The sequence below is a fragment of the Serratia sp. 3ACOL1 genome (assembly GCF_003668775.1).
GTDB lineage: Bacteria > Pseudomonadota > Gammaproteobacteria > Enterobacterales > Enterobacteriaceae > Chania > Chania fonticola.
In genome coordinates this window covers 4,093,457-4,149,505 of the sequence record NZ_CP033055.1, presented here as the reverse complement: position 1 = coordinate 4,149,505, position 56,049 = coordinate 4,093,457, and the positions used below count along the sequence as shown (strand labels likewise).

At 56.6% G+C, this 56,049-nt stretch carries 52 protein-coding genes and 2 pseudogenes (2 of these 54 only partly in view); 33 read left to right on the top strand and 21 right to left on the bottom strand.

The genetic code is table 11. From position 1 onward, the window contains the following. The 5 genes from dapF to uvrD all read left to right on the top strand — a co-directional run. Positions 1–464, top strand: the 3' portion of a protein-coding gene (gene dapF / locus D9980_RS18740) for a diaminopimelate epimerase (RefSeq protein ID WP_021181537.1). The gene continues 361 nt to the left of window position 1, outside the view; the window shows 464 of its 825 coding nt (coding positions 362–825); its start codon lies off the left edge, out of view; it ends in the stop codon at positions 462–464. Further along, on the top strand, positions 461–1,165 hold the full coding sequence (locus D9980_RS18735; protein ID WP_121608102.1) for a DUF484 domain-containing protein: 705 nt from the start codon (positions 461–463) through the stop codon (positions 1,163–1,165). Before dapF ends, D9980_RS18735 begins: the two co-directional genes overlap by 4 nt. Then, positions 1,162–2,073 (top strand): tyrosine recombinase XerC, encoded by a 912-nt coding sequence (xerC, locus tag D9980_RS18730; protein ID WP_021181535.1) that lies wholly within the window; start codon positions 1,162–1,164, stop codon positions 2,071–2,073. The genes D9980_RS18735 and xerC overlap by 4 nt, the downstream gene beginning before the upstream one ends. Then, the gene (gene yigB / locus D9980_RS18725; RefSeq protein WP_121608101.1) at positions 2,073–2,789 is read left to right on the top strand and encodes a 5-amino-6-(5-phospho-D-ribitylamino)uracil phosphatase YigB; all 717 of its coding nucleotides are present in this window, start codon (positions 2,073–2,075) and stop codon (positions 2,787–2,789) included. Before xerC ends, yigB begins: the two co-directional genes overlap by 1 nt. Positions 2,790–2,866: 77 nt before the next feature. Next, positions 2,867–5,029: a DNA helicase II gene (gene uvrD / locus D9980_RS18720; RefSeq protein WP_021181533.1), complete on the top strand. Its 2,163-nt coding sequence runs from the start codon at positions 2,867–2,869 to the stop codon at positions 5,027–5,029. A 166-nt stretch (positions 5,030–5,195) separates the two neighbouring features. Here uvrD and D9980_RS18715 read toward each other — a convergent pair whose 3' ends face one another. Continuing rightward, the gene (locus tag D9980_RS18715; RefSeq protein ID WP_024484664.1) at positions 5,196–5,669 is read right to left on the bottom strand and encodes a WbuC family cupin fold metalloprotein; all 474 of its coding nucleotides are present in this window, start codon (positions 5,667–5,669) and stop codon (positions 5,196–5,198) included. A 190-nt stretch (positions 5,670–5,859) separates the two neighbouring features. On the opposite strand from D9980_RS18715, the gene ysgD reads away from it, so the two are divergent. The 3 genes from ysgD to D9980_RS18700 all read left to right on the top strand — a co-directional run bounded on the left by ysgD (position 5,860) and on the right by D9980_RS18700 (position 8,259). Further along, positions 5,860–5,949, top strand: a complete 90-nt coding sequence (gene ysgD, locus D9980_RS27330) for a YsgD/CorL family protein (protein WP_367651464.1) — start codon at positions 5,860–5,862, stop codon at positions 5,947–5,949. Between the two features lie 166 nt (positions 5,950–6,115). Beyond that, positions 6,116–7,066, top strand: a complete 951-nt coding sequence (gene corA, locus D9980_RS18705; protein ID WP_024484663.1) for a magnesium/cobalt transporter CorA — start codon at positions 6,116–6,118, stop codon at positions 7,064–7,066. 131 nt (positions 7,067–7,197) lie between these two features. Then, positions 7,198–8,259 carry an AbrB family transcriptional regulator gene (locus D9980_RS18700; RefSeq protein ID WP_121608099.1) on the top strand — a complete coding sequence of 354 codons (1,062 nt, stop codon included), beginning with the start codon at positions 7,198–7,200 and terminating at the stop codon, positions 8,257–8,259. On the opposite strand, the gene rarD is transcribed toward D9980_RS18700, so the two are convergent. Continuing rightward, complete coding sequence (rarD, locus tag D9980_RS18695; RefSeq protein WP_121608098.1) at positions 8,251–9,138, bottom strand: EamA family transporter RarD; 888 nt, start codon at positions 9,136–9,138, stop codon at positions 8,251–8,253. The two genes, D9980_RS18700 and rarD, sit on opposite strands and share 9 nt — an antisense overlap. 101 nt (positions 9,139–9,239) lie before the next feature. Then, complete coding sequence (locus tag D9980_RS18690) at positions 9,240–9,710, bottom strand: thioesterase family protein (protein ID WP_021807770.1); 471 nt, start codon at positions 9,708–9,710, stop codon at positions 9,240–9,242. Between the two features lie 202 nt (positions 9,711–9,912). Between D9980_RS18690 and pldA the strand changes: the two genes are divergently transcribed. The 3 genes from pldA to rhtC are packed head-to-tail and all read left to right on the top strand — an operon-like array spanning position 9,913 to position 13,318. After that, positions 9,913–10,791 carry a phospholipase A gene (gene pldA, locus D9980_RS18685; protein WP_121608097.1) on the top strand — a complete coding sequence of 293 codons (879 nt, stop codon included), beginning with the start codon at positions 9,913–9,915 and terminating at the stop codon, positions 10,789–10,791. A gap of 55 nt (positions 10,792–10,846) precedes the next feature. Further along, entirely contained in the window at positions 10,847–12,679 is a 1,833-nt protein-coding gene (recQ, locus tag D9980_RS18680; RefSeq protein ID WP_024484660.1) for an ATP-dependent DNA helicase RecQ, read from the top strand. Between the two features lie 12 nt (positions 12,680–12,691). After that, on the top strand, positions 12,692–13,318 hold the full coding sequence (rhtC, locus tag D9980_RS18675) for a threonine export protein RhtC (RefSeq protein WP_021181525.1): 627 nt from the start codon (positions 12,692–12,694) through the stop codon (positions 13,316–13,318). Positions 13,319–13,351: 33 nt separating this feature from the next. On the opposite strand, the gene rhtB is transcribed toward rhtC, so the two are convergent. Next, positions 13,352–13,972: a homoserine/homoserine lactone efflux protein gene (gene rhtB, locus D9980_RS18670; RefSeq protein ID WP_021181524.1), complete on the bottom strand. Its 621-nt coding sequence runs from the start codon at positions 13,970–13,972 to the stop codon at positions 13,352–13,354. A gap of 116 nt (positions 13,973–14,088) precedes the next feature. Here rhtB and pldB point away from each other — a divergent pair, with 116 nt between their 5' ends. From pldB to D9980_RS18620, 10 genes and pseudogenes are all read left to right on the top strand, one after another. Continuing rightward, positions 14,089–15,126, top strand: coding sequence for a lysophospholipase L2 (gene pldB / locus D9980_RS18665; protein WP_121608096.1), 1,038 nt, complete (start codon positions 14,089–14,091; stop codon positions 15,124–15,126). Between the two features lie 11 nt (positions 15,127–15,137). Beyond that, positions 15,138–15,938, top strand: a complete 801-nt coding sequence (gene yigL, locus D9980_RS18660) for a sugar/pyridoxal phosphate phosphatase YigL (RefSeq protein WP_024484658.1) — start codon at positions 15,138–15,140, stop codon at positions 15,936–15,938. A 287-nt stretch (positions 15,939–16,225) separates the two neighbouring features. Then, positions 16,226–16,894: a cysteine hydrolase family protein gene (locus tag D9980_RS18655; protein WP_024529547.1), complete on the top strand. Its 669-nt coding sequence runs from the start codon at positions 16,226–16,228 to the stop codon at positions 16,892–16,894. A gap of 211 nt (positions 16,895–17,105) precedes the next feature. Then, positions 17,106–17,993, top strand: coding sequence for a DUF2877 domain-containing protein (locus tag D9980_RS26875; RefSeq protein ID WP_202728100.1), 888 nt, complete (start codon positions 17,106–17,108; stop codon positions 17,991–17,993). Between the two features lie 111 nt (positions 17,994–18,104). Next, the gene (gene fdrA, locus D9980_RS18645; RefSeq protein ID WP_121608095.1) at positions 18,105–19,664 is read left to right on the top strand and encodes an acyl-CoA synthetase FdrA; all 1,560 of its coding nucleotides are present in this window, start codon (positions 18,105–18,107) and stop codon (positions 19,662–19,664) included. After that, a pseudogene (locus tag D9980_RS18640) lies at positions 19,661–21,081 on the top strand (DUF1116 domain-containing protein). The gene fdrA and the pseudogene D9980_RS18640 overlap by 4 nt, the downstream one beginning before the upstream one ends. Next, positions 21,078–22,037 (top strand): carbamate kinase, encoded by a 960-nt coding sequence (gene arcC, locus D9980_RS18635; protein ID WP_121608094.1) that lies wholly within the window; start codon positions 21,078–21,080, stop codon positions 22,035–22,037. Before D9980_RS18640 ends, arcC begins: the two are co-directional and overlap by 4 nt. Positions 22,038–22,056: 19 nt before the next feature. Further along, a complete protein-coding gene (locus D9980_RS18630) occupies positions 22,057–22,449 on the top strand; it encodes a glutamyl-tRNA amidotransferase (protein ID WP_121608093.1) in 393 nt (130 codons plus the stop codon). 32 nt (positions 22,450–22,481) lie between these two features. Next, positions 22,482–23,705 carry a cytosine permease gene (locus tag D9980_RS18625; protein ID WP_121608092.1) on the top strand — a complete coding sequence of 408 codons (1,224 nt, stop codon included), beginning with the start codon at positions 22,482–22,484 and terminating at the stop codon, positions 23,703–23,705. Positions 23,706–23,787: 82 nt separating this feature from the next. Next, a complete protein-coding gene (locus tag D9980_RS18620) occupies positions 23,788–24,696 on the top strand; it encodes a LysR substrate-binding domain-containing protein (RefSeq protein WP_121608091.1) in 909 nt (302 codons plus the stop codon). Positions 24,697–24,705: 9 nt separating this feature from the next. On the opposite strand, the gene D9980_RS18615 is transcribed toward D9980_RS18620, so the two are convergent. Beyond that, positions 24,706–25,416, bottom strand: coding sequence for a hypothetical protein (locus D9980_RS18615; RefSeq protein WP_121608090.1), 711 nt, complete (start codon positions 25,414–25,416; stop codon positions 24,706–24,708). A 101-nt stretch (positions 25,417–25,517) separates the two neighbouring features. Beyond that, entirely contained in the window at positions 25,518–26,189 is a 672-nt protein-coding gene (locus D9980_RS18610; protein ID WP_121608089.1) for a metalloregulator ArsR/SmtB family transcription factor, read from the bottom strand. Positions 26,190–26,279: 90 nt separating this feature from the next. Here D9980_RS18610 and D9980_RS18605 point away from each other — a divergent pair, with 90 nt between their 5' ends. After that, the gene (locus tag D9980_RS18605) at positions 26,280–26,768 is read left to right on the top strand and encodes a DUF2938 domain-containing protein (RefSeq protein WP_121608088.1); all 489 of its coding nucleotides are present in this window, start codon (positions 26,280–26,282) and stop codon (positions 26,766–26,768) included. Positions 26,769–26,805: 37 nt separating this feature from the next. On the opposite strand, the gene glpQ is transcribed toward D9980_RS18605, so the two are convergent. Together glpQ and glpT are read right to left on the bottom strand one after the other, a co-directional pair. Continuing rightward, positions 26,806–27,885, bottom strand: coding sequence for a glycerophosphodiester phosphodiesterase (gene glpQ, locus D9980_RS18600; RefSeq protein ID WP_121608087.1), 1,080 nt, complete (start codon positions 27,883–27,885; stop codon positions 26,806–26,808). 206 nt (positions 27,886–28,091) lie between these two features. Next, positions 28,092–29,444, bottom strand: a complete 1,353-nt coding sequence (glpT, locus tag D9980_RS18595) for a glycerol-3-phosphate transporter (protein WP_121608086.1) — start codon at positions 29,442–29,444, stop codon at positions 28,092–28,094. A gap of 361 nt (positions 29,445–29,805) precedes the next feature. Here glpT and glpA point away from each other — a divergent pair, with 361 nt between their 5' ends. The 3 genes from glpA to glpC are packed head-to-tail and all read left to right on the top strand — an operon-like array spanning position 29,806 to position 33,912. Beyond that, positions 29,806–31,455 carry an anaerobic glycerol-3-phosphate dehydrogenase subunit A gene (glpA, locus tag D9980_RS18590; RefSeq protein ID WP_121608085.1) on the top strand — a complete coding sequence of 550 codons (1,650 nt, stop codon included), beginning with the start codon at positions 29,806–29,808 and terminating at the stop codon, positions 31,453–31,455. Continuing rightward, the gene (gene glpB / locus D9980_RS18585) at positions 31,445–32,716 is read left to right on the top strand and encodes a glycerol-3-phosphate dehydrogenase subunit GlpB (RefSeq protein WP_121608084.1); all 1,272 of its coding nucleotides are present in this window, start codon (positions 31,445–31,447) and stop codon (positions 32,714–32,716) included. Before glpA ends, glpB begins: the two co-directional genes overlap by 11 nt. Beyond that, positions 32,713–33,912, top strand: coding sequence for an anaerobic glycerol-3-phosphate dehydrogenase subunit GlpC (gene glpC, locus D9980_RS18580; RefSeq protein WP_121608083.1), 1,200 nt, complete (start codon positions 32,713–32,715; stop codon positions 33,910–33,912). The genes glpB and glpC overlap by 4 nt, the downstream gene beginning before the upstream one ends. A gap of 35 nt (positions 33,913–33,947) precedes the next feature. Here the strand turns inward: glpC and D9980_RS18575 are convergent, their stop codons facing one another. After that, on the bottom strand, positions 33,948–34,514 hold the full coding sequence (locus D9980_RS18575; protein WP_121608082.1) for a DcrB family lipoprotein: 567 nt from the start codon (positions 34,512–34,514) through the stop codon (positions 33,948–33,950). Positions 34,515–34,931: 417 nt separating this feature from the next. Next, complete coding sequence (locus D9980_RS18570) at positions 34,932–35,597, bottom strand: 7-cyano-7-deazaguanine/7-aminomethyl-7-deazaguanine transporter (RefSeq protein ID WP_024484648.1); 666 nt, start codon at positions 35,595–35,597, stop codon at positions 34,932–34,934. A gap of 198 nt (positions 35,598–35,795) precedes the next feature. Between D9980_RS18570 and tusA the strand changes: the two genes are divergently transcribed. Next, the gene (gene tusA, locus D9980_RS18565; protein WP_024484647.1) at positions 35,796–36,047 is read left to right on the top strand and encodes a sulfurtransferase TusA; all 252 of its coding nucleotides are present in this window, start codon (positions 35,796–35,798) and stop codon (positions 36,045–36,047) included. A gap of 15 nt (positions 36,048–36,062) precedes the next feature. Here tusA and D9980_RS18560 read toward each other — a convergent pair whose 3' ends face one another. From D9980_RS18560 to D9980_RS18540, 5 genes are all read right to left on the bottom strand, one after another. Beyond that, positions 36,063–37,184 carry a DUF4056 domain-containing protein gene (locus D9980_RS18560; RefSeq protein ID WP_121608081.1) on the bottom strand — a complete coding sequence of 374 codons (1,122 nt, stop codon included), beginning with the start codon at positions 37,182–37,184 and terminating at the stop codon, positions 36,063–36,065. Beyond that, positions 37,184–38,320, bottom strand: a complete 1,137-nt coding sequence (locus D9980_RS18555; RefSeq protein ID WP_121608080.1) for a BamA/TamA family outer membrane protein — start codon at positions 38,318–38,320, stop codon at positions 37,184–37,186. The genes D9980_RS18560 and D9980_RS18555 overlap by 1 nt, the downstream gene beginning before the upstream one ends. Then, the gene (locus tag D9980_RS18550) at positions 38,320–39,237 is read right to left on the bottom strand and encodes a hypothetical protein (protein WP_237735553.1); all 918 of its coding nucleotides are present in this window, start codon (positions 39,235–39,237) and stop codon (positions 38,320–38,322) included. Before D9980_RS18550 ends, D9980_RS18555 begins: the two co-directional genes overlap by 1 nt. A gap of 323 nt (positions 39,238–39,560) precedes the next feature. Then, on the bottom strand, positions 39,561–41,897 hold the full coding sequence (locus D9980_RS18545) for a zinc/cadmium/mercury/lead-transporting ATPase (RefSeq protein WP_121608078.1): 2,337 nt from the start codon (positions 41,895–41,897) through the stop codon (positions 39,561–39,563). Positions 41,898–42,038: 141 nt separating this feature from the next. After that, a complete protein-coding gene (locus D9980_RS18540; RefSeq protein WP_121608077.1) occupies positions 42,039–42,665 on the bottom strand; it encodes a lysoplasmalogenase in 627 nt (208 codons plus the stop codon). A gap of 164 nt (positions 42,666–42,829) precedes the next feature. Between D9980_RS18540 and D9980_RS18535 the strand changes: the two genes are divergently transcribed. Beyond that, positions 42,830–43,189: a DUF2500 domain-containing protein gene (locus D9980_RS18535; RefSeq protein WP_021181509.1), complete on the top strand. Its 360-nt coding sequence runs from the start codon at positions 42,830–42,832 to the stop codon at positions 43,187–43,189. Positions 43,190–43,218: 29 nt separating this feature from the next. Here D9980_RS18535 and D9980_RS18530 read toward each other — a convergent pair whose 3' ends face one another. Both D9980_RS18530 and rsmD read right to left on the bottom strand, forming a co-directional pair. Then, positions 43,219–43,491 carry a DUF1145 family protein gene (locus D9980_RS18530; protein ID WP_021181508.1) on the bottom strand — a complete coding sequence of 91 codons (273 nt, stop codon included), beginning with the start codon at positions 43,489–43,491 and terminating at the stop codon, positions 43,219–43,221. Continuing rightward, positions 43,481–44,104 (bottom strand): 16S rRNA (guanine(966)-N(2))-methyltransferase, encoded by a 624-nt coding sequence (gene rsmD, locus D9980_RS18525; protein WP_121608076.1) that lies wholly within the window; start codon positions 44,102–44,104, stop codon positions 43,481–43,483. The genes D9980_RS18530 and rsmD overlap by 11 nt, the downstream gene beginning before the upstream one ends. A 228-nt stretch (positions 44,105–44,332) precedes the next feature. On the opposite strand from rsmD, the gene ftsY reads away from it, so the two are divergent. The 4 genes from ftsY (at position 44,333) to rpoH (ending at position 48,678) form a co-directional block, all read left to right on the top strand. Continuing rightward, a complete protein-coding gene (ftsY, locus tag D9980_RS18520; RefSeq protein ID WP_121608075.1) occupies positions 44,333–45,886 on the top strand; it encodes a signal recognition particle-docking protein FtsY in 1,554 nt (517 codons plus the stop codon). Positions 45,887–45,891: 5 nt separating this feature from the next. Continuing rightward, positions 45,892–46,563: a cell division ATP-binding protein FtsE gene (gene ftsE, locus D9980_RS18515; RefSeq protein WP_021181505.1), complete on the top strand. Its 672-nt coding sequence runs from the start codon at positions 45,892–45,894 to the stop codon at positions 46,561–46,563. Then, the gene (ftsX, locus tag D9980_RS18510; protein ID WP_024484638.1) at positions 46,553–47,506 is read left to right on the top strand and encodes a permease-like cell division protein FtsX; all 954 of its coding nucleotides are present in this window, start codon (positions 46,553–46,555) and stop codon (positions 47,504–47,506) included. Before ftsE ends, ftsX begins: the two co-directional genes overlap by 11 nt. Before the next feature lie 314 nt (positions 47,507–47,820). Then, positions 47,821–48,678: an RNA polymerase sigma factor RpoH gene (rpoH, locus tag D9980_RS18505; protein ID WP_021181503.1), complete on the top strand. Its 858-nt coding sequence runs from the start codon at positions 47,821–47,823 to the stop codon at positions 48,676–48,678. 347 nt (positions 48,679–49,025) lie between these two features. On the opposite strand, the pseudogene D9980_RS18500 reads toward rpoH, so the two are convergent. From D9980_RS18500 to panM, 4 genes and pseudogenes are all read right to left on the bottom strand, one after another. Beyond that, positions 49,026–50,405, bottom strand: a pseudogene (locus tag D9980_RS18500) (IS4 family transposase). Between the two features lie 140 nt (positions 50,406–50,545). Next, on the bottom strand, positions 50,546–52,621 hold the full coding sequence (locus D9980_RS18495) for a hypothetical protein (RefSeq protein ID WP_121608074.1): 2,076 nt from the start codon (positions 52,619–52,621) through the stop codon (positions 50,546–50,548). Beyond that, a complete protein-coding gene (locus D9980_RS18490; RefSeq protein WP_121608073.1) occupies positions 52,608–53,825 on the bottom strand; it encodes a DUF3142 domain-containing protein in 1,218 nt (405 codons plus the stop codon). Before D9980_RS18490 ends, D9980_RS18495 begins: the two co-directional genes overlap by 14 nt. Further along, positions 53,822–54,214: an aspartate 1-decarboxylase autocleavage activator PanM gene (gene panM, locus D9980_RS18485; RefSeq protein ID WP_121608072.1), complete on the bottom strand. Its 393-nt coding sequence runs from the start codon at positions 54,212–54,214 to the stop codon at positions 53,822–53,824. The genes D9980_RS18490 and panM overlap by 4 nt, the downstream gene beginning before the upstream one ends. Positions 54,215–54,677: 463 nt before the next feature. On the opposite strand from panM, the gene D9980_RS18480 reads away from it, so the two are divergent. Both D9980_RS18480 and livH read left to right on the top strand, forming a co-directional pair. After that, positions 54,678–55,793 carry a branched-chain amino acid ABC transporter substrate-binding protein gene (locus tag D9980_RS18480; RefSeq protein ID WP_024484634.1) on the top strand — a complete coding sequence of 372 codons (1,116 nt, stop codon included), beginning with the start codon at positions 54,678–54,680 and terminating at the stop codon, positions 55,791–55,793. Positions 55,794–55,941: 148 nt separating this feature from the next. Next, positions 55,942–56,049, top strand: the 5' portion of a protein-coding gene (livH, locus tag D9980_RS18475) for a high-affinity branched-chain amino acid ABC transporter permease LivH (RefSeq protein WP_024484633.1). Its footprint extends 819 nt past the window's final position; only the first 108 of its 927 coding nucleotides appear in the window; the start codon lies at positions 55,942–55,944; its stop codon lies beyond the right edge, outside the window.

Genomic DNA, 56,049 nt, shown 5'->3' with positions numbered 1-56,049 from the left:
CGAATTTCGATCCGCAGATCGTGCCGTTTCGCGCCACCAAAGCGGAAAAAACCTACATTATGCGCGCGGCGGAACATACGGTGCTGTGCGGTGTGGTCTCGATGGGTAACCCACACTGTGTGTTACAGGTGGACGACGTGAAAACCGCCAAGGTGGAGCTGCTGGGGCCGGTACTGGAAGGGCACGATCGCTTCCCGGAACGCGCCAACATCGGCTTTATGCAGGTGGTGAGCCGTGAGCACATCAAACTGCGGGTTTATGAGCGCGGTGCCGGTGAAACGCAGGCCTGTGGCAGCGGTGCCTGTGCCGCCGTGGCGGTGGGCATTCAGCAAGAGCTGCTGGCGGAAGAGGTGCATGTCGAACTGCCCGGCGGTAGCCTGCATATCCGCTGGAAAGGGCCAGGGGAGCCGTTATTTATGACCGGCCCGGCCACCCATGTTTATGACGGATTTATTCACTTATGAAGCAGGTTGACGATCGGATAGCCACGGGCGTTGAGCTTGATGATGACACGGTGATGCAATTTCTGATGCAGAATCCGGACTTCTTTATGCGCAATGCACGGCTGGTGGAACAGATGCGAGTGCCTCACCCGGTGCGGGGCACGGTATCGTTGGTGGAGTGGCATCTGGCGCGTCAGCGCAACCAAATCACCCAGTTGGAAGAAGAGATCACCTTGCTGATGGAGCAGGCCAGTGCCAACGAATCGCTGTTTGGCAGCCTGTTACATCTACAGGCCGACCTGGCCACCGCCAGCAGCCTGCAGGATATGCTCAACCGCTTGCAGCGTTGGGCGCGCGGGTTTGGGCTGGCAGGGGCGAATATCCGCCTGTTTGCCGATCGCTGGAATATTGGCGCGCCGTCGGATTTCACCCATCTTGGCCTGACACGCTCGGCGTTTGAGCCGCTGCGAATTCAACGCCTGGGCGATCGCTATCACTACCTCGGCAACCTTAATGGCCCCGAGCTGCTGCTGTTGCTGCCGCAGGCCAAACAGGTTGGCTCCGTGGCGCTGTCATTGCTGGGGGAGCAGGGCGATCTCGGCATGGTGATCTTCAGCAGCCGCGATACTCAACATTATCAACAGGGGATGGGCACCGTGATGCTCGGCCAATTGGCGCGTATGTTGCCAAAACTGTTGGAACGCTGGATAGAACGCGCATGACCGGCGTAGCGGCCAACCTGCAACCGCCGGTGGACGCTTTCCTGCGTTATTTAAAGGTGGAGCGGCAACTCAGCCCACTGACTCAGATCAGCTATTCGCGCCAGCTGCAGGCGTTGATCGCCATGGCAAGCGAGCTGGGCGTCAGCGAATGGCCGATGCTGGATGCCGCCAGAGTGCGTCAGCTGGCAGCCCGCAGTAAGCGCGCCGGGTTACAGTCTTCCAGCCTGGCGCTGCGCCTCTCTGCATTGCGCAGTTTTCTGGACTGGCTGGTCGGCCAGGGCGTGATAAGCGCTAACCCCGCCAAAGGCATCCGCACACCGCGTAGTGGCCGTCATTTACCGAAGAATATCGACGTCGATGAAATGAACCAACTGCTGAACATCGATCTCAACGATCCGCTGGCGGTTCGCGATCGTGCGATGCTGGAAGTGATGTACGGGGCCGGGCTGCGTCTGGCTGAACTGGTGGGGCTGGATTGCCGCCATGTCGATCTGGGCGGCGGTGAGATCTGGGTGCTGGGGAAAGGCAGCAAAGAACGTAAATTGCCGATAGGCCGTACGGCGGTCACCTGGCTGGAACACTGGCTGGCGCTGCGCGATCTGTTTGCGCCGCAGGATGATGCCATGTTCCTCTCCAATCAAGGCAAGCGCATCTCGGCGCGCAACGTACAAAAACGTTTTGCCGAGTGGGGCGTCAAGCAGGGCGTCAACAGCCATATCCACCCGCACAAGCTGCGTCACTCCTTTGCCACCCATATGCTGGAATCGAGCGGCGATCTGCGCGCGGTGCAGGAGCTGCTGGGGCACGCCAACCTGACCACCACGCAAATTTATACCCACCTCGACTTTCAACATCTGGCGAACGTGTACGATGCCGCGCATCCACGCGCCAAACGAGGGAAATCCTGATGCATTTTTACCGTCCGTTACGCCCACTGGCCGCGCTGACTTTCGATCTGGACGATACGCTGTATGACAACCGTCCGGTGATCAAGCAGACCGAGCATGAGTCGGTGGCCTTTTTGCAGAACTACCATCCGGGATTGAGCCATTTTCAGTCGGCGGACTTCCACCGTTTGCGGCAGGAACTGCGTGAACAGGATCCGGAGATTTACCACGACGTTACCCAATGGCGCTGGCGGGCGGTCCACCTGGCGCTGAGCCGTCAGGGGCTGCGCGATGCTGAAGCGTCCATCGGTGCCGATGCCGCCATGCAGAACTTTGCCCAGTGGCGTAGCCGGATCGATGTGCCGGAAGCCACTCACGCTACCTTGCGGGCGCTGGGGCAACGTTATCCGCTGGTGGCGATCACTAATGGCAATGCCGATCCGGCCCTGTGCGGGTTGGAGCAATACTTCCAGTTTGTGCTGCGCTCCGGGCCAGATGGCCGCGCCAAGCCGTATCAGGATATGTATCAACTGGCGGTCGAAAGGTTGGGCGTGGCGCCAGAACAAATCCTGCACGTCGGGGATGACCTGACCACCGACGTTGCCGGGGCGCTGCGTTCGGGCTTGCAGGCCTGCTGGATCAACGACCGTCAGCGCAGCCTGATGCAGGTGGCTGACAGCCGTCTGCTACCACATATTGAGATTTCGCAGTTGGCATCGCTGACAGCATTGTTATAATCCCAGCAGAACTCTGTATAAATTCCCAGTGGAAAGCGCGTGGAAGCGGGTTTTCCCTTTACCAATCAATGGTGCCTATGGACGTTTCCGACCTGCTCGACAGCATGAATGATAAACAACGTGAAGCCGTGGCTGCGCCACGCAGCAACCTGTTGGTGCTGGCCGGTGCAGGCAGCGGCAAGACCCGGGTGCTGGTGCATCGCATTGCCTGGCTACTGGCGGTAGAGAACTGTTCGCCGTACTCCATCATGGCGGTGACTTTCACCAACAAGGCGGCGGCAGAGATGCGCCACCGTATCGAACACCTGATTGGCACCAGCCAGGGCGGGATGTGGATCGGCACCTTCCACGGCTTGGCACACCGCCTGCTGCGCGCTCATCATATGGACGCCAACCTGCCGCAGGACTTCCAGATCCTGGATAGTGAAGATCAACTGCGCCTGCTGAAACGCATCGTGCGGGCGCTGAACATTGACGAGAAGCAATGGCCGCCGCGCCAGGCGATGTGGTACATCAACGGCAAGAAAGATGATGGCCTACGCCCGCAGCATATCGAAAGCTATGGCAACCCGGTGGAAGCCACCTGGCTGCGGATCTATCAGGCTTATCAGGAGGCTTGCGATCGTGCAGGGCTGGTCGATTTTGCCGAATTGCTGCTGCGCGCCCATGAGCTGTGGCTGAACAAGCCGCATATCCTCAATCATTATCGTGAGCGCTTCACCAATATCCTGGTGGACGAATTCCAGGACACCAACCGCATCCAGTACGCCTGGATCCACATGCTGGCCGGGGGCAAGGCCAACGTGATGATCGTGGGGGATGATGACCAGTCGATCTACGGCTGGCGTGGTGCGCAGGTGGAAAACATCCAGCGTTTCCTGAAGGATTTCCCCGGTGCAGAAACGGTGCGTCTGGAGCAGAACTATCGTTCGACCAGCACCATCCTGAAGGCTGCCAACACCCTGATCGCCAATAACGACGGGCGCATGGGCAAAAACCTGTGGACCGAAGGGGCCGAAGGCGAGCCGATCTCGATTTACTGCGCGTTCAACGAGCTGGATGAAGCCCGCTTTGTGGTTAACCGCATCAAGGCCTGGCAGGACAACGGCGGTGCGCTGAACGACTGTGCCATCCTGTATCGCAGCAACGCCCAATCGCGCGTGCTGGAAGAGGCCTTGTTGCAAACTGCCATGCCATACCGCATTTACGGCGGCATGCGCTTCTTCGAACGCCAGGAGATCAAGGATGCCCTGGCCTATCTGCGACTGATCGCCAACCGTAACGATGATGCGGCCTTTGAGCGTGTCGTGAATACCCCAACGCGCGGCATTGGCGATCGCACCCTCGACGTAGTGCGCCAGGCGGCACGAGACCGTCAACTGACGCTGTGGCAGGCTACCCGTGCGCTGCTGCAAGATAAGGTGCTGGCGGGCCGTGCAGCGTCCTCCCTGCAGCGTTTTCTGGAGCTGGTGGACTCACTGGCCCACGAAACCGCCGAAATGCCGTTGCATGTGCAAACCGACCGGGTGATCCGCGATTCCGGGCTGTTTATCATGTATGAGCAGGAAAAGGGCGAGAAGGGCCAGGCGCGTATCGAAAACCTTGAGGAACTGGTCACGGCCACGCGCCAATACAGCTACCAGGATGAAGATCAGGATCTGATGCCGTTGCAGGCCTTCCTGTCCCATGCCGCGTTGGAAGCGGGGGAAGGGCAGGCAGATGCCTATCAGGACGCGGTGCAACTGATGACCCTGCACTCGGCCAAAGGGTTGGAGTTCCGCCAGGTGTTTATCGTCGGTATGGAAGAGGGTATGTTCCCAAGCCAGATGTCGCTGGACGAAGGTGGCCGCCTGGAAGAGGAGCGCCGCCTGGCCTATGTTGGCCTGACCCGTGCAATGCAAAAATTGACGCTGACCTATGCGGAAACCCGCCGCCTGTATGGCAAAGAGGTGTATCACCGGCCATCACGCTTTATCGGTGAGATCCCGGAAGACTGTGTGGAAGAGGTGCGCCTGCGGGCCAGTGTCTCCCGCTCGGTGAGCCACCGCCGGATGGGGACGCCGATCAGTGAAAACGACACTGGTTACAAGCTTGGGCAGCGCGTGCGCCATGCCAAGTTTGGCGAGGGCACCATCGTCAACCTGGAAGGCAGCGGTGAGCACAGCCGGTTGCAGATCGCGTTTCAGGGTGAAGGCATCAAGTGGCTGGTAGCAGCCTACGCCAAGCTGGAAACGGTATAACGGGGCTCTTACAGGTGAAAATAGCGTCGCTATCCCCCACTCCCAAAGGGCGAGGGGACCGATCGAGTTAGCTATCAATTGTCGAAACTTACCTGAACACGGTAGCGGAATTACGGCGCCGTACCAGCTCCCTCTCCTTTTTGGGGAGAGGGTTAGGGTGAGGGGGTCAGTGTGCGAAACGATCGCCCACTTTGGCAGTGGCATACCAGCGCATCACCGCTTCGATCCCCTCGCCACCTTCCGGTGGAGCCCAATGCATACAGTCTTCTTCGCCGAGCGCCTGATAAGGGCCCTGCTTCACTTCAAACACCACGCCACCCGGATCGACAGACAGCACGGCATGCCAGGTAAACGCCGGCATCTCCAGCACCTTGGTTTCTTCGCCTAGCAGGGTACGTTGGGTGACCACGCCTTCGTCATTGAACTGCAGCACCACGAAACGGCCACGCAGCGGGGTGAGTAACTCCCAGGTCTGCGGGTGGCGGTGTGGGCGAATATAGGTGCCAGGCTCCATGGCAATTGCCAGGCGTTGCACCGGATCGCTCAACTCTTCATGTAAGGTACGGTGGGCACGCAGGCGTGGCAGTGTCGCTGCCTGTTCGCTCATGGTCGTCAAGTCGTGGGCGGTAATCTGTTTCATGTCGTCAATCCGCAATATTTCTGTGCGCTAATCTTAGCAAGATTCGTGGCTGCGGTCAGAGATCGCGACGCGGTTTTCCTTCAGGCGTGGTCAAGGTTGCGGGAGTGTTACAAACCGGCCGCGAGCGTGCTGAATTGTTGCGCGATTATCCACCCTAACCGGTTGACAGGCTTTTTCTTCTCGGCGTAACATGCGCGCACGAATATCAATGAGGACACACGCCTTGGACACACCCAGTAGATACTGGCTCACAGACCTGGACACCAGGTACAACTTCTAAGGCTATCCCATTGCGCTGATACCCTTCGTGGTTGTCGGCGACCCTCCCCAGCGTCGCTCCGAGTCAGATCTCTTCATGGTCTGGAACGAGCCGGTATTGCATACTTCCCTCGCTTTCTGTGCTTCAATGCGTTGTCTACCCCGTTACCATTAGGGAGTTTTGGCACATGCTAAGCGCTTTTAAATTAGATAACAGCCGCTTATCCCGTCTGGAGTTGGATGACTCAGATGATTTGACCTCGTCGCTGTGGGTTGACCTGGTTGAGCCGGAGGAGGGCGAACGCGAGCGCGTGCAAAATGAGTTGGGCCAAAGCCTGGCGACACGCCCCGAACTGGATGATATCGAAGCCTCGGCCCGTTTCTTCGAAGACGATGACGGCCTGCATATCCACTCCTTTTTCTACTACGAAGACGCCGAAGATCACGCGGGCAACTCTACCGTGGCATTCACCATCCGCGATGGCCGCCTGTATACCCTGCGTGAACGCGAACTGCCCGCTTTCCGGCTTTACCGGATGCGTGCGCGCAGTATAAGAATGGTGGACGGCAACGCCTACGAGCTGCTGCTGGATCTGTTTGAAACCAAAATTGAGCAGTTGGCCGACGAGATAGAAAACGTCTACAGCGATCTGGAAAAGCTCAGCCGGGTGATTATGGAAGGGCACCAGGGCGACGAATATGATGAAGCGCTGTCCACGCTGGCCGAGCTGGAAGATATCGGCTGGAAGGTGCGCCTGTGTCTGATGGATACTCAGCGCGCGCTGAATTTCCTGGTGCGCAAGGCGCGTTTGCCAACCAGCCAGCTGGAACAGGCGCGGGAAGTACTGCGCGATATCGAATCCCTGCTGCCGCATAACGAATCGCTGTTCCAGAAGGTCAACTTCCTGATGCAGGCGGCGATGGGCTTTATCAACATCGAACAGAACCGCATCATCAAGATCTTCTCGGTGGTCTCGGTAGTGTTCCTGCCGCCGACGTTGGTGGCCTCAAGCTACGGGATGAACTTTGAGTTTATGCCTGAGCTGCGTTGGTCGTTCGGCTACCCCGGGGCGATTGCACTGATGATCGTGGCGGGGCTGGCCCCTTATCTTTACTTCAAACGCAAGAACTGGCTTTAAATCCGGCTCTCGTACGCTTCGGGTGGTGGTCTACACCACCGCCCCATTTTATCTTCAATGATCCCTTCTCCGCCCGTTAAACCGGGGTAGAATATCCCCACTGCTTATCGGCTCGTAAGGCATGCGTCTCAATGGAGAAGTTCCCGCGCGTCATTCAATGGCTGATCCTGCTGCTGGCTTCGCTGGTGTTGGGGTTTAGTCTACAGGCCTTTCATGTTCCTGCCGCCTTGCTGCTGGGGCCGATGATTGTCGGCGTCGCGATGGGGCTGCTTGGCGCTTCGGTGCGCATTCCTGGCCCCTTATTTATTGCGGCACAGGCGATCCTGGGCTGCATGATCGCCCAGAGCCTTTCGCCCAATATTCTTACCCCTTTGTTGGATGACTGGCCGCTGGTGCTGCTGGTGCTGATCGCGACGCTGTTGGCGAGCGGTGTTTCCGGCTGGTGCCTGGTGCGTTTCAGTGGTCTGCCCGGCCCTACCGGTGCCTGGGGATCTTCCCCTGGCGGCGCATCGGCGATGGTAGCGATGGCGGGAGATTTCGGTGCAGATGTGCGGCTGGTGGCGTTTATGCAGTATCTGCGCGTGCTGTTTGTCGCGACGGCGGCAGCGGTCGTGGCGCGTATCGGCCTGGGAGATGAAGCTGGGCATGGGAGCGCCGCTCTGGAGTGGTTCCCCGCCCTCGACTGGCGCTTTGCCGGTACTTTGGCCGTGGCCTTTATCGGCTCCTGGTTAGGACCGCGTCTGCGCATTCCTTCCGGAGCGCTGATGTTGCCAATGATCGCGGGGGCAGCATTACATTCCACTGGCACCATGGCGTTACAGGTGCCTGAATGGCTGCTGGCGTTGGCCTACACGTTGATTGGCTGGAGCGTCGGGCTGCGTTTTACCCGGGCCATCTTCCTGCTGGCGTTGCGCACCTTGCCGCAGATGGTGGTATCGATTGTTGCGCTGATGCTGTTTTGCGGCGGGCTGGGGTGGATGTTGACCCAGTTCCTACCGGTCGATCTGCTGACGGCCTATCTGGCCACCAGCCCCGGCGGATTGGATACCGTGGCGATCATCGCCGCAGGCAGCCGGGTCGATATGACCTTTGTGATGGCGATGCAGACGCTGCGGCTGTTTACTATTTTGCTGACCGGCCCGGCGATGGCCAGATTCATCTCTAACCACGCCCAGCCTGTGCAATCAACGTAGCTTTCGTTGCTGGTATAAGGCATCCAACAGGAACAACACCAACGCCGCCCAGATAAAGCCAAAGGTCACCAGCTTATCCTGGCCGATGGTCTCACCGTAGAAGGTGACTGCCAGCAGGAACATCAACGTTGGCCCGAGGTATTGGAAGAACCCGAGCGTTGACAGGCGCAGGCGGTTGGCCGCTGCGGTAAAGAACAGCAGTGGAACCGTGGTGACCACCCCGGCGGCCACCAGCAGTAAATTCAGCGACCAGGGGTTGGCGCTCAGATGGCTGGTTGGGCTATCGGCAATCAGGAACAGGTAGATGGCGGCCACCGGCAGCAGCCATAGGGTTTCGATCAACATGCCGGTTTGTGCATCAATGGCAATCTTCTTGCGCAGCAGGCCGTAGAAGGCAAAGCTGAAGGCCAGGCCAAGCCCGATGATCGGCAGCGAACCAAACTGCCACAGCTGCACCAGCACTCCGGTAAAAGCCAAGGCTACGGCCACCCACTGCATACGGCGGAAACGCTCACCCAGGAACAGCATCCCCAGCAGCACGTTCACCAGCGGATTGATGAAATAGCCCAGGCTGGCCTCCAGCATGTGGTGGTTATTCACCGCCCAGATAAACAGCAGCCAGTTCCCTCCCACCAACAGCGCGGTGACGGCCAGCAGCAGTAGCCGCTTGCGGTTTTTACAGGCGGCCCGCACCTGCGGCCAGTTGCGGCCCAATGACACCAGCCCCAGCATAAAGAAGAACGACCAGATCACCCGGTGGGTGAGGATTTCATCGGCAGGGACTTGTTGGATCAGCTTGAAATAGGCGGGGGCGATACCCCAAATAAAATAGGCGGCCAGAGCAAAGAAAATGCCCTGCCGCGTTTGTTGTGCGTCCATGACGGTTACCGGGTGGGAAAAGGAGATGCGGTGATTTTACTGAAGATAACCGGCCGTGTCCCACAATTGTGTGGTTTAGGGATCACAACCGGCTGGCACCCTTAGCCCACCAGGTAGGTGGCGGTGGCGCTGGCGATGTGTAAGCCATCGTGGTTGTGCAGCTCAACGCGTGCTACCGCCACTTTATTACCGCTACGCAGTACGCTGGCGGAAGCAACAAAATGCTCGCCGCGGCCTGGGCGCAGATAGTCGACGCGCAGATCGATTGTCCCCATGCGCGATAAACGGGACGCCAGCTCTTCTTCGATCAGCGGGTCCTGACGCATCAGCACGCTGCCCACGCACGCTAGCCCGGCGGCAACATCCAGTACGGAAGCGATCACGCCGCCATGCAGGATTTTTTGGGCGGCATTACCCACCAGCTTAGGTTGATTGGTAAAGCTCAATTCAACGTAGTCGTCCTCAAAGCGGCGTAGCTCCAGCCCCAATTCACGGTTAAATGGCATGTGATAGACGAAGATTTCGCCAATCTTCTGGCGGGCGGCCTCGAGGGTCAAAGTTGTGTGTGACATAGTTCCTTTCTTCATTTGAGTTCGGCCAGCCGATGTACTGGTCAGTCCAGGTTAATGACTTGTGGATTTTATGCTTATCTTTTGTTGCTTTCCAGGCCTGGCAGATAAATGTATTCACTAGTGCGGTAAAACCAGCAATGTGTGTAAAATAGCCTGCTTTTATTTCCGGGTTTTTCCTTATCTTTCGAGAGTGAACAAAATTATGCGCGTTCTGTCTGGGATTGTGATGGCGATGCTGTTTGCGCCAGTAGTGGTGCAGGCCAATGAGGCCACCGAGCAAAAGAATCTGAATAAACCGGCGGTTCGTGGCAGCATCATCGGCAACATGCTGCAACACTATGATAATCCGTTCACTCTGTATCCTTATGAAACGAACTACCTGATCTATACCGATACCAGCGATCTGAACAAAGAAGCGATCAAATCCTATAGCTGGGCGGAAAATGCCCGCAAGGATGAGGTAAAGTTCCAGCTCAGCCTGGCCTTCCCGATCTGGCGTGGTATTGCCGGTGAGAATTCGGTCTTGGGGGCATCTTATACCCAACGGTCCTGGTGGCAGCTCTCCAACCATGATGAATCCTCACCGTTCCGTGAAACCAACTACGAACCGCAGATTTTTGTCGGCTGGGCCACGGCGTATAAGTTTGCCGGCTGGACGCTGCGTGATATCGAAGTGGGTCTGAATCATGAGTCCAACGGCCGTGAAGATCCTACCTCACGCAGCTGGAACCGTGGTTATGCACGCCTGATGGCGCAGAATGGCGACTGGCAGGTCGAGGTCAAACCTTGGTTCCGGTTCTCGGAAAGCGACAGCAGCGATGATAACCCGGATATCACCAAATATATGGGCTATTACCGTCTGACGGTGGGTTATGCCTTGGGGGAAAGCGTGTTCAGTGCCGAGGGGCAGTACAACTGGAATAGCGGCTTTGGCGGCGCGCAGTTGGGTTGGAGCTACCCAATTACCAGCCATGTGCGTTTCTATACCCAGGTGTTCAGCGGCTACGGCGAATCGATGATTGATTACAACTTCAAGCAGACACGGCTGGGTGTTGGTGTCATGCTTAACGACATTATGTAGTTTAGGTAATAACGGTGTCAGTCAGGCACCGTGATAGCGATAAATGGGGAAGTGTGTGTCAACCGCAGCAGTGATAAACAGAGAGTTGCTGGCAGAGCAGGTATTACGCGATACCTTCGGCTACCAGCAGTTCCGTCCGGGTCAACAAACGATTATCAACGCAATTATCGGCGGCCAGGATTGCCTGGTGGTGATGCCGACCGGCGGGGGTAAATCGCTGTGCTATCAAATCCCGGCGCTGGTGATGGATGGACTGACGCTGGTGGTATCCCCACTGATTTCCTTGATGAAAGATCAGGTCGATCAGCTCTTGGCCTATGGCGTTTCCGCCGCCTGCTATAACTCGACGCAAACGCGCGAGCAGCAGTTAGAGGTGATGGCGGGCTGTCGCAGCGGCCAGATCAAGATGCTGTATATCGCCCCCGAACGGCTGATGATGGACAGCTTCCTCGAACTGTTGGATCACTGTCCGCCGGTGATGCTGGCGGTGGATGAGGCGCACTGTATTTCCCAGTGGGGCCACGATTTCCGCCCGGAATACCGTGCCCTGGGCCAGTTGAAGCAACGTTTCCCGACCATGCCGGTAGTGGCATTGACGGCCACCGCCGATGAAGCCACGCGGGGGGATATCGTTCGCCTGTTGGCGCTAGACGAGCCGCTGATCCAGATCAGCAGCTTCGACCGCCCCAATATCCGTTACACGCTGGTGGAGAAGTTTAAGCCGCTCGACCAACTTTGGCGCTTCGTGCAGGACCAGCGCGGCAAAAGCGGCATTATTTACTGCAACAGCCGCGCCAAGGTCGAAGACACCACCGCACGTCTGCAAAGCCGTGGATTGAGCGTAGGGGCTTATCACGCCGGACTGGATAACGAGCGCCGCTCCCAGGTGCAGGAGGCTTTCCAGCGTGATGATTTGCAGGTGGTGGTCGCTACTGTCGCCTTCGGCATGGGCATCAACAAACCCAACGTGCGTTTTGTGGTGCACTTCGATATTCCGCGCAACATAGAGTCCTATTATCAGGAGACTGGCCGAGCAGGGCGTGATGGCCTGCCAGCGGAAGCGATCCTGCTGTATGACCCGGCGGATATGGCCTGGTTACGCCGTTGCCTGGAAGAGAAACCGGCGGGGCAGCAGTTGGATATCGAACGCCATAAGCTCAACGCCATGGGGGCATTTGCCGAAGCGCAAACCTGCCGCCGCCTGGTGCTGCTGAACTACTTCGGTGAAGGTAAACAGCAGGCCTGTGGCAACTGCGATATCTGCCTTGACCCACCTAAGCGTTATGACGGCCTGGAGGATGCCCGCAAGGCGCTGTCGGCGATTGGCCGCGTTGGGCAACGTTTCGGCATTGGCTATGTGGTGGAGGTGCTGCGCGGCTCCAATAACCAGCGTATCCGCGAGTTTGGTCATGAAAAGCTGCCGGTGTACGGCATTGGCCGCGATCAGACCACCGAACACTGGACCAGCGTGCTGCGCCAACTGATCCATCTGGGCTTTATCACCCAGAACATAGCGATGCATTCGGCGCTGCAACTGACTGAAGCCGCGCGCCCGGTGCTGCGTGGTGAAGTAGTGCTACAGCTGGCGGTGCCGCGTATTCAGAGCTTCAAGGTACGCAGCAGCGCCAACCAGAAATCCTACGGCGGCAATTACGATCGCAAGCTGTTTGCCAAACTGCGCAAGCTGCGTAAATCGATTGCCGACGAAGAGAACATCCCACCGTACGTGGTGTTCAACGACGCAACCCTGCTGGAGATGGCCGAACAGATGCCGATCAGAGCCAGCGAGTTGTTGAGCGTCAACGGGGTGGGGCAGCGTAAGCTGGAACGTTTTGGTGCGCCATTTATGGCGATGATCCGCGCTCACCTCGACGGTGACGACGAATAAGGATAATCACTCATGCTGATGTTGTTTTTAACGGTGGCGATGGTGCATTTGATTGCGCTGATGAGCCCAGGGCCGGACTTCTTTTTTGTCTCGCAAACCGCAGCCAGCCGCTCCCGTCGCGAGGCGATGATGGGCGTGGTGGGGATCTCCCTTGGCGTAATGGTCTGGGCCGGTGTGGCGCTGCTGGGGTTGAACCTGATCCTGCAAAAGATGGCCTGGCTGCACCAGATTATCATGGTGGGCGGTGGCCTGTATCTGTGCTGGATGGGCTGGCAACTGCTGCGTTCCGCCCGTAGCCAGAATGCGCAAACTGCTCCGGCAGCAGAGGTGAAGGTGGCGTTACCCAAGCCGGGCCGCAGCTTTATCCGTGGCTTGCTCACCAACCTTTCCAATCCAAAGGCCGTTATCTACTTTGGTAGCGTGTTCTCGCTGTTTGTCGGCGAGGATGTAGGTGCCGGAGCGCGCTGGGGATTGTTCGCTCTGATCACCGGTGAAACCTTTATCTGGTTTACCCTGGTGGCGATCATCTTCGCGTTACCCGCCATGCGCCGGGGCTATCAGCGGATGGCGAAATGGATCGATGGCCTGGCCGGGGTGTTATTCACCGGTTTTGGCCTGCACCTGATTTTTACCCGTTAATAATCGTCGGGCCGAACGCTTCGGCCCAATCGATCATGCCTTTCTTGCCGTTGCCAGTAATCCCGCCACCAGAATAAACAGCGAGCCAAAAATCCGGTTCAGCAGCTGCATTTGGCGCGGGGTCTTTAACCAACCGGCAATGCGCGTGGCCAGCGTGGCGTAACCAATCATCACCAGGATATCGATCACCACCGTGGTGACGCCGAGAATGACATACTGCTCGGCCTGGGGCTGGTTGGGCATGATGAACTGCGGGAACAGAGCTGCCAGAAACACGATGCTCTTGGGGTTGGTCAGATTTACCAGGACGGCGCGGCGAAACAGGCGGCGGCGTGGCATGGTGCCTGCCAGAGTGTGCAGATCCAACGCGCCTGCGGCGCGCCACTGCTGGATACCCAGCCACACCAGATAGGCCGCACCAAACCATTTCAGTAGTTCAAAGGCCAGCAGCGACTGGGAAACCACCGCGCCGAGGCCAATCCCCACCAGCACGATATGGATACTCAGGCCTACCTGTAGACCCGCAATCGACGCTGCCGCTCCACGATAGCCGTGGCTGATGCCGGTACTCATGGTGTTGATGGCACCGGAACCGGGGGAAAGACTGAGGATAAGGGTTGTCAGCAGATAGGTTAGCCACCAGTCTAAGGTCATTGCAATGCTCCCTGAATACACCAATTTGTCACCAATTTGTGCCACAATACGCTAGTATGATTTCCCGTGCCAGAGATCACATTTACCTCTCTGAACATCCCGTTAAAAGGTAGGCCATGTCGTCATTCACCCTTGATCCCGCGCAATGGTTAAACCGTGAAAAGCAGTTTTCTGCCTTCGCGACTGGGCCACTGCTGGATTTTTGGCGGCGACGTGAGGAAGGGGAGTTTACCGGCGTCGGGGGCGTACCCATCCGCTTTGTACGCTTTACTTCCCCGCTGCACCAGCGGGTGGTAGTGATCAGCCCTGGGCGCATCGAAAGCTATATCAAGTACCCGGAAGTGGCGTACGATCTGTTTCACAGCGGCTATGACGTGATGATCATCGATCATCGTGGTCAGGGGCTGTCCGGGCGGATGCTGGCAGATACTCACCGGGGGCATGTGGTAAACTTTGCCGACTACGTGGACGATTTCGCCCAGTTTTACCATCAGCAGGTCAAACCCTTGGGTTACCGGCAGCACGTCGCGCTGGCACACTCTATGGGGGGCGCGATACTGGCGCAGTTTTTGGCGCGTGAGCCACAGTCGTTTGCCGCCGTAGCACTCTGCGCGCCGATGTTGGGCATTTATCTGCCGATGCCGGGCTGGATGGCCAACGGTATTTTGAATTGGACGGAAAAGCGCCCAGGGCTGCGTGACTATTATGCGGTTGGTACCGGGCAGTGGCGGCCATTGCCCTATGTGGTCAATACGCTGACCCACAGCCGCGAGCGTTATCGCCGCAACCTGCGTTATTACGCCGATCATCCCGAGCTGCGGGTAGGTGGGCCAACCTATCACTGGGTCAAAGAAAGTATTCAGGCCGGGCAGCAGATCATTGCCCAGGCTGCTAACATCACTACGCCGATTTTATTATTGCAGGCCGGTGAGGATCGGGTGGTAGACAACCGTTCCCAGCGCGCTTTTTGTCAGGCACTGTCAGACGCGGGACACCCTTGTGAAGGGGGAAAACCGTGGGTTATCAAAGGCGCTCGCCATGAGATCCTGTTCGAACGGGACGCGATGCGCGCCGAGGCACTGAACGCAATCCTGCGTTTCTTTGCTCAGCACTTAGGTGGTACTGCTGCCGCCGAAAATTCCACTAGAGGTTAGAACATATCGCTATGTATCACGTCGTTGCTTCCGATTTAGATGGCACTCTGCTGTCCCCTGAGCACACCCTGACACCGTACGCCAAAGAAACGCTGCAGCTGCTGACGCAGCAGGGCGTGCACTTTGTTTTCGCTACCGGCCGCCACCATATCGACGTTTCCCAGATCCGCGATAATCTCGGCATCAGTGCTTTTATGATCACCTCCAACGGTGCGCGGGTACATAACACCGCCGGTGAGCTGATCTTCAGCCACAACCTGGATGAAGATATCGCCCGCGATCTGTACAACATGATGCACGATAACCAGGATATCCTGACCAACGTCTACCGCAACGACGACTGGTTCATGAACCGTGAAAGCCCGGAGCAGGAAGAATTTTTCCAGGAGTCGATCTTTAAATATGAGCTGTTTGAGCCGGGCTTGCTGGAAACCGATGGCGTGTGCAAGGTGTACTTCACCTGCGACGATCATGAAAAACTGCTGCCGCTGGAAGATGCCATCAACGCGCGCTGGGGCGATCGGGTCAACGTCAGCTTCTCGTTCCCAACCTGCCTGGAGGTGATGGCCGGTGGCGTCTCGAAAGGTCATGCGTTGGAAGAAGTCGCCAAGATCATCGGCTATTCGCTCAAAGAGTGCATCGCCTTTGGCGACGGCATGAACGATCTGGAAATGCTGTCGATGGCGGGGAAAGGCTGCATCATGCAGGATGCCCAGCAGCGTCTGAAAGACAAGCTGCCGGAGCTGGAAGTGATTGGCTCCAACGTTGACGACGCAGTGCCTCATTACCTGCGTAAAATGTACTCGATTTAACTGATTGGGGCGCAGTCTTTACCGGCTGCGCCCGCCGAGCGACCTGGCTCACATTCCATCAACGATTTTTTTGCTTCTATCCCGCCAACTGCATCAACTTAATTGCACCTAAAAGATCTCCCATCGTCAATCTCACATTAAACATAAGGGTATTTGTCTGCTGCAAAATATTCGTTGCAGCGCGCGAAATCGTTTATCTGTGATGTCTGCCGTAGCCCTTTATACTCGGATCAGACCCCAGAATTTCCGGCCTCCAGGCCGTAAAATAACGATTCAGGAGATGCGCCATGACACAGAAAACTTTTCACGCAGAACCCTTCGCCCTCCCTTTTGATATCGCCAGCACCGCGTTGGTGATGATTGACATGCAAAGAGACTTTGTTGAACCGGGCGGCTTTGGTGAAGCGCTTGGCAACGATGTTTCTTTGGTGCGCAGCGCGATTGAGCCTTGTAAAAAAGTGCTGGCTGCTGCGCGAAGCCAAGGATTGCTGGTTATCCATACCCGTGAAGGCCACCGAGCCGATCTAAGCGATTGTCCTCCGGCCAAGCTAACCCGTGGCGGACAGACCTTTATCGGCACCCATGGGCCGATGGGGCGTATTCTGGTACGCGGCGAAGCGGGCCACGACATTATCCCTGAACTCTACCCGCAGGCCGGTGAACCGGTGATCGACAAGCCAGGCAAAGGTGCGTTCTATCAGACCGACCTGCATCTGATCCTGCAAAACCACGGCATCAAAACGCTGATCGTTTGTGGTGTAACTACCGAGGTATGTGTCACCACCACGGTGCGTGAAGCCAATGACCGTGGCTATGAATGCATTATTCCGCAGGACTGCGTCGGCTCTTACTTCCCAGAGTTCCAGAAGTACGCGCTGGAGATGATCAAAGCCCAAGGCGCGATTTTTGGCTGGGTCAGCGATGCCTCCGCGATTGTGGGTGGTTTGCAGGACTGATGCCCTCACCCCAACCTCCACAGGAAGAGGGAGCTGGTCGGAGCGTTTGATTAGTCCGTACGGCTTCGGAAATTGGGGTAAAGGTATTACGCAGGAATATCAGTGAACTCGTTCGGCTCCCTCTCTCCTGGGGGAGAGGGTTAGGGTGAGGGGACATAGCACGGAGCCAAGATGTCTCCCCCGGAATGGCAGAGTTTTCAGGAGTAGGCAAATGGCAGTCACGGCGTTTTCGGCACTCTCCATCGGTTATCTGGCAGCCAACAGACTGGCAGACCAGGATCGCCTTCAAGTGCACAGCTGTTTTCAACGCTCGCTGAATCTGCGCCATCCTGATGGCTATCTACTGCCGCTATTGAGCAGTGCTTTTCAAGACCTGCCGGATGCGATCCGCATCCCGGTGAGTCGCGAGTGGGATTGGCGGCATCACGCCCAGATTGGGCAGATGGTCACTTTTCATCACGGCGTACTGCGCGGAGTCGGTTGGAGTGTGGCGATAGACGATGCTGTCTGTTGGCAGCCGGATCAGATGGATGCTGATGAACCAACACTGCTGAATGCCCTGAGCCATTACGCCACCCTGGAGTGGCAACTCATCGAGTATTGCCACCAGTACCAGAGCGAAAGCGACTTACAGTTGCTGCCCGGCAGGATACAAAGTGGCACTGCACGTCACCCGCCACGCGTGGTACAGCTTGACCTTACAGACAGCTCCGAGCGGCTGGCAGCGGAAGTGACCGGGCTGATTGGCTACGGGCGCGGGCTGACGCCAGACGGTGATGACTACCTGTTGGGATATATGGCAGTGCTGTGGCCATGGCGGCAACATCCCGTTGTTGCCAGCCATGTCGGCGCATTGCGTGACCTTGTTGGTAGCCAACTATCGCGTACCAATGATATCAGCCGACATTACCTGGCCCGCGCGTTGGCAGGCCACTTTTCGGCACCGATCTGTCAGTTGATGCTAGTGCTGGCGTCAACGGCCTCTGCTACGCAGGTGCAGCTCACAGCGCTAGAGGTGATGCAGTTTGGTGCCTCATCCGGTGTGGACTGTTTAGCCGGGATATTACATGGACTGAGAACGCTACGCAGCTCACTCTGATCCCGGTGTAATGCAATTATTGATTTTAACATGCTGAAAAAGCTTGTTTTTCAGCAGGGAACCCTTTTGCCCGAATTCCCATTACGGGCAAATCTCGAACAGGTAAATGCGATGAGTGTAATGCATAAAGTTTTTGCCAATCTCTATCAGGACTCGGTGTCATTGATGCAGATTTCGGCGCACATCAGCAAGCTCCCCGGAATTGAACAGGCTTCGGTGGTGATGGGGACAGAAACCAATCTGGTCCAACTGCGTGATGCAGGATTGGACGATGGCTGCAAGGCCGGGCCCAACGATCTGATCATTGCCGTGCGTGGCGAAGAGACGGCTTGCAACGACGCGTTGGAGATCGCTCATCAGCGGCTCAACAGTAAGCCAATGGAAGGCGGCTCGGAGGGACCACTAACGCCACCGTTGGTGAGCCTGGAAATGGCGGCAGAGCTTCAGCCCGATATCAACCTGGCGCTGATTTCCGTACCGGGAGATTACGCAGCGGCGGAGGCGATCAAGGCATTGAATTTAGGCATGAACGTGATGCTGTTCAGCGACAACGTCAGCCTAGAGCAGGAAAAACAGATCAAGCTGTTGGCCCAGCGTAACAACCTGCTGGTGATGGGGCCGGACTGCGGTACCGCCATCATCAACGGCCTGCCGCTGGGGTTTGCCAACGTGGTGAAAGCCGGTTCGATCGGCATCGTCGGTGCTTCGGGCACAGGTTTACAGGAGGTAACCTGCCGTATCGACCAACTGGGTGACGGAATTTCACAGGCGTTGGGTACTGGCGGGCACGATCTGCATGAAGAAATAGGCGGCATTTCGATGCTGCACGGGCTACAGGCTCTGGCTGCCGATCCAGTTACCCAAGTGATTGTGTTGATTTCCAAGCCGCCAGCTCGTCCGGTGGCCGAACGCATTCTTGAACAGGCGCAGGCCTGCGGTAAGCCGGTAGTGGTTAACTTCCTCGGTGCAACTCCGGAGGACATCACCCGTCCAGGGATCACTGCCGCATCTACCCTGGCTGATGCCGCCGGGATTGCCGTCGCGTTGGCTGAAGGTACCGCCGTACCCGCTTCGGTCACGCTTATCCCTGCGCAGGATATCCAGATGTTGCAACGGGCCTGCGACCAGCTACCTGCCTCTCGCCATGCTATTCGCGGCGTATTTGCGGGCGGCACCTTCTGCTATGAGAGCCAGTTGCTCTGCCAGCAGCAAGGCTTCAGCGCGGCTTCCAACACGCCGGTAAAAGGCAACACTCGGCTGACGGATATCTGGCATAGCTATGGGCATACGTTGATCGATATGGGGGACGATGACTTCACCCGTGGCAGGCCGCACCCGATGATCGATCCCACCCTGCGCAACCAGCGCATTGAGGCGGAATTGAAAGACGCGGATACCGCCGTGGTGCTGTTCGACTTGGTGCTGGGTTATGGCGCAGCGGACGAGCCCGCGACCGACCTGCTTGCCATATTGGGTCAACACCACAGCAGCGGCGGCCCGCTACTGATTGCCCATGTGTGCGGCACCGAAGCCGACCCTCAACAACGCTCACGTCAGATTACTGCCTTGCAGCAGGCTGGTGTACTGGTTGCCGGTTGCAACGCCCAGGCGGCGCTGTGGGCCAGCCAGGTTGCTCGAATTCAGGCTGAGAAAAACGGAGAAACAGTATGAACCCATTATTCCAGCAGCCACTGAAAGTGGTTAACGCCGGGCTGGCCAGTTTTGCCGACAACCTGCAACAGGCTCAGGGTGACGTGGTCGCTCTGCATTGGCAGCCGCCAGCATTGGGCAACGTACAGGCCGGATTGGATCTGGCGGCATTGATCCGTCATCCGTTGGTCGAGCAGGCCAACCAGATCGCTTTCGAGCGTTATCTCAGCGCCCAGCCGGTATTGGTTGACGTGATGAGCGCCAGCGAAGCCGTTCCCGCAATGGCACAGCGTAAGCTGATCCTGCACTCCGGCCCCCGATTGCCTGGCCAGATATGTGTGGCCCGGTGAAGGGCGCAATTATTGGCGCGATCCTGTTCGAAGGTTGGGCCAGCGACCACCAGGTCGCAGAACGTCTGGTTACCGAAGGCCAGATTGAACTTGAGCCTTGCCATCATCACCAGGCGGTTGGCCCTATGGCTGGCATCATCAGCCCATCGATGCCGGTGTGGGTGATCGAGAACAAAACCAACGGCCAGCGCGCGTTCAGCAACTTCAACGAAGGGCTGGGCAAGGTGCTGCGCTTTGGTGCCAACAATGAAGAAGTGTTGCAACGCCTGCAATGGATGAAGCAAGAGCTGGCCCCGGCGCTTAAGGCCGCAGTGCGTCAGATTGGCGAACTGGAGCTCAAGCCACTGATGGCGCAGGCGCTGCACATGGGCGATGAGGTTCACAACCGTAACTCTGCCGCCACCGGCCTGCTGATAAAACGCCTGGTGCCAGCGCTGCTGACCTGTAATCTTCCGCTGGAAGCGCTACAGCGTGTGGTGGCATTTATTACCGGCAACGATCACTTCTTCCTCAACCTGTCGATGGCGGCCTGTAAAGCGATGATGGACGCCGCGAGTGGCGTACCTTACAGCTCTATGGTCACCGTGATGGCGCGCAACGGCGTCAACTTCGGCATTCGTCTGTCCGGTACTGGCGACCGCTGGTTCCAGGCTCCAGCCAACGCAGTTGAAGGGCTGTTCTTCCCTGGTTTCGGTGTCGACGATGCTGCTGCCGATCTCGGGGACAGCGCCATCACCGAAACCGCAGGGGTTGGGGGCTTTGCCATGGCCTCTTCACCGGCCATCGTGAAATTTGTCGGTGGTACACCAGCGGATGCCACCAATAACAGCCGCCGTATGCAGTTCATCACCCTCGGTGCTAACCCAGCCTTCACTCTGCCAGCACTGAACTTTGCGCCGACGGCGGCGGGGATAGATGCCCGTAAAGTGGTCGACCGCCAGATCCTGCCGGTGATTAACACTGGTATTGCCCATAAACAGGCCGGAGTTGGGCAGATTGGTGCCGGTATCACCACCGCGCCGATGCCTTGTTTTGTCGAGGCCATTCAGGCTTTGGCCCAATCATTGCCCGCAGGAGATCAAGCATGAGCAAACCCTTGGCCGTCGTGGCCGTCGGCGGTAACGCGCTGATCCAGAGCGATCGTCACAACAGCATTCCCGATCAGTATCAGGCGGTGGTTGAAACGGTCGGGCACGTCGTCGAGATGATTGAGGCCGGTTGGGATTTGGTACTGACCCACGGCAACGGGCCGCAGGTTGGCTTTATTCTGCGCCGCTCGGAGCTGGCAGCAGAAGAAGTTGCACCGGTGCCGCTGGACTATGCCGTTGGTGATACGCAGGGGGCGATTGGCTACATGTTCCAGAAAGCCCTGCATAACGAGCTACAGCGCCGTGGTATTCAGCGGCAAGTGGTGGCGCTGGTGACGCAAACCCTGGTCAGTGCTGACGATGCTGCATTCCAGCACCCGAATAAACCGGTAGGCGCATTCTTCGATTGGCAGACGGCGCAGGAGCGAGAGCAAACGCTGGGCTGGACAGTAATGGAAGATGCGGGCCGTGGTTGGCGGCGCACGGTGCCTTCACCGGCACCGTTGGAAATCATCGAGCGTGGGGTGATTAGCCAGTTGCTGGCGCAGGGCTGCATCGTGATCGCTTGTGGCGGCGGCGGTATCCCGGTGATTCGAGATGAACATCAGCAACTGCGGGGCGTGGAGGCAGTGATCGACAAAGATCTCGCATCGGCATTGCTGGCAGAACAGTTGGGGGCGGATCTGCTCATGATCCCCACCGGTGTTGAACAAGTAGCGATTAACTTCGGCACACCGCAACAGCAATGGCTGGATACGTTGAGTATCGAGCAGGCCCAGGAATTGCTGCAACAGGGGCAGTTTGGCGCTGGCAGCATGCAGCCGAAAATTGAGGCCATCCTGGGATTTGTGGTGCATAGCCAGCAGCAGGGCAAAAACGGCCAAGGGCTGATCACCAGCCCGCAGGCGATTAAGGCCGCACTGAATCACCAGACCGGCACCTGGATTAAGTCATAACACTTTAGGAGAGACAACAATGAGCCTGACAACTTTGGTGGCGGTAAACGGCACCCTGATGCGCGGTCTGGAACTGAATGACAACATGACCAAGGCCGGTGGTATTTTCGTACGTGAAGATCAAACCGACGCCCATTACCGGCTGTGGAGTATCAACGATCGTCACCCAGGCATGATCCGGGTGATGGAGGGCGGCGTGAGCGTGGCACTGGAAATCTGGCAGCTACCGATGGCTTCGTTTGCCACCCTGTTGCTCAGTGAGCCAGCCGGCTTGGCGATCGGAAAGGTGAAATTGCTCGACGGCAGCGAGGTGCTGGGCGTATTGGCAGAGCCTTGGCTGGTCGCAGGGCAAAAGGAAATCACCGAACACGGCAGTTGGCGCCAGTATACCGGTGAAGCGTTCACGGGTTGAGCTGATTGCCGTTTACTCACAAGGAGTCATGTATGCGTAAGACAGACGAAAGCGTTAATACGGCCTCGGGTTTTCATATTGCGATGATCCTGTTGGGGATTGCTGTCACTCCGGTGCTGCTTTCTTCATCCAGCCTGGGTAGCCAGCTCTCTCACTCAAGCCTGATCACCGTGCTGGCGTTGGGCGGGCTGATCCTGGCGGTGCTGGCTGCCATCACCATCAGCGTGGGCGAAAAGGCCCGGCTGCCAACCTACGGCATCGTGAAATATCCGTTCGGTGAACGTGGGGCGATTGCCATTAATATCCTGATGGCTATCAGCCTGTTCGGCTGGATTGCCGTGACGGCGAATATGTTTGGTCACTCGGTGCACGACCTGCTGGCTCAGCACGGGATGAACCTGCCGATACCGCTGCTGGTGGTGATAGGCTGCTGTATTTTTGTCGCCTCAACCGCCTTTGGCTTTGCCGTGCTGGGTAAGGTGGCGCAAATTGCTGTGCCGATCATTGTACTGGTGTTGTGTTATATCCTGTATGTGGCAACGCACGGGAAGGTGGAACTGGTACAAAGCGTCGGCAGTATGAATATCGGCGTGGCAGTCTCTACCGTGGTGGGGACGATCATTGTGTTGGTCGCCACCTTGCCGGACTTTGGCAGCTTTGTGCATAACCGCAAGCACGCCCTGATCGGCGCGTTGCTTACCTTCCTGGTTGCCTATCCGCTGCTGTATTGGGCGGGGGCAACGCCAAGCGCCTTGAGTGGGCAAGGCTCATTGCTGGCGGCGATGGCGGCATTCGGTTCAGTATTACCTGCTGCGCTGTTGCTGGTGTTTGCCTGTATTACGGGCAACGCGGGCAATATGTTCCAGGGTACCCTAGTGGTCTCTACTTTGTTGACTCGTTTCCCTAAATGGCAGATCACTCTGGTGTTAGGCATTCTGGCGGCGATTGTCGGCAGCATGGATATCATGACCTGGTTTATCCCGTTCCTGCTGTTCCTGGGAATTGCTACACCGCCGGTAGCCGGGATCTATATTGCCGATTTCTTCCTCTATCGCCGTAACGGCTATCAGGAAAGCGTGCTGGTAGCAGAACCGCAGATCAAGTTACTGACTTTCGTGGCCTGGGCTGTGGGTTCCGCCATTGGTTTTATGACCGTTAACGGCATCTTCACTCTGACGACCATTCCTTCGGTGGATTCGATCTTGGTGGCCTGCGTAGGTTATGCATTACTAAGCAGGATAGGTCGGCAAAAATAATCAGTTATAATCGGACATAATGAACGGGCTGCCAGCATATTAGCTGGCAGCCTTGCCGGTAGCACGCTCCCAGGGAATCATTATGCTTATCTCCGACGAAGCTTTACGCGTTGTTCATCTGGTTGCCAAATACCAGAGCATCACCACTGCCGCCGAGCACCTGAACAAAGTCCCTTCCGCGATCAGCTATACGGTGAAGAAGCTGGAGGAAAGCTTTGGTGTCGAACTGTTTCTGCGTAAAGGCCGCTATATCGAGCTTACCCCGGCGGGCGAATATTTCATTCAACACAGCAAAACCATCCTCAACGATCTGGATGCCCTGCGGCGCAATACTGCGCTGATCCATAGCGGTGTGGAGCAGGAGCTGACGATTGCGGTGAACAATATTATCCCTCGCTCGGCTATTGTAGAGTTTGTCTGTGCCTTTGAGCAGGCGTTCCCTTCCACCCGTTTAACCATTGATACCGCCGTGTATAACGGCTGCTGGGACGCGCTGTATGGTAAACGGGCCAATCTGGTGATCGGTGCGCCGCACGCGGTGCCCAGTACCGAGGGGATCGTCAGCGAATCTATCGGTCATCTGGAATGGGATTTTGTGGTGGGGCCGCAGCACCCGCTGGCGATACAGGTTCAGCCGTTGCAGAACAGCGAACTTCGCCAATACCCAGCGATCTGCATTCGTGATACTGCGGTTAACTTCGTGCCACAGCAGGCCTGGCTGCTGGAAGGGCAAAAGCCGATGTTTGTGCCCGACTTTGCTACCGCCATCGAATTGATCCAGCGCAACGTTGCCATTGGCTATGTGCCGCATCATCTGGCGCTCCCCTTGCTGAATGCCGGTTCGCTAGTGAAAAAACCGATGCAGGAGCATAAACACGCCACGCAGATCTTTTTCGCCGCTCGCTCCGACGGTATGGGCAAGGTGAGTAGTTGGTGCATGGACTACCTGCTGGCCCCGGCGTTCCGTGCCAGATTACATGGGCAATTGTGAGGGGCCACGTTATTCCTGAACTTTGCAGACCAAATCGTACGAAGATAATGTGCCGTCCGGGGTGCCTTGGATCAGCTCGATATCCTGATCCAGGCTGCAAAATAAAGCGGCGGCGCTGCGTACCGGTGTGGCGTAGGTAATATCCATGAATAGGCGGCTGACGTTATCGACAGGCCTGTTTTTCAGCTGTTTCTTTACCCATTGTTCCAGCTCAAGTGCGATTTTTTGCAGGTCGTCATTTTCTTTCAGCAGGTGGATCTCAACCTCTCTTGCCCCTTCAATGCTGGCCAGTTCGGTCTGATACTCAAGCTGTAAAGCCTGAGGGAGCAGCAACGACAGCTTCTCTGCGCTGGTATAGGTTTGCAGGAACGGCGCAACCTGGCCAACCGCCGGGGTGCCGACCACATGCGGGCCATGCAGCAGTGGTTTTTTCTTGGTGATGCGGTAGAGGTGGGGCTTTTTAACGTGATGTAACGTCATGACCGAGGCCAGCAGCAACAGCAGCGTGGTAAACAACAGCGGGATAAACCAGATGAAGAAGCTGGTCAGATCGGTAAATGGGTGCGAATAGCGCTCGACGTCATCCGGGCGGAAGAAACGCAATATCATCTTGAAGATCAGCCCCTCATTCAGCGCATCGGTGACCCAGCCGGTCAGCACTATGGCGGAAAGGGCATAACAAGATGTCTTGATATGATGCAGTAACACTGAACGTTCCACGATCTCTTTTCCTTATCAATCGCCGACGGCCGTATCCTTTCATCACGCACTGTAATAATCAAGGAGGAGGCTTATTATTGCCCGTGTGGTAAATCAACGTCCTACCCGTCGTTTTGCACTTCCAATCCGGCCGCTTTCCATTCCGGAAAGCCATCTTCCAGACAGCGAGCGGTAAATCCGTTGGCGCGTAACGTCTTCATGGCATTAACAGACAGCGCACAGTAAGGCCCGCGGCAATAGGCCACTACCTCTTGCTGTTTGAGTAACTCAGGCAGTCGGCTTGCCAACTCTTCCACCGGGATGTTAATGGCGTTGGGCAGATGGCCCGAGGCGAACTCTTCCGCTGGCCGCACATCCAGCAGCGTGACATCACCTTCATGCAGTCGGCGCAGCAACTCGGTGCGGGAAATGGATTCCAGACGCTCGCGCTGGTTGAGGGTGTCAGCGACAAAGCTGCCGATCTCATTATGGCGGAACTCCATAAACTGGCGGATAGCGGCCAGCAGAGGTTGCACAGGCCCATCCCCCAAACGGTAGTAAACGTGCTTTCCTTCCCGGCGTGATTGCACAAAACCGGCGCGTTTGAGGTGTTGCAGATGTTGGGAGGCGTTGGCAATCGTCAGCCCGGCCAGTTCGGCCAGCCTTTCCACCGGCCTTTCCCCTTGGGCGATATGTTCAAGCAGCATCAGGCGATGCACATTGCCCAGTGAGCGGGTGATTTCGGCAAACTCGTTAAACACCAGGCGTTGGCTATCATCACTGAGTGTTGACATGCGGTCCTCGTTAAATCATCATTCAATTTATTAATTGAATGTTAGAGTATCAAAACTGACTGATGCTAGCCAGCACAAAAGGGCCGCTTGATGGATATGCTATTACACGCCACCGTAATTGGGATCGCTGCGACCCTGGTCATGGATCTCTGGGCAATAGGGCAGAAACGCCTGTTCAATATCCCTTCACTCAACTATCGGCTGGTTGGGCGCTGGATCGGGCATATGCCAAGGGGGAAGTGGGTTCACCACACCATTGTGCAGGCATTACCGGTCAAAGGTGAAGCCTTGATGGGGTGGGGGGCGCATTACATGATCGGTATCGTTTTTACCTGGTTATTTCTCATCATCATGGGGCCAGCTTGGCTAGAACAACCAACCTTCCTGCCCGCTTTGGCGATGGGGGTTATCAGCGTAGTCGCGCCATTTTTCCTGATGCAGCCCAGTTTCGGCTTTGGTTTCGCGGCCGCGAGAACGCCGCAGCCTAATATTGCACGCCAGCGTAGTTTGATCGCTCATGCCTCGTTTGGCATCGGCATTTATGTGAGTGCTTTACTGTTACAGCTGGTCTGGTTCTGATCCCCGCCGGGTAATCCCGGCGGGGAGTGGGGAGTTGTTACTTATGTTGCCCCTGCTTTTGCAGGAACTGTACGCCCTTGTCCGGGAAGTCGGTAAACACGCCGTCAACGCCCGCCTGATTGTAAATCGTGTCGAACAGCTGGTTCACGTCGGTGACGTACTTCGGCAGTTTATCGGCACGAATGGTGTAAGGGTGCACCGCCATATTGCTGGCATGGGCGTCCTTGACCATATCGGTCAACACGATCTGGTTCGGCTTGGATTTCTCTTCGACGATCAGCATGTGATAGTCCGGCCCGATGCCGTCGGCATACTGGGCGATCTTTTTCATCGCGCCCGGTTTGAACATCCAGTCGTAGTCATAGTTGACCCACTTGCCGTCGGCCTTCTGCTCGTAGGTTTCGTTCCAGTCGGTGTAGGCAATCAGCTGTACCAGCTTCAGATCCATCCCCATCTTGGGTTCCAGCTGATCCTTGATGCGTTTCAGCTCGTTGGCATCAAAACACTGCAGATAGACGTTGTCGCTCTTGCTGGTGTAACCGTATTGCTTGAGGACTTCCAGCACCTTGGTGGAGATGTCTTTTCCTTCCTGCTGATGGAACCAGGGGGCCTTGATTTCCGGGTAGAGGCCGATGTTCTTGCCGGTTGAATGATTGAGACCCTGTACGAACTCGATCTCTTCCTGGAAGGTGTGGACGCGGAAGTCGGATTTGCCCATCGGGAAGCGGCCAGGGTAGCTTTGCACCTGCTTACCGTCTTTGATATCAAAGCCTTCGGTGAACTTCAGCGATTTGATCTCAGGCAGCGTAAAGTCGATAGCGTAGTAGCGGCCATCTTTACGCGCCCGGTCCGGGAAACGTGCGGCAACGTCGGTGACGCGATCCAGATAGTGGTCGTGCAACACCACCAGCTCGTTGTCTTTGGTCATCACCAGATCTTGCTCAAGGAAGTCGGCCCCTTGCGCGTAGGCCATCGCCTTGGCCGGTAACGTATGCTCCGGCAGGTAGCCGCTGGCACCGCGGTGTGCGATAACCACTTTATCCGCAGCCTGTGCGGCACTAAGCATTGAAGTGGCAAGAATGATCCCTGTCAGCAGGGCTTTGGTTTGAGTCCGCATTCTGTGTTGCTCCATGTTGTAGAGGTAAGAAAAAGGCCGCACAGCGCGGCCTTTTTACCCGTCGTCTTTCAAGCTGCAGCGTTGTTACCCGCACTATCTCACCCCAGTCACTTACCCAAAAGTAAGCTCCTGGGGATGAGATAGCTTGGCGCCTAGCTGCAGCTCGAAATCCATAGGGTAAATATTATGCAGAAACGTAATGACGATTAACCGCGTTTGGCCGCGATTTCTGCGTGGTGTTTCTTCTCGCTGAACATGGTCAGCACCAGCAGGATCACCGCACCGATGCTGCCGCCGATCATCACCATAAAGCCGCCGTCCCAACCGAAGTAGTCAACGGTATAGCCGACGATGGCGCTGGCTGCGACTGAGCCGCCCAGGTAACCGAACAGACCGGTAAAGCCTGCGGCGGTACCTGCCGCTTTCTTCGGTGCCAGTTCCAGCGCGTGCAGGCCGATCAGCATGACCGGGCCATAGATCAGGAAGCCGATGGTGATCATACAGGCCATATCGATGCCAGGGTTACCCACCGGGTTCAGCCAGTAAACGATGGTGGCGATGGTGACCAGAACCATGAAGAACACCCCGGTGGCACCACGGTTGCCTTTGAACACCTTGTCCGACATCCAGCCGCACAGCAGGGTGCCTGGGATACCGGCGTATTCGTACAGGAAGTAGGCCCAGGAGGACTTATCCAGAGCGAAGTGTTTCACTTCTTTCAGGTAGGTTGGTGACCAGTCCAGGATGCCGTAGCGCAGCAGATACACGAACACGTTGGCGATCGCGATGTACCACAGCAGTTTGTTTGGCAGTACGTACTGCATGAAGATCTGCTTGGCTGTCAGTTCTTCTTCTGCTTCTTCGCTGTAATCATCCGGATAGTCGTTTTTGTATTCTTCAATCGGTGGCAGACCAACAGATTGCGGGGTGTCACGCATCAAGGCGAAGGCGATCAGGGCCACCAGGATCGCACCGAAGGCAGGCATATACAGCGCCGCATGCCAGTCGTTAAACCAGGCCATACCCAGCAGGAACAGCAGTGGAGGCAGGCCACCACCGACGTTGTGCGCACAGTTCCATACCGAAACGATACCGCCACGTTCTTTCTGTGACCACCAGTGCACCATGGTACGGCCACAAGGCGGCCAACCCATACCCTGGAACCAACCACACAGGAACAGCAGCACGAACATCACGGCAATGCTGGAGGTAGCCCAAGGCACAAAGCCCATAAACAGCATGACGGCAGCGGCCAGGATCAGGCCAGCGGGTAGGAATACACGCGGGTTGGAACGGTCAGAAACCGAGCCCATGATGAACTTGGAGAAACCGTAGGCGATGGAAATCCCTGACAGCGCAAAGCCCAGGTCACCACGGCTGAAGCCCTGATCGATCAGATACGGCATCGCCAGGGTGAAGTTTTTACGCACCAGATAGTAGGCGGCGTAACCGAAAAAGATCCCCATAAAAATCTGCCAGCGCAGCTTACGGTAGAGCGGGTCTACCTTGTCGACTGGCACACGAGAAATGTGTGCGGCTGGCTTAAAAATACTCAACATGAGCGCCTCCGATGGCTTTATCTGTTTATTGCCTCAACAGGAAACGGCTGTCCTGAAGATGAGCTTGCGGATACCTGAAGTGTTGTTAAATGTTCCATAACGAGCGCAATGCTAGAGAAAACCCCCCGGTCACACCGTGATGGATGGCGCATTTGTTACACTTTTATGAAACTGTGGCGAATTTTGAGTGATCGGTTAACATTTTGGAATGACTAAATAGCACAAATACGTGATATTGGTCACATTCATGGCTTTTTATGGCCATATTATTTTCGTTTTCTGTTCGTTATTGTTCCTTATCAAACAAAAACCCTACTGACTGTGGCTAAATAAATCCATAACTACAGGCTCAGGGGGCGTGATGAGCAACAACTCACCAATCACCGAAACGGACGTGATCATCATTGGCGGCGGCGCTACCGGCGCGGGGATTGCCCGTGACTGCGCGCGGCGCGGTCTGCGTTGCGTTTTACTGGAAAGGCATGACATCGCCACTGGCGCTACTGGCCGCAACCACGGGTTGTTGCACAGCGGAGCGCGCTATTCGGTCACCGACGGCGAATCGGCACGCGAATGTATTGAAGAAAACCGCATCCTCAAGCGTATTGCCCACCACTGCATAGAGCGTACCGACGGCCTGTTCATTACCTTGCCTCAGGACTCGTTAGCCTTTCAGCAGCAGTTTATTACCGCTTGTCGCAGTGCTGGCATTGAGGCCGAAGCCATTGACCCCGCGCAGGCATTACGCCTGGAGCCTGCGGCTAACCCCTCCCTGATCGGCGCGGTGCGGGTGCCGGATGGCACCGTCGATCCTTTCCGCTTAACGGCGGCCAACATGCTTGATGCGCGTGAGCATGGCGCACAAATCCTCACCTATCATCAGGTTACCGGTTTGTTACGTACTGGCGATCGCGTGACGGGCGTGCGCGTTTTCGATCACAAGGCCGCACAGCAGTACGATATTCATGCTCAGGTGGTGGTCAATGCCGCCGGGATCTGGGGCCAGCAAATTGCCGAGTATGCCGATCTGCGCATCCGTATGTTCCCTGCTAAAGGGGCGTTGCTGATCCTGGGTCATCGCATCAATAACATGGTGATTAACCGCTGCCGCAAACCGGCAGATGCCGACATTCTGGTGCCTGGTGACACCATCTCGCTGATTGGCACCACCTCTACCCACATCGATTACGACCAGATCGACAACATGGTCGTGACGCCACAGGAAGTGGATATATTAATCCGCGAAGGCACGCTGCTGGCCCCGAAACTGGCGCAAACGCGCATTCTGCGTGCCTATGCGGGCGTGCGGCCACTGGTCGCCAGCGACGACGACCCCTCTGGGCGCAACGTCAGCCGCGGCATCGTGTTGCTCGATCATGCGGCACGCGATGGGTTGGAGGGCTTTATCACCATTACCGGCGGCAAGCTGATGACTTACCGGCTGATGGCCGAATGGACCACCGACCTGGTCTGCGCCAAACTGGGTATCGATAGTCCTTGCACCACGGCGGAAGCGGCGTTGCCCGGTTCCCGTCAGAGCGCCGAAGAAACGGTGCGCAGCGTGGTTTCACTACCTGCCAGCATCCGGGGTTCGGCGGTGTACCGTCATGGCGATCGCGCCAGCCTGGTCCCTTCTGGCAACCGGCTGGACAACAGCCTGGTGTGTGAGTGTGAAGCGGTGACTGCCGGTGAGGTGCGTTATGCAGTGGATTCTCTGACCGTCAACAATCTGGTCGATCTGCGCCGCCGTACCCGCGTTGGGATGGGGACCTGCCAGGGTGAGCTGTGTGCCTGCCGTGCAGCAGGCTTGTTGACGCGGTTTAACGTGGTGACGCCGCAGCAATCCATCACCCAACTGTCCCATTTCCTCAATGAACGCTGGAAAGGCGTGCGGCCTATCGCCTGGGGCGATGCCCTGCGGGAGAGCGAATTCACCAGTTGGGTATATCAAGGGTTATGTGGGTTAGATGCGCAAGGCGACCCTAAGCAGGAGGCGGATGATGCAATTTGATGCGGTGGTGATTGGTGGTGGCTTGGCCGGGTTGAGCTGTGCTATCCGTTTAGCCGAGCATGGCAAACGCTGCGCGGTAGTCAGTTCCGGCCAAAGCGCGCTCTATTTTTCTTCCGGCTCGCTCGATTTGCTGGCCCATCTGCCCGATGGTTCGCCGGTGGCGTCGCCTCTGTCTGCCTTGTCCGAACTGGCGCAACAGGCTCCACAGCATCCGTATAGCCTGATGGGGGCCGCACAGGTGGCCGCGCTGGCAACGCAAGCCGAGCAATTGCTACAGCGTTGCGGGTGGCAGATGCAGGGTGATAGCAGCCAAAACCATCTACGCGTGACCCCGCTTGGGACCCGCCGTGCCACCTGGCTCAGCCCCCAGGCGATCCCTGTCTCTCCCTTGGGCAGCAAGTTGCCGTGGCAGAATATCGCCGTACTGGGGATTGAAGGTTTTCTGGATTTCCAACCGCAGATGGCGGCCAGCTCATTGATGCAAGAGCAGGGTCTCAAGGCTGAGGTGGCATTTTTGCATCTGCCTGTTTTGGATCGCCTACGTAATAATCCCAGCGAGTTCCGCGCGGTGAATATCGCCCGCGTACTGGATCTACCAGAACATCTGGCCCTGCTGGCGGAAGAGATCACACGCCAGGCAGGTGAGGCAGAGGCCATCTTGCTGCCAGCTTGCCTGGGGCTAGAGGATGATGAACCGTTGATGACGTTGCGCCGGTTGGTCGGTAAGCCTGTTTATCTGTTACCCACGCTGCCACCTTCCGTGCTCGGCATGCGGCTGCATCAGGCATTGCGCCAGCGTTTGCAGCAGCTGGGTGGGGTATTTATGCCGGGGGATAGCGTGTTGCGTGCCAGCTTCGACGGGCAGCGCGTCACCGGTCTGTATACCCGCAATCACACCGATATTCCGCTGCGGGCACAGCAGGTGATACTGGCCAGCGGCAGCTTCTTCAGCAACGGCCTGGTGGCCGCTTTTGACGGCATTCGTGAGCCGGTATTTGGCCTCGACGTGTACAGCAAAACTGAACGTGCCGACTGGAGCGATGCCAATCTGTTTGCTCCGCAGCCGTACCTGCAATTTGGGGTTCAGACCGATACCGCGCTGCGGGCGTTAAAACAGGGGGAGGCGATGAACAATCTGTATGCTATCGGTGCCGTGGTTGGCGGTTACGATCCGTTGCAGCAGGGATGTGGTGCCGGGGTTTCGCTGCTCGGTGCACTGCACGTAGCCCAACAGATCCTGGCCCAGGAGGTTTCAGCATGAGCCTGTTACCAGACAACAGCTTCGAGAGCTGCATCAAATGTACCGTCTGCACCACCTATTGCCCGGTCGCCAAGGCCAACCCGCTCTATCCGGGGCCAAAGCAGGCCGGGCCTGATGGGGAGCGCCTGCGGCTGAAAGATCCGGCGCTTTACGACGAAGCGCTGAAGTATTGCACTAACTGCAAGCGCTGTGAGGTGGCTTGCCCTTCCGACGTTAAAATCGGCGATATTATCCAACGCGCCCGGGCCAACTTCAGCCAAAGTAAACCGACGCTGCGCGATGCCATCCTCAGCCACACTGACATCATGGGCACGCTCTCGACGCCGTTTGCGCCGATCGTCAATGCCACTACCGGCCTGAAGCCGGTGCGCAAGCTGTTGGATAAGGCGCTGAAGATCGACCATCGGCGTGAGCTGCCGAAATACTCGTTTGGCACCTTCCGCCGTTGGTACCGCCAGCAGGCGGAACAGCAGCAGCGCTATGCCGAGCAGGTGGCGTTTTTCCACGGTTGCTTTGTTAATTACAACCATCCGCAGCTTGGCAAAGACCTGATCAAGGTGTTTAACGCCATGGATATCGGCGTGCAACTGCTCAAGCGTGAGAAATGCTGCGGCGTACCGCTGATCGCCAACGGCTTTATTGCGCAGGCGAAGAAGCAGGCCAAAGTGAATGCGGAATCGCTGCATGATGCTGTCCTGACCAAAGGCATACCGGTGGTGGCTACTTCGTCGAGTTGCACGTTTACCCTGCGTGATGAGTATCCGCATTTGCTGGACGTGGACACCTCGGCGGTACGTGAACGAGTTGAGCTGGCTACGCGTTATCTCTATCGTCTGATCAGCCAAGGGCGTACTTTGCCGCTCAAACAGACGCCGCTGCGGGTGGCTTATCACACGCCGTGTCATATGGAGAAAATGGGCTGGACGGCCTATACGCTGGAGTTATTGCGGCAGATCCCAGGGCTGGAACTGGTGGTGCTGGACTCGCAGTGCTGCGGTATCGCCGGGACTTACGGCTTCAAGTCGGAAAACTATGAAACCTCGCAAGGCATTGGTGCCTCACTATTTCGCCAGATTGAAGCCAGCGGAGTGGATATGGTGATCACCGATTGTGAAACCTGCAAATGGCAGATCGAGATGTCCACCAGCAAGCGCTGTGAACATCCGATCACCCTGTTAGCGCAGGCATTGGCGTAACAGATTAAACGGGCCAGCATGCTGGCCCAGTGCGATTACTGCTTGATCTTCACCGTATTGAAGACGCCAGCCGCTACGCTTTGAGACTGCTGCTGGTTATCCGCTGGCAGCGTGATTTGCAGGGTCAGTTGCTTACCGTCTGGCAGCATAGCGAGCAGCACGCCAGAGTAGGCTTTTTGGCCTGCCACGGTGATCACGGTATCCAGTTGGCGCATTGGCGTGCCGTTAATTTCAACCGCTTTATTGGTAATGACCTGCAGGTTGGCATCGCGGGAGTGTTGCTGCTCTTCCATGCGCTTGGCCAGGGTGTCCAGATCGCCCGCTGCCTTGTCGGCAACGATCACGATCACCGCACGCTGGTTGCTGCTGTCGGCATAGATGTGCACGTTAGTTGGCTGGTTGGTCAGCTTATCGCTCTGATCGGCCAAACCGTTTGGCAGGGTAAAGGTCAGCTTGCCATCCAATAAACTCACCTGTTGCCCGGTTGGGACGCTGGCTGCTGCGCTGCCTGCGGGGGCATTAGTGTCTTTGGTGGCGCTATCACAGGCTGCCAGGCCAAGCACTAACAGGCCGATACCCATCAATTTTGTTACTTTACGCATCTGGTGTTCCTTATTCCTTTGCAGATAGAGTTGGTTGACCGTATGGCTAGATGTCACAGGTTTTTTTTAAGTAATAGACGATACTCGTCTACTTCGCCTTTCTTTTCTAGAGTGAAAATCTGATATTCGTGGCTAATGAGCATTATTAGAGCATGGCGCGGAACGGTTTGTGGGTTTTTAACGCCTTGTGAACGCGGCTGAACGGGCGCAGCATGCAGCGCCCCTACGGTCTAACATGTGTGACCCCCCTGAAAATTCAGCAACAATGCCCCTTGGTCGTCAATTTGATTAACTCCCAACGTAGGGTGAGGGGGCCAGTGCGGAGTCGTGGTCAGGCGCAGAAGTTACTCTTTGGCAAACTGCTGACAAACGCCTCCAGACTCAAAACGTAGGGGCGCTGCATGCTGCGCCCGTCAATTAACTCAGTTGAAACCGGTTGGCGGGTTGGCGTTCTGCCAAGCGTTTGAGCAGCATATTGAGCAGCACTCCGTACATCGGCAGGAAGAACACCAGGCAGATCAGCACTTTGAAGCTGTAATCCACCAGCGCGATTTCCACCCAGTTGGCGGCCATAAAGGGATCGCTGCTTTTGTAGAAGGCGATAAAGAAGAAGGCCAAGGTATCGCTGATATTGCCCAGGAACATGGCCGCGGCGGGGGCAACCCACCAGGCGCTGCGTTGGCGTAGGCGGTTGAACACCTGCACGTCCAGGATCTGGCCCAGTACGTAGGCCATAAAGCTGGCGGCGGCGATACGCGCCACAAACAGGTTGAAGCTGGTCAAGGCGGCAAAACCCTGCCACTCGCCCTGGAAAGTGACGGTGGAGATCACATAGGAGATAAACAGCGCCGGGACCATCACGGCAAGGATAATCCTGCGTGCCAGCGGGGCACCGAAGATCCGCACGGTCAGGTCAGTGGCCAGGAAGATAAACGGAAAAGTGAAGGCACCCCAGGTGGTGTGAAAGCCGAAAATGCTGATCGGCAACTGCACCAGGTAGTTGCTGGAAGTTATGATGGCGATGTGGAATAGCGATAGCCAGACCAACGCGATTAAGCGTTGTCGATCGGTAAACGAATACATAATGTAGCCTTTTTGAGTGTGGGGTGAGGGAACCCATTGTTAACTGCGCGGCGACATGGTACGCGTTTGGGCATTCAATGCAATGGTTAAATTTAACGCAAACGTTAACGTATCTTGCGCAGAAAAACTACCGGCGTAAACTAGCGGGTAATCAGATCCGGCGAGGGTTCGCCGATCGTTTTAGATCGAGAGAGATGTATGACTGACATTTTTGCCCAGGCAGACCAGACGCTAGACGCTCTGGGGCTGCGCTGTCCGGAACCGGTCATGATGGTGCGCAAAACCGTGCGCCATATGGATAACGGTAAAACCTTGCTGATTATCGCCGACGATCCGGCCACCACCCGCGACATCCCGGGCTTTTGCCGCTTTATGGAACATACGCTGGTGGCCCAGGAAACCGAGCAGGCCCCGTATCGCTATCTGCTGCGCAAAGGGCTCGAGAGTTAATCACCAAGCGGTTGCTTAACGTTTCTGCAGTATCTGCCGTGCGTCCTGTGCGCTCGCGTGTAACGCCAACCCACTAAAATCCTCTGGGCGATAATAATGCGCCGGGGCTGGCAAGTTGTGCATGGAATCCCCTGGCCAGAGTTGCAGCTCCGCCAGTTTCGCCAGCGTTAATCCCTCAATCTGTAGCGGCAACGTCAGGCGTTGCGGAGCGGCATACTCGAAGGGAGGCTGATTGGGCAGGCGATTGCTGCTGGTGGTGTAATCCCGTTTTAAGACTAAAAATTTCTCCGGTACTCGGCGGTGGCTGTCCCACCAGTCGCCGTCAATGCCGTCAAACTGCCGCTGGGTTTCGGTGATCGAAACGGCGCCAAGCTGGTGCAATGCCTCGGGTAGCAGTGTCTCCATTGCGCTGTTGTAACTGGCAACGGATACCGCGCGCCCTTGCAAGATAGCGTCGATCGCCAACCTTGCCCCTAGCAGGTTGGAATACAAATCCTCTGGCGTAAAGGCCGAAATCTCTTCAGGAAATCCGGGCACAGATTGGTAGCCATACCACTGTGCCACTTCATGCCATGCCGCCATCTGGAAGGCGAGTTCCCCGGCTAGATAAGCCGCTAACGTATAGCGTTGGGCAGCTTCTTGCGGTGGGGTGAAGGCGTTCTGTTGTATACGACGCTTTGCCAATTCCGGGCCAAGATCGAGTGTCCATTGCTGGCCCAGCTTAGGCAACAGCTGGCTGAACAGGAACAGGGTATTGTCGGCGGTATCGCGAACGTGAGCGATGTCGATAAATCCCCCACGATAGGTGTAGACCAATCCCAATTGTTCACTGCCCAAGCCCATCAAGTTGCCGACGGCATTGAAAGCGCTGTCATTATAGTGATGTGCGCCAAGGCGATCGGCGTCTACGACGTTACCCAATTGATAAAACGGCACCGGGATGCCTAACGCCTGTACTTTGAGGTTATAGCCAAAGGCGCAGCAAGGGCGCAAACCATCCGGCGGCGAGAGTGGCTTGGTCACCGGCCAGGCAAGAGGACTCTGGCGGGTTGGTTGCGAGGCGATCAGCGTTTCCAGAGCCTTGGCTGGCAGTATGGGGCTAAGCAGCAGCAAAAATATCAGCGCAACAAAACGCATTAAAAAGCTTCTCCTACCTGAAAATAAAACCCGCTACTTTCACGCCCGACCCCAAAATCGAGCCGTACGTTCATCCGCGGTTTGAATTCAAAACGGTAGCCAGCCCCCACCGTCGGCAACCAAGGCCCTTGGCCTAGATCACGGCTTTTGCGGCTTAGGGTTCCGGCTCCTGCCCAAAGAACATAACCGTGCCGCCAGTTCAATTTGCGGCGATATTCAACCTGGCCGCTGAACGTATTCCTGTCGCGATAACGTCCTTGGTAATAGCCTCGCATCCGTTTGTCGTCACCCAGTTCAGATAATCTGTCCCAGGGGACATCGCCAGTGGTCAGACGGCTGTAGACATCAAGTGCCAATACGCTCTTCTCACTCAGACTGTAATAGGCGTTGTATTGGCCTTCAAGGGTATTAAAGCGGCTATCGCCGCCCAATTCTGGCGCGAAATAGGTGTCGCTCAGGCTGAGAAACTGGCCACGGCTGGCATTAGAAACGAAATCACGCGTATCGTAGCTTAACGAGCCACTGATCCCTGAACTGATCGATGAGGTACCCGCTGCTTGAGCTTTGAACAGGCTGCTCTCTCCCCCATCGGGATCGCTGGCGTGCGTTGAAGAAAAATCCCAGCCAACTCCCGCGTAGGTGGCATTGGCAATACGATACAGCACCTCTGGCGCTATCTGGAAAGATTGCTGGGTATATTTCTCCTTATTGCCGTCGTGACGCCCGGCTTGATAACCGGTGCCCCAGAAATAGGTGGGCATATTATTCAGGGAGCCGCTGGCAAAGAAGCGCCATTGGTCGTTAGCGAAAAAGCTGTAGTTTTCAAAGCCAACGCCGAAGGCACCGGTACTGCTGAAAAAGCCCTTTAGCGCCAGCGTCGAATTTTGGCTGACGCTATCAAGGCTGTCTGGCCGGTACATGCCCACGACCGCGGTGCCGATGCCAAGACCGAGTTCTGGGGTATAAAACGGGCCGGGCAACACACCCCAATCGATGGTTTTACTGCTGTCGAAATGATTGTCTGAACCCAGAGGGGCTAGCATCCCATCAACTTGCTGACGTGACAGCAAAGCGGCATGGGCACAGGACAGCAGAGCGAGCAGGGGCAGCGTCAGGTAGCGGAGCGGTATCGCCATCAGAAGCGATATTCACCTGAGACCATAAAGCTGTTGCGTTGGCTAAAGCCAAATTCGGTCAACAGGTTGAAATGCTGCGTGATCTCATATTGTGCACCCAGCAGCACATTCCAAGGTGATTGCAGATGCTGCTTCACGTCGAAACGGCCTTCTCCTTTCTGATTGGCGATGGCGATCAGGGGCTGAAGCGCTGCGGGCATCTGCAAATCAGACAGGCTGCCTCTGAACTCCTGCTGCACATCCTGGTACATGCTGCCGACCCACAGGTTCAGATTGCTTTGGCCTTGGATACCGGGCACCTGGAAGCGGTAGCCGACACGGGGTGTCACCGTCAGTGCGGAAATTTGGCCGTCCAGGATATTGAAGCTGGTACGGGTATAGTTGGTATCGAGCGTGGTGAACCAGTTCTCATAGCCCCCGGCTAGCGTGACGCCTGCACCGTAAGTGGTGCCTTTAAAATCGAGCTTGAAGTCCAGATCGCGCAGTTGCCCGCTTTGGTTCAGGCTGTGCACGGCAGAAGCGATGATACGATCCAGTCCTTTGTATTTACTGGGATCGGCGTCCACTGAGACCTGAGATAACGAACTGCCTTTGGTATGCCCAACAATGCCGTAAACGTTGAGGAACGGGAGTAGCCAGGTGTCCAGACGCATGGTTTCCGTTTTGCTCTGTTCGCGGGTTTTGCCAACGCCGATGTTGAACAAATCCGACGGAATGGCGAGCGATCCCAGGCCTAGTCCGGAAAAATTGATACTCTCGACATCGATATTCTGCCGTATGTTCATGTAGTTGACGCCAATACCAAATGGCTCTGGCAGTTCATAGCCGCGGGCTCGAGCCTCATCCCCCCAAATTGGCAACATACGATGTTCTGGCTGGGGCTCTGTCGTTGGTGCGTTATGTTGGGCGGTTGGCATCGCCGCACCTTGGGTGAAGGGTGGGCGTTTTGCTTCATCAATGAGCTGTGCGGTATCGGCGGCATCAGGCTGTTGCGCCAGAGCCAGGGAAGGAATGAAGCTAACGACGATCAGATTCAGGATGTTATAAGAATGCAGTGGTTTCATTAACTCGACCATTACCCTGATAAATTCATAGAATTTATAGGTATGTAGTGTAAAGGTGCTTGGAGAATATATTAAAGTCCTGTGGCTTATAGGGGCATTAAGTGCGTCTTGGTCGTGCTATTTTTCAGGTAAGAACGTCAGGGCACAGTGGGTTGCGCCCTGACGATAGAATGGTCTTACTGACGTTTTTTCAACAGCCGTAAGGCGTTGGCGGTCACCAGCGCGGTTGCCCCAGAGTCTGCCAATACGGCCAACCACAGGCCGGTCATCCCCAGCAGGGTGGTGACCAGGAAAATCGCTTTCAGCCCAAGCGCAATGGTAATGTTCTGGCGAATATTGGCGTGTGTAGCGCGGGAGATGCGGATCATCTCGGCAACGCCGGTCAACCGGTTGTGCGTCAGCGCGGCATCCGCCGTTTCCAATGCCACGTCGGTACCGCTCCCCATCGCAATGCCAATGTTGGCGGCCTTCATCGCTGGGGCATCGTTGATACCGTCGCCGATCATGGCGGTGGGTTGCAACTTGCTCAGCTCGGTTACCGCGTTCACTTTGTCTTCCGGCATTAACCCGGCGCGGTAATCGATCCCCAATTCATTGGCAATGGCGGCCGCTGCGCGTGGGTTATCACCCGTGAGCATCACGCCACGAACGCCTAACTGCGCCAACTCGGCAATCGCCTGCTTAGCGTCGCTACGCAAGGTGTCACGCAACGCCAGCAAACCGATAGGCTGCCCGTCCTCTAACACCACCACTGCGGTTTTACCCGCCGTTTCCAGCGTCTCTACCTGGCTGCGCCATTCGCTGCTCAACTGGCTTTCCGTCAACTTGCCCGGAGCGCTGATCAGGATAGTTTTACCGTCAACCTTCCCCTCAACCCCGATACCCGCCAGAGCCCGGCGGCCTTCGGCCAGTGGCAATGCGGCGCCGTTTTCCGCTGCGCGGTTGACGATCGCCTGTGCCAATGGGTGGTGTGAACCCGCTTCGACAGCCGCTGCGATGGCCAGCAGTTGCTGCTCGCTGAGGCCGGCTGCCGGCAGCACGTCGGTCACCGTCGGTTTGCCTTCGGTCAGCGTACCGGTTTTGTCGAACGCGATGGTCTGCACTTGGCCCAACTGTTCCAATGCCGCACCGCCTTTAATCAGCGCACCTCGGCGTGTGGCCGCCGCAAGGCCAGAGGTAATGGCCGCTGGCGTAGAGATCACCAAGGCACACGGACAACCGATCAGCAGCAAGGTCAGACCCCGGTAGATCCACATCTCCCAAGGTTCGGCAAACAGCAGCGGTGGCACCAGGATCACCGCCACGGCCAGCAGCATGATCGCCGGGGTGTAGTAACGGCTGAAGCGATCGAGGAAGCGTTCAATCGGTGCCCGACGCTCTTCGGCCTCTTCAATCAGTTGCAGGATACGGTCAATGGCATTTTTGCCCGGCTCGGAGGTGACCTTCATCTGCGCGGCCTGATCGACGGACAGGCTGCCAGCGGCCACTTTCTGACCCTGTTGGCGCTCTACCGGCACGGATTCACCGGTTAAAGCGCTTTCGTCAAAGCTGGCGAACGGGTTTAGCAATTCGGCATCGGCAGGCAAGCGGCCACCGGGCGCGATCTCTATCACGTCACCGGGGCGTAGGCTGGCCACCGGCACGCGTTTACGTACGCTGCCCTGGATAAGCAGAGCATCTTCCGGCACCAGTTCCATCAATGCCTTCACGCCACGGCGTGCACGATTGGCCGCGTAGGATTCCAGCAGTTCCCCCACCATAAACAACAGCAGTACCATGGCCGCTTCGGCGGTGGCACCGATAAACAGCGCACCGATGGCGGCAACGCTCATCAGGGTTTCTATGGCGAATGGAGTGCCTGACCGAATCAGCCGCAAGGCTTTGCTGGCAATCGGCACCAGGCCGACCAAGGTGGTGGCGATAAAGGCAATTTCGCCCAGCCGTGGGTTGAAGAAGTCGAGAACCCAACTGAGTACCATCAGCGCGGAGAGCAGTATCAGAGGGCCGTACTCACCAAACCGGGAGGCTTCCGGCTCATCGCCTTGTGCCGCCGGGGTAGTTCCCAACAGGGTAAAGCCAGCCTGTTTTACCGCGTCCTGGATCCGCATGCTGACGTCGGATTGGGCATCCACCACCAGTTTTTCCGTGGCAAACAGCACGCGAGCGCTGTCGACGCCGGGGATCGACGTCACGGCATTTTCGATTTTCTTGGCACAACTAGGGCAATCCATGCCGGTGACTTTCCAACTGAAACGCTGGCTGCCGGAAGGGGGAACGGCAGCCAGCCTGTCGCTTTCCTCATCCGGGTCGTCGGGGCCATCGCTACTGCAACAGCTGGTGCCGTGCTCATGGGCCGCTTGATGGTCATGGGCAGCAGTTGCTCCCACCGGTTTTTTTTCAGTGCTACAGCCATGCTGGGTTTTGGCGTGGTCATGACTACAGCCACAGCCGTGATCGTGACTATGTTCTTGATGCTGATGCTCTTGGTGATTATGTGGTTTATGAGTCTGCATAGCGCCCCCTTCAGGCAATCCAATATCATCTCAACCAGCACTCTACACCTTGGAGCTGACTCCAGAGTCAAGCGCGATATGAGAATTATTGTTAATTGTAGGGGGGCTACGGATCCGGTTGCCCGAACCCGTAGCCTGCCATTACAGATATAGCGAGCGGACGATGAGGAAATGCCCGGAGAAGTAGCAGAAGGCGAGCACGGCATCTGCCGCGCGGAAGGTAAAGCGGTAGCGGTTCAGCAGCCAGACGATATTGGCCAACAGCAGCAGCGAGGTACCCGCCAGCAATGAGAAGCCAAAGTCGGTACTGCGCAGGAAATATTGTTCCCCCGCCAGCCACACCATCAGCAGCGTCATGGCGACCAACGTAGCGATCGGCCAGCGCATCTCTTCCAAGCGGCTCCAGATGATGGCCAGCAGCAGCGCGCCAATTATCAGCAGCACCAGCGGCAAGGGCCAGAACAGGCTGAAGGTCATCTGGCTGGCAAAGCTCAGGGTATACAGCAGGTGTGAGAGGAAGAAAGCGCCGATGGCGTAAAGCACCCGCTCACGTGGCAACAGCAGCAAGGCGTCACCCGCCAACGTTGCCAACAGGCCCAAAACGATCAGGTAACCCGCAGGGCCCAATACCGGAGCCTGCCAGGCCAATAACAGCAACAGCAGCAAGGTGACCGGTTTAAACACCCAGCGCTGCCAGCGCGGGCCGCGGTAAGAGGCATCAACGAACAACCAACCGGAAAAAAATACGGCAAGGAACGGCCAACTCATATGTCTTCCTTATTTATGATAGGAGCCGGGATAACCAACTCCAGGTTGTCACTTTCTCAGTGTAAGCAGCGCGCGTGGGTTCGACAATGCTTTCTTCTGAATGCTATGTTTACGCGGTTTTAGGCGTGAATGAAATTCGCCGGGTAAAAAAAGGAAAACCGTCAATGAGTAAGCCACCGTTGTTCTTTGTTGCCGTGATCGCGCTGATTGCGGTGTTGGCGACTCGCCAATACCTCAATAAACGCCGCCAGGATGCGGATAATGACCGCCAGCCGGTGCGTACATTACAGGTGGAGGTCAGCGCCAAGCGTGAGTTCCCCTCGCCGAATCGTCGTTCGCGGCAGCGGGAAAATATCGTGGTGGAAGATATGCGTTACGAAGTGTACTTCCGTCCGTTGACGGGCGGCAGCGAGATCAAAATACCGTTGCCGCAGCAGCAATATAATCAGATAGATAAAGGCGCTCAGGGCACGCTGAGCCTGCAGGGCACCCGCTTTATCTCCTTCACGGCACAAAAATCGTAGGGGCGCCGCATGCTGCGCCCGTTAAAAGGCTATTTTTTCTTCAGTGGCGGCTGCTTTTTCTGCCAGTCCAGCAGCTCAAACACGCCAAAAATAAAGATCTTGGTTTCCAGCCAGCGGCTGATGGGCTGATCTTTCGGTTGGGTGGATTTCAGTAACACCAGCTGTAGGCCGTGCATCACTACCATAAAGAACAAGGCTACGTTGATGAAGTAGGTTAGCGGCTTGGGGTATGGGTGAAACAGGTTGGTGAGCAGAAAGCCCCACACGCACAGCATCAGCAGACGGCCCAGATTAATCAGCATGTTCGGTTTTCTCTTCAAGAGTGCGGAGATAAAGGCGGTAGGCTACCTGGCCGGCGACCTTCTCGCGGTGTAGTGTCCAGGTCGCAGGAACATCGGTGGCGGCGCTTTCGGCTTCGGCCTCGACGTAAATCCAGGCCTCGTTCGCTAACCAGCCCTGTTGTTCCAATAGCGTGACGGTATCGGCCAGCAACCCTTTGCGGAACGGGGGATCGAGAAACACCACGTCAAAAGGTTGCCCGTTGCCTGCCAGCCAGGTCAAAGCGTTGGTATTCACGACGCTGCCATTGCCTTGCAACAGCGCCAGGTTTTTCCCCAGCTGTTGGGCTACTGACCGTTCGTATTCCAGCAGCGTGGCGCTTTCGGCATAGCGCGACAAGGCTTCCAACCCCAACGCACCGCTACCTGCGAAGCAGTCCAGACAGCGAGCCCCTCGGATCACCGGGGCTAACCAGTTGAACAAGGTTTCGCGTACGCGGTCGGTGGTTGGCCGCAGCCCTTCGCTGTTGGGCACCGGCAGTTTGCGCCCGCGCCATTGGCCGCCGATGATGCGGATCTGGCCAGCGGAGGCCGTCTGCGGTTTTTTGAGCGCGCCGTGCGGTGGTTGTTTTGCCATAAAGAGTCTTAATCAGTTGCGGGGTTAACGAAAAGTTACCGCTATTCTATACCCAATCGTTAATAAGTTGCAGCCCGGAGGCGATGGGGCGCAGTGTAGGCCGGGGGGACAGCAAAACTACCTCTATGAAAGCATTGCCGATGCGTGTTGCTGTGCCGGGGAAAGTGATAGACTCGGCGAATTAATTTTTCGCATTTGCAAGCCATTGGTACGGAGTAGGGTCAGAACATGGCAAAAGATAAAAAACGTGGGTTTTTCTCCTGGCTGGGCTTCGGCCAGAAGGAAGAAGAGCAGCAACAACCTGAATCTGCCGTAGAACCGGCGGAACAGCAGGCCGCAGAAACCCCGGCTGCCCCCAAACTGGACGATAAGCTTCCTCCCCAGGAATCTGCACCAGCCGCCACCAAAGATACCCCAGGGGAGTGGGATAGCAGCCTGAGCGGCGAGCCTATCACCGAAAATATCCTGCCGCTGGATGAACACCATGCTGAGCCGGTGGCGATCGAAGAAGTCACCGTAGCGCAACAGCCTGACGCGCAAGTAGAAGAACCCGAGCTGATTGAAGCGGTAATCGAAGTGCCTGCTGAGATTATCGAGCCAGAGCCGGAAGTGATTGAAGCGGTAATCGAAACGCCTGCCCAAATTATCGAACCTGAGCCAGAAGTGATTGAAGCGGTAATCGAAGCGCCTGCCGAGATTATCGAACCTGAGCCAGAGGTGATTGAAGCGGTTATCGAAGTGCCTGCCGAGATTATCGAGCCTGAGCCAGCGGTGATTGAAGAGGTTATCGAGCCAGAACTGGAACCTGAACAGCCTGAACTGCTGGCTCCGGCGGTAACGCAAGAGCAAGAGCGCCCTAGCAAAGAAGGCTTCTTCGCCCGTCTTAAACGCAGCCTGCTGAAAACCAAACAGAACCTGGGCTCCGGTTTTATCGGCCTGTTCCGCGGCAAGAAGATCGACGACGATCTGTTCGAAGAGCTGGAAGAACAGCTGTTAATCGCCGACGTTGGTGTAGAAACCACTCGTAAAATCATTGAGTCTCTTACTCTGCACGCCAGCCGTAAGCAGCTGAAAGACGCCGAATCGCTGTATGGCAAACTGAAAGAAGAGATGGCGGAAATTCTCGCCAAGGTGGATCAGCCACTGGATGTCGGTGGCAAAACGCCGTTCGTGATCCTGATGGTTGGCGTCAACGGCGTGGGTAAAACCACCACCATCGGCAAGCTGGCGCGTCAGTTCCAGGCAGAAGGTAAATCGGTGATGCTGGCCGCAGGCGACACTTTCCGCGCCGCAGCGGTTGAGCAGTTGCAGGTCTGGGGCGAACGTAACCGCATTCCGGTCATCGCTCAGCATACCGGTGCCGACTCCGCTTCGGTGATCTTCGACGCGGTGCAGGCGGCTAAAGCCCGTAATATCGATGTGCTGATCGCCGACACTGCCGGTCGCCTGCAGAACAAGGCGCACCTGATGGAAGAGCTGAAGAAGATCGTGCGGGTGATGAAAAAACTGGACGAGCAGGCCCCCCATGAGGTTATGCTGACTCTGGATGCCAGCACCGGACAAAATGCGGTTAACCAGGCGAAATTATTTAATGAAGCCGTGGGCCTGACCGGCATAACGCTGACTAAACTGGACGGTACAGCCAAAGGCGGGGTGATCTTCTCCATCGCCGATCAGTTTACTATCCCGATCCGTTACATCGGCGTTGGTGAAGGCATCGAAGATTTGCGGCCGTTTAAGGCTGATGACTTTATTGAGGCACTTTTTGCCCGAGAGGATTGATACGGATGATTCGCTTTGAACAGGTCAGTAAAGCTTATCTGGGCGGACGGCAAGCCCTGCAGGGGGTAGATTTTCATCTACGTCCGGCGGAGATGGCGTTTCTGACCGGCCATTCCGGCGCGGGGAAAAGTACCCTGCTGAAACTGATTTGTGGGATTGAGCGGCCAAGCGCCGGTCATATCTGGTTTGGCGGGCATGACATCAGCCGGTTGAAAAACCGCGAGGTGCCTTTCCTGCGCCGCCAGATCGGCATGATTTTCCAGGATCACCATCTGCTGCTGGATCGTACGGTGTATGACAACGTGGCGATGCCGCTGGTCATCGCCGGAGCCAGTACCGAAGATATCCGTCGCCGCGTTTCGGCTGCGCTGGACAAGGTCGGGCTGCTGGATAAAGCGAAGAACTTCCCCATTCAGCTGTCCGGTGGTGAGCAGCAACGCGTTGGCATTGCCCGCGCGGTGGTGAACAAGCCAGCGGTGCTGTTGGCGGATGAACCGACCGGTAACCTGGACGACGCCCTGTCGGAAGGGATCCTGCGCCTGTTTGAAGAGTTTAACCGCGTTGGGGTGACGGTGCTGATGGCAACCCACGACACCGGGCTGATCGCCCGGCGCAATTACCGCATCCTGACGCTGAGCCAGGGCCGTATGGTAGGGGGGGCACAGCATGGCGAATAATGCAAAAACCGCCAAGAGCAAGGCACTGCGCGGTGGCTGGCGTGAACAGTGGCGCTATGCCTGGATGAACGCCATTGCCGATATGCTGCGCCAACCGCTGGCAACGCTGCTGACCGTGATGGTCATCGCCATTTCTCTGACGCTGCCGAGCGTTTGCTACATCGTCTGGAAGAACGTCAGTACCGCGGCGACACAGTGGTACCCAACGCCACAGCTGACGGTGTATCTGGATAAATCCCTCGACGATGACGCGGCGGTCAAAGTACTGGATGCCATCAAGGCCGAGGCCGGGGTGGAGAAGGTGAACTATCTGTCGCGTGAAGAGGCGCGGGGCGAGTTCCGCAACTGGTCTGGCTTTGGTGGCGCGCTGGATATGCTGGAAGAAAACCCGCTGCCAGCCGTGGCGATTGTCACGCCGCAGATGAGTTTCCAGAGTTCCGATACGCTCACCACCCTGCGCGATCGCGTAGCGGCGGTGCAGGGCGTGGATGAAGTCAGGATGGACGACAGCTGGTTTGCCCGCCTGGCGGCGCTGACCGGATTGGTGGGCCAAGTGGCCTTGATGATCGGCATACTGATGGTGGTTGCGGTGTTCCTGGTGATTGGTAACAGCGTGCGTCTGAGCATCTTCAGCCGTCGCGATACCATCAACGTGATGAAGTTGATCGGTGCTACCGACGGCTTTATCCTGCGGCCGTTCCTCAACGGTGGTGCAATGCTCGGCTTCTTCGGCGCGCTGTTGTCGCTGGTTCTATCTGGCGCACTGGTGTGGAAGCTGGAGTCGGTGGTGACCAACGTGGCGAAGGTATTTGGCACCACCTTTACCCTGCATGGCCTGGGTTGGGATGAGGCGCTGTTGCTGCTGCTGATTTCGGCGATGATCGGCTGGATTGCCGCCTGGTTGGCCACCGTGCAACATTTACGCCGATTTACACCACAATAGTGAATTTTTGGTATACTCTTCTCCTGCTGCGGCCCGGTTGCCGTGCTGCGGGAGAAGAGCTGCCAGACCTCAACATCTCCGATCTCTTCTCAAACGCACAAATTCCCAATCAACCTGAGCTTGCATGACGTATTGTCGTGTGCACTGTGTGTGAAAAACGGTGAACTTTTGGGGTTGAGCACGGTCCAAATCTGCAGCAAATGTTTAGGTGCCCGGCGTGTGGACCCGCTTTTGCAACAGCAACTGCCGCAAGATCAATAGCTCCCCGCCGTGAAATCACCTGCATGACCAGTTTTATCAAGAGAGGGTTTTGAATGACCAAAGAAATGCGCACTTTAGCCTTAGTCCCACAGGGCAGCTTGGAAGCCTACCTGCGGGCAGCCAACACCTATCCGATGCTGACGGCAGAGGAAGAGCGGGAACTGGCTGAACGGCTGCATTATCAGGGCGATCTGGAAGCAGCTAAGCAGCTCATCCTGTCTCACCTGCGCTTTGTCGCTCATATTGCCCGTAACTATTCAGGGTACGGTTTGCCGGTGGCAGATCTTATCCAGGAAGGTAATATCGGCCTGATGAAGGCTGTGCGTCGCTTCAACCCAGAGGTTGGCGTACGTCTGGTGTCCTTTGCGGTGCATTGGATCAAGGCAGAAATTCACGAATACGTGCTGCGCAACTGGCGTATCGTCAAAGTGGCGACCACCAAGGCACAGCGCAAGCTGTTCTTCAACCTGCGTAAAACCAAGCAGCGTCTGGGCTGGTTCAATCAGGATGAAGTGGAGCTGGTCGCGCGCGAGCTGGGTGTCACCAGCAAAGACGTGCGTGAGATGGAGTCGCGCATGGCGGCACAGGACATGACCTTTGACCCAACGCCGGAAGACGAAGGGCGTGACGGTCATGCCATGGCCCCGATGCTCTACCTGCAAGATAAAAGCTCGGACTTTGCCGAAGGGATCGAAGAAGATAACTGGGAAAGCAACGCCGCAGACAAACTGGCCTACGCGCTGGAAGGTCTGGACGAGCGTAGCCAGCATATCATTCGAGCCCGTTGGTTGGACGACGACAACAAGTCCACCCTGCAGGAGCTGGCCGATCAGTACGGCGTTTCCGCCGAGCGTGTACGCCAGTTGGAAAAGAACGCCATGAAGAAACTGAAGATGGCGATCGAAGCCTGATACCGATAGCGCTTAACGCTCGAAAAGCCCGGCTTGCCGGGCTTTTCTGTTTTTGTCACACGGCTTCTTACCTGCTCACTACGTAGGTAGGTGCGCTGCATACTGCGCCCGCTTAGAACTTTTTTACCCCTTACCCCAGCCCTCTCCCACTGTATGCCCGAGGGCGTCATAAACACTTGTGTGGGGGAGAGGGACCTAGCCTGGAGCCTCAGTTAGATGCAGGAGATAACTTGTAGCACGCTAATACCTGCTTCTGTGGGGAAGGGGGCGATAGGGGGGCAGCAGAACAAACTCAGAGATTAATTTGTGGCACGGGCGGTCCCCTCTCCCTGTGGGCTGTCTCTTGATCAGATCTCCTGATCAAGAGACTTCGCCAGTTTATACCCTTCGACGATGTCCTGAAGCTTGAACCATGCCTCTCACATCACCACCCATCCCGCTCGTCCCGTTCGTTTACTGTCATACCAACGCCCCAGCTTTGCCAGATTCAGGTACGCCCACTTCAGGCTCGGTGGCGTCTTTGGCAAGGTTTTACCTTCCTGTTTCACCCACAGCAGCTTCCATTCTAGTGGACTCAGTACCCGTTCACAGCTTTCATTGAGCGTTTCTTCACTCAACCCGCCCTGGCGTAAGGCCAACACACGTACCGCTATAAAGCTCAGGATCACGATCATTCGCTCCAGATTATCTCGCGTTTGCATCCGCAACTGTTCCACCTGCGTTCCACCGCTTTTCCAGGCTTTATGGTATTCCTCTATCAACCAGCGACGCTCGTAGTAGCTGATAATGACCCGAGCCTCTTCTGCTGAAGTAACTTTTTCTGATGTCAGAAGATGCCAGCATGCTCCCTCTTCAGCTTCTTCACGACAGCAGATATATGTCAGCGGGACACTGTTCTCTTCTGACGTACTCCCCGGCATTTTGAGTTCGACCGAGCTATAGCGGATACTCATTTGTGCCTCACGCGCAGCACGCCCGCCTTTCTGAACCACATTTAGTAGATAACTGCCTGCTTCTGTTAGTGTTTCTGGCAACTCCAACAGTTTTTTATCCTGTCCACTCAGCAACCGGTTCTGAGCCGCCCTAACGACGAAGCGCTGTCTATTTTTCGTTTTATAATCAAGGTAATGCCAGATGTCCGCTTCTCGATCACAGACGGAGATAACTTTTGCTTGTGTGTCACCGAGCCGCTGTGCCGTTCGTTCAGATGCCTGTTGCCATTTGTAACTCTCTTTTTCTTCATAAGGCACGTGTTTACGTTGGTGTTTTTTACCGTATTCATTAGCCTCACGACTCCAACGATGTTGGTCGATAAGTCCCAGGAACTGTGCGGCATCGGGAGCATAAAGCAGGACGGAGTGAGCGAGTAGACCATGAGTATTCTTGCTGGTTGTGGTGTTCCCCAACTCGTCATACGCGGTGGTATGGGCGAAGTTAATAGAGGTCGTATCTTCCAGTGCAAGGAGCAGCGTGTGTGTATGAGCAGCGTTTGCCGTCGCATTGAAGCCCGCCTCGGCAATGGCGTCGGGTGAGACATTGGGGTTGCGGATCAGACGATAAGCCCCTTCAACTTCAGCGGCGGTTTGGGATGATTTCACAATAGAAAGTCCTGTTTTTTTAGCCAACGAGGCAGTGAATTTGACGAGACGCTGAGTTCGCCGATAGTCGCCAAGTTGAGCGAGACCAAAAGTCTCGTTAGCCCATGAATAGCAATCAGAAAGCACCATACTAAAAACCGAAGAAGAGGAGAATATAAAGAGAGATCAACAGACGGGGAGAAAGTTCAAAAACTCCCCGGCGTTTGCGCCGGGGAAATGTGTATAAGAGACAGCCCTGTGGGAGAGGGTTAGGGTGAGGGGGCGGTTCACTAGTTGGCTGCGGTATCAAACTCCGGTGCCGGGCAGTTGTAGCCAAACTTGGTTCCCCACTCAAATTGGGTGCCGTTCTTGATATAACGCTGATACAGCGCCCGGCCGGTCTTGGCGTCGCGGGCTATCACCCAACCAGCGGCATTACACAGCACGGCAGCGTAGGCCTGGCTTTTCGGTGGCAGCAGATCGGCGGCCTTTTGCGCCAGATCCACCGCCTGCCAGCGGTAATGCAGGAAACGGTTATCCGCGTCTGGCAACGATTTCTTGGCCCGCGCCGCTTCCGCCGCGCTGATCCAACTCTTGTCTTTGATATCCTTGGTGTTGAAAGCATCTCCCAGATAGGAATACCCCGCGCCATAAATATTGTAATCCGGCGTCATTTCGTAACCGGTGAAATCCAACCCCTGCGAACGCAACAGCGCCGCCGCCTGATAGTAGCTTTTGGCGCGTGCGTTCTTATCTGCCGATTTATCCTTCGCCGCTTTCATCAGGTTGGCAAAGTCCTGCGCCGCTTGGCGGTAGTTCGGAATGGCAAAGTAGTTCACCGCCTCCTCATAGCGGCCAGCGCGCATCATGCGCCGTGCCAGCAATTCACGCAGTTGAACCTCTTGGCTGATCCGCTCGCCATTGTATTCGTCAGGTTTGACCGGCTTGAGCGGCGTGGTCGGCGCTGGTGCATGCTTATCCACAAAGCCTTTCAGCTCATCGACCGTCAGCACCCGCTCGGCGATATCCGCCACGTCTGCCCAGTAGTTTTCTTTACCGCGATACATCAGGTCCATCGCTTGCAAATAGTCGCCACGGTTCAGCGCCAGAATGGCCTGCTCGCCGGCAACTCGGCAATCCGGCACGATCATTTCGGCTGCGAAGTCTTCGTTACGCTGCTCCCCCCAGCTTTCATCCGTAGGGAATGCGGCTGCGGCTTTGGCATAGGCGGCAGTGGCGGCTTTCACATCACCATCACGCAGGGCCATTTTGGCACGTAACCACCAGGCTAAACCGCCATCACCCGCATTTTTCAGCAGGTTGGCCGCCATGGCATATTGCCCGGAACGATAGGCCAGCGCCGCCAGCCGGTCGCTACCGGTGAAACCACTTTTAACCGAGTCATTCAGCAGCGTCAGGGTCTGATTGACAAGCTGTTTGGCGCCGGTCTCACCGTTAATGATGCCGGACATCTCCAGGTTACTGCTGCGGGCGAACAGCTCAATGGTGACCAACTGCTGCACCAACGGATCGTGAATGGCCTGTTTTAACGCCTCCACATGCTGCGGGTTGACCAGATAGGTGGAGATATACTGCAGCGAGAGGCCACCATCGGGATCGCCTTGGGCGGCCTGCTGAGCATATAGCTGTGCCGCCGGAGCGATTTCCCCGAGCCACAAATGAATACGTGCTTGCTGGCCCAGGCTACTCAGAGCCAGTTGATCGGGATCGGCGGTGCCACTTTTCACCTGGTCGATCACCTGTTGGAAGGCGGCCAAGGCCTGCTCAAGCTGTGCTTTCTCCGGATGTTTCACCACCGGCTCGCTACCGGATTCGTTTTCCGGCGTGCCATGATCGCCCATCAGCAGGCGGCCAAGCGAGTATTGTGCCCGTAACCCCCATGCTTCCTGCTCGGCGGCTGGCAACGCCAACACCTGCTGGAAATATTGCGACGCCCGGGGATCTTCTGCGGCAAAAGCCACTGCCCCCAGCGTATATAAGCGCGCGGCATTAGATAGCCCTTGCGCATTCACCGCGTCGGCTTCTTCAACGGTCTGGGTTGCCCGCATCTGGGCAATGGCTTGCTGTTCCGGCGAGAGGGGCATTGGTTTTGGCGGTGTCGCCGGAGCCGGGGCCTGCCAGCGTGGCAGCTGCGGGTCTACCGGCACCAGACGGGTGGCTTCGAAAGCGAAGTTGCCCTCAGGCATATACAGCAGGGTGCCGTTGCGGTTAACCAGCAGGCGGTTGGGGAAGTCTGGCCCACAGGCCTGGCCGCTCAGCGGCACCAGCAATGCCGCAGCGATCAGTGATGCTAACGGGAGCGCACGGCGACGGTGCCCTGTTGTGTGCAAATCAAGGTATGACATGGGTGCCTCCTGGCGTGATCTGTTGGCAGCGTAGCCAGCCCAAGGGGCGTGATTGCCCTGCTCGTAGCTGATCGCCGCTAATGCGGATAAAGCGTTGGGGGTCCGATAGCGTTGCCAACTGGTAATGGCCTACCGCGTCGGCGGCCAGGCAACCTTCGGCCTGAATGTGGATCTCACGCGGTAACGGGGCATCCACCGGTCCCTGATTCTCGATAATCAAATCATACAGCCCATTTTGCTGTGGCTGCGGCAAAAATTTTACCTGCCAGTTGGCGAGCAATGGCTGCTGTTGGATCACTGCCCGTAGCGTAGCCATCGACCAGGCGCGGCGATCGTTTTCCAGCGGCAGGCGGAACCAGATAATGCCGCGCAGATGTGGCAGTGGGCGTTGTGCGAGCTGCTGCAAGAAATCGGCAACCTGCTGCGGTGCTACGGTCAGCTCCTGAATCTTGCCCGCCACGCGCTGCGAGACTTCGCTCTCAACCAGAGCCCCCTGGGCATCGAATCCTAGCAGAGCCATGCCGTAGGCTGGCAGGGCGATACGGAAGGGTTTAGGGCTAAGGCGCGCGTACTGGCGTGTCCACTCCTGCGCCAACCGGCCGTCGAATAAACCTTGTGTGGGGGAGAGCACCGCATGCACCTGAAGCACCGAGCTGTCTACCTGTTGCAGTACGCCAGGCAGCGCTGGGGAGCCGATCCAGGCGGGCAGGGCGGTGATGCCTAGCTGTAATGAAGAGGGAAGCCGTTGGCGCAGTTGGCGCAGGAATTGTTGATATTTGGGTAGCCGTGCGGTAGCGGCGTCATGGTCGATCTCCACGCCAATCACCGGTAAACCGGCCTCCTGCCAGCGTTGCAGCTGTTGCTGCAGACGTGCATAGATGGCGGCCTCATCCAACTGCATCAGTTGCCCGTCTACCCGCACTACCAGCCATAGCGGGCGGCCATCCTGTTTCAGCAGGGCGGTATTGACCGTGATGTCCCGGAAACCCTCACGGGGATGCACCTGCAAACCCAACACGCGCAGGGTAGTAAACAGGTCACGGCTGGCAGCCAGCGCCTCGGCATGTTGAGGTGTCCACACCCTTTGCCAAACGTAGGCCTGCTGATCCCAAGGCTGATGAAGATTCATTGCCTGGTAGCGCCCTGCAAACCAGGCCATGACTGCGAGCAGCATAATGACGATCAGAGCTATCCAACGTTTCATTTTTGCCAGCAATCGCCCTGAGCCTGGAAGCCGCAGGCACGCATAAAGTTGCCGACCTCGCCTCGTTCACGTGCGGCCAACCCGGCAGTATTCAGTTGCCAATGTTGCACCTGTGGTAATTGGCGTTGGGTATCTTCCATCAGATACAGCCCCACGCCACGGCGGCGCGTCACTTCGCGCACCAGCAGATCGTGCAATTGGGCGCTCTGGCCCGCTATCTCGATTTTTACCGCCCCCAGCAGCCGCTCGTTAAAGCGGGCGGCAAACAGTGCTTTACCCTCTTCCAGCCAGCTTAGCCACTGCTCAGGCTGTTGATGTGGCCAGATTTTACCAAGGTCGATAAGGTCTTGTGGGGACAAGCTGGTCAAGCGTTCAATGGTCAGTTTCATGCCGGATTTCCGCACCGATAAGGGATGTCGACAGTGTAATGGATCTTGCACAGAGCGTTGTGTAAGTTTTTCTATACGAGGCCTGCGTGAAATGTTTTTTGCTGCGGGCATTTTCCGAGTAAACGATTGGTTAACGAGGTGTTAACCAGCATATCGCGCTGTTCCTTGCGCTAAACGGCGCAGATTTAATCCGGATTTTATCCTGTTTACACCGCTTGTTTCTGGTGCTGTGAGTTGCTTTGCAGAAGAAAACTCCTGTTTAATGGCATGAAAAATAAAGTCTTATTAGAAAATATTGTCGCGAATCTACCTAAATCATTATTACTTATAGATAAAAGCGATTTACCGGCGTTTTGCAAGCCACAGTCAGTTGGCCGTTACTTGCAATCTGCCGGGTAGAAACAATGATTAGGTGTGACAAATACAACAGAAACACTCACAACGACAGATGGGGAATATGCGGATGAAATTAACAAAGGGTAAAGCGCTGCTGGCCGGTTGTATCGCGATGGCTATCGGCCATGTCGCTGTGGCAAAAGACATCAAGATTGCCGTAGTGGGCGCCATGTCCGGCCCGGTGGCGCAGTATGGTGATATGGAGTTCACCGGTGCGCGTCAGGCGATTGCCGATATCAACGCCAAAGGCGGGATCAAGGGCGATAAGCTGGTGGCGGTAGAGTATGACGATGCCTGTGACCCGAAACAGGCGGTAGCGGTAGCCAACAAGGTCATCAATGACGGTATTCGTTACGTGATCGGCCACCTGTGCTCTTCTTCGACCCAGCCGGCCTCCGACATCTATGAAGATGAAGGCGTGATTATGATCACCCCGGCGGCGACCAACGCCGATCTGACCACCCGTGGTTACAAGATGATCCTGCGCACCACTGGCCTGGATTCCGATCAAGGCCCAACGGCTGCCAGCTATATCCTCAACGAAATCAAGCCCAAGCGCATCGCTGTGGTCCACGACAAGCAGCAATACGGTGAAGGCCTGGCGCGTTCAGTGCGTGACAGCCTGAAAAAGCAGGGTACCGACGTAGTGCTGTTTGAAGGTATCACCGCTGGGGATAAAGATTTCTCTACCTTGGTAGCTCGTCTGAAGAAAGAAAACGTCGATTTCGTCTATTTCGGCGGTTACTACCCGGAGATGGGGCAGATCCTGCGTCAGGCCAAACAGGCGGGCATGACTACTCGCTTCATGGGGCCAGAAGGTGTGGGTAACTCCTCGCTGTCCAACATCGCCGGTGCCGCGTCTGAAGGCATGCTGGTGACGCTGCCAAAACGTTACGATCAGGTGCCAGCCAACCAGCCGGTGGTTGATGCATTAAAAGCCAAGAAGCTGGATCCGACAGGGCCATTTGTCTGGACCACCTATGCAGCACTGCAATCGCTGGTCACCGGGATGGAGCGCAGCGGTAGCCAGGAACCGGCAGATATCGTCAAAGATCTGAAAACCGGCCAACCGGTGGCAACCGTCATGGGCCCACTGAGCTGGGATGATAAAGGCGATCTGAAAGGCTTCGAGTTCGGGGTGTTTGAATGGCATGCCGACGGCTCATCAACGCCGATAAAATAAGCCAGTTTAAGGTGGCCTCTGCATTTTTTGGGCGCGGAGGACACCTTGACAGCAAAATCTACAAACCGGGTATTCCCGGTGCCTGCAACGTCAGCAGGCCGTTGGGCCGCTCTTTGTCGGCCAGTACAACACCTTAGAAGGTCAGAGTATGTCAGAGCAGTTTCTCTATTTTCTGCAGCAGATGTTCAACGGCGTGACGCTGGGCAGCACCTATGCATTGATCGCCATCGGTTACACCATGGTCTACGGCATTATC

Excerpts from the sequence above, each read along its gene's own strand:
- D9980_RS18735 (WP_121608102.1), top strand. The coding sequence starts at position 461 with ATGAAGCAGGTTGACGATCGGATAGCCACGGGCGTTGAGCTTGATGAT.
- xerC (WP_021181535.1), top strand. The coding sequence starts at position 1,162 with ATGACCGGCGTAGCGGCCAACCTGCAACCGCCGGTGGACGCTTTCCTG.
- yigB (WP_121608101.1), top strand. The coding sequence starts at position 2,073 with ATGCATTTTTACCGTCCGTTACGCCCACTGGCCGCGCTGACTTTCGAT.
- uvrD (WP_021181533.1), top strand. The coding sequence starts at position 2,867 with ATGGACGTTTCCGACCTGCTCGACAGCATGAATGATAAACAACGTGAA.
- D9980_RS18715 (WP_024484664.1), bottom strand. The coding sequence starts at position 5,669 with ATGAAACAGATTACCGCCCACGACTTGACGACCATGAGCGAACAGGCA.
- ysgD (WP_367651464.1), top strand. The coding sequence starts at position 5,860 with ATGCGCGCACGAATATCAATGAGGACACACGCCTTGGACACACCCAGT.
- corA (WP_024484663.1), top strand. The coding sequence starts at position 6,116 with ATGCTAAGCGCTTTTAAATTAGATAACAGCCGCTTATCCCGTCTGGAG.
- D9980_RS18700 (WP_121608099.1), top strand. The coding sequence starts at position 7,198 with ATGGAGAAGTTCCCGCGCGTCATTCAATGGCTGATCCTGCTGCTGGCT.
- rarD (WP_121608098.1), bottom strand. The coding sequence starts at position 9,138 with ATGGACGCACAACAAACGCGGCAGGGCATTTTCTTTGCTCTGGCCGCC.
- D9980_RS18690 (WP_021807770.1), bottom strand. The coding sequence starts at position 9,710 with ATGTCACACACAACTTTGACCCTCGAGGCCGCCCGCCAGAAGATTGGC.
- pldA (WP_121608097.1), top strand. The coding sequence starts at position 9,913 with ATGCGCGTTCTGTCTGGGATTGTGATGGCGATGCTGTTTGCGCCAGTA.
- rhtC (WP_021181525.1), top strand. The coding sequence starts at position 12,692 with ATGCTGATGTTGTTTTTAACGGTGGCGATGGTGCATTTGATTGCGCTG.
- rhtB (WP_021181524.1), bottom strand. The coding sequence starts at position 13,972 with ATGACCTTAGACTGGTGGCTAACCTATCTGCTGACAACCCTTATCCTC.
- pldB (WP_121608096.1), top strand. The coding sequence starts at position 14,089 with ATGTCGTCATTCACCCTTGATCCCGCGCAATGGTTAAACCGTGAAAAG.
- yigL (WP_024484658.1), top strand. The coding sequence starts at position 15,138 with ATGTATCACGTCGTTGCTTCCGATTTAGATGGCACTCTGCTGTCCCCT.
- D9980_RS18655 (WP_024529547.1), top strand. The coding sequence starts at position 16,226 with ATGACACAGAAAACTTTTCACGCAGAACCCTTCGCCCTCCCTTTTGAT.
- D9980_RS26875 (WP_202728100.1), top strand. The coding sequence starts at position 17,106 with ATGGCAGTCACGGCGTTTTCGGCACTCTCCATCGGTTATCTGGCAGCC.
- fdrA (WP_121608095.1), top strand. The coding sequence starts at position 18,105 with ATGAGTGTAATGCATAAAGTTTTTGCCAATCTCTATCAGGACTCGGTG.
- arcC (WP_121608094.1), top strand. The coding sequence starts at position 21,078 with ATGAGCAAACCCTTGGCCGTCGTGGCCGTCGGCGGTAACGCGCTGATC.
- D9980_RS18630 (WP_121608093.1), top strand. The coding sequence starts at position 22,057 with ATGAGCCTGACAACTTTGGTGGCGGTAAACGGCACCCTGATGCGCGGT.
- D9980_RS18625 (WP_121608092.1), top strand. The coding sequence starts at position 22,482 with ATGCGTAAGACAGACGAAAGCGTTAATACGGCCTCGGGTTTTCATATT.
- D9980_RS18620 (WP_121608091.1), top strand. The coding sequence starts at position 23,788 with ATGCTTATCTCCGACGAAGCTTTACGCGTTGTTCATCTGGTTGCCAAA.
- D9980_RS18610 (WP_121608089.1), bottom strand. The coding sequence starts at position 26,189 with ATGTCAACACTCAGTGATGATAGCCAACGCCTGGTGTTTAACGAGTTT.
- D9980_RS18605 (WP_121608088.1), top strand. The coding sequence starts at position 26,280 with ATGGATATGCTATTACACGCCACCGTAATTGGGATCGCTGCGACCCTG.
- glpQ (WP_121608087.1), bottom strand. The coding sequence starts at position 27,885 with ATGCGGACTCAAACCAAAGCCCTGCTGACAGGGATCATTCTTGCCACT.
- glpT (WP_121608086.1), bottom strand. The coding sequence starts at position 29,444 with ATGTTGAGTATTTTTAAGCCAGCCGCACACATTTCTCGTGTGCCAGTC.
- glpA (WP_121608085.1), top strand. The coding sequence starts at position 29,806 with ATGAGCAACAACTCACCAATCACCGAAACGGACGTGATCATCATTGGC.
- glpB (WP_121608084.1), top strand. The coding sequence starts at position 31,445 with ATGCAATTTGATGCGGTGGTGATTGGTGGTGGCTTGGCCGGGTTGAGC.
- glpC (WP_121608083.1), top strand. The coding sequence starts at position 32,713 with ATGAGCCTGTTACCAGACAACAGCTTCGAGAGCTGCATCAAATGTACC.
- D9980_RS18575 (WP_121608082.1), bottom strand. The coding sequence starts at position 34,514 with ATGCGTAAAGTAACAAAATTGATGGGTATCGGCCTGTTAGTGCTTGGC.
- D9980_RS18570 (WP_024484648.1), bottom strand. The coding sequence starts at position 35,597 with ATGTATTCGTTTACCGATCGACAACGCTTAATCGCGTTGGTCTGGCTA.
- tusA (WP_024484647.1), top strand. The coding sequence starts at position 35,796 with ATGACTGACATTTTTGCCCAGGCAGACCAGACGCTAGACGCTCTGGGG.
- D9980_RS18560 (WP_121608081.1), bottom strand. The coding sequence starts at position 37,184 with ATGCGTTTTGTTGCGCTGATATTTTTGCTGCTGCTTAGCCCCATACTG.
- D9980_RS18555 (WP_121608080.1), bottom strand. The coding sequence starts at position 38,320 with ATGGCGATACCGCTCCGCTACCTGACGCTGCCCCTGCTCGCTCTGCTG.
- D9980_RS18550 (WP_237735553.1), bottom strand. The coding sequence starts at position 39,237 with ATGCCAACCGCCCAACATAACGCACCAACGACAGAGCCCCAGCCAGAA.
- D9980_RS18545 (WP_121608078.1), bottom strand. The coding sequence starts at position 41,897 with ATGCAGACTCATAAACCACATAATCACCAAGAGCATCAGCATCAAGAA.
- D9980_RS18540 (WP_121608077.1), bottom strand. The coding sequence starts at position 42,665 with ATGAGTTGGCCGTTCCTTGCCGTATTTTTTTCCGGTTGGTTGTTCGTT.
- D9980_RS18535 (WP_021181509.1), top strand. The coding sequence starts at position 42,830 with ATGAGTAAGCCACCGTTGTTCTTTGTTGCCGTGATCGCGCTGATTGCG.
- D9980_RS18530 (WP_021181508.1), bottom strand. The coding sequence starts at position 43,491 with ATGCTGATTAATCTGGGCCGTCTGCTGATGCTGTGCGTGTGGGGCTTT.
- rsmD (WP_121608076.1), bottom strand. The coding sequence starts at position 44,104 with ATGGCAAAACAACCACCGCACGGCGCGCTCAAAAAACCGCAGACGGCC.
- ftsY (WP_121608075.1), top strand. The coding sequence starts at position 44,333 with ATGGCAAAAGATAAAAAACGTGGGTTTTTCTCCTGGCTGGGCTTCGGC.
- ftsE (WP_021181505.1), top strand. The coding sequence starts at position 45,892 with ATGATTCGCTTTGAACAGGTCAGTAAAGCTTATCTGGGCGGACGGCAA.
- ftsX (WP_024484638.1), top strand. The coding sequence starts at position 46,553 with ATGGCGAATAATGCAAAAACCGCCAAGAGCAAGGCACTGCGCGGTGGC.
- rpoH (WP_021181503.1), top strand. The coding sequence starts at position 47,821 with ATGACCAAAGAAATGCGCACTTTAGCCTTAGTCCCACAGGGCAGCTTG.
- D9980_RS18495 (WP_121608074.1), bottom strand. The coding sequence starts at position 52,621 with ATGTCATACCTTGATTTGCACACAACAGGGCACCGTCGCCGTGCGCTC.
- D9980_RS18490 (WP_121608073.1), bottom strand. The coding sequence starts at position 53,825 with ATGAAACGTTGGATAGCTCTGATCGTCATTATGCTGCTCGCAGTCATG.
- panM (WP_121608072.1), bottom strand. The coding sequence starts at position 54,214 with ATGAAACTGACCATTGAACGCTTGACCAGCTTGTCCCCACAAGACCTT.
- D9980_RS18480 (WP_024484634.1), top strand. The coding sequence starts at position 54,678 with ATGAAATTAACAAAGGGTAAAGCGCTGCTGGCCGGTTGTATCGCGATG.